56 protein-coding genes (1 of these 56 cut by a window edge) are annotated in these 54,736 nt (G+C 71.0%); 26 read left to right on the forward strand and 30 right to left on the reverse strand.

Annotation, left to right across the window (positions count from 1 at the left end):
- Window positions 1-226: 226 nt before the first annotated feature.
- Complete coding sequence (gene tgmB / locus AB0C16_RS32850) at window positions 227-1,180, reverse strand: ATP-grasp ribosomal peptide maturase (RefSeq protein WP_357688699.1); 954 nt, start codon at window positions 1,178-1,180, stop codon at window positions 227-229.
- Between the two features lie 2 nt (window positions 1,181-1,182).
- A complete protein-coding gene (tgmA, locus tag AB0C16_RS32855; RefSeq protein ID WP_357688701.1) occupies window positions 1,183-1,443 on the reverse strand; it encodes a putative ATP-grasp-modified RiPP in 261 nt (86 codons plus the stop codon).
- A 221-nt stretch (window positions 1,444-1,664) separates the two neighbouring features.
- On the opposite strand from tgmA, the gene AB0C16_RS32860 reads away from it, so the two are divergent.
- Together AB0C16_RS32860 and AB0C16_RS32865 are read left to right on the forward strand one after the other, a co-directional pair.
- Window positions 1,665-2,429 (forward strand): GntR family transcriptional regulator, encoded by a 765-nt coding sequence (locus tag AB0C16_RS32860; RefSeq protein WP_357688819.1) that lies wholly within the window; start codon window positions 1,665-1,667, stop codon window positions 2,427-2,429.
- A gap of 162 nt (window positions 2,430-2,591) precedes the next feature.
- Window positions 2,592-2,840 (forward strand): hypothetical protein, encoded by a 249-nt coding sequence (locus AB0C16_RS32865; protein WP_357688703.1) that lies wholly within the window; start codon window positions 2,592-2,594, stop codon window positions 2,838-2,840.
- Window positions 2,841-2,857: 17 nt separating this feature from the next.
- Here AB0C16_RS32865 and AB0C16_RS32870 read toward each other — a convergent pair whose 3' ends face one another.
- Both AB0C16_RS32870 and AB0C16_RS32875 read right to left on the reverse strand, forming a co-directional pair.
- Window positions 2,858-3,280: a hypothetical protein gene (locus tag AB0C16_RS32870; protein WP_357688705.1), complete on the reverse strand. Its 423-nt coding sequence runs from the start codon at window positions 3,278-3,280 to the stop codon at window positions 2,858-2,860.
- A 69-nt stretch (window positions 3,281-3,349) separates the two neighbouring features.
- Complete coding sequence (locus AB0C16_RS32875; protein WP_357688707.1) at window positions 3,350-4,243, reverse strand: LysR substrate-binding domain-containing protein; 894 nt, start codon at window positions 4,241-4,243, stop codon at window positions 3,350-3,352.
- 76 nt (window positions 4,244-4,319) lie between these two features.
- Between AB0C16_RS32875 and AB0C16_RS32880 the strand changes: the two genes are divergently transcribed.
- From AB0C16_RS32880 to AB0C16_RS32920, 9 genes are all read left to right on the forward strand, one after another.
- Window positions 4,320-5,420 carry a diaminopropionate ammonia-lyase gene (locus AB0C16_RS32880; RefSeq protein ID WP_357688709.1) on the forward strand — a complete coding sequence of 367 codons (1,101 nt, stop codon included), beginning with the start codon at window positions 4,320-4,322 and terminating at the stop codon, window positions 5,418-5,420.
- Window positions 5,421-5,453: 33 nt separating this feature from the next.
- Complete coding sequence (locus AB0C16_RS32885; RefSeq protein ID WP_357688710.1) at window positions 5,454-6,722, forward strand: Zn-dependent hydrolase; 1,269 nt, start codon at window positions 5,454-5,456, stop codon at window positions 6,720-6,722.
- Between the two features lie 102 nt (window positions 6,723-6,824).
- Window positions 6,825-7,979, forward strand: coding sequence for an ArgE/DapE family deacylase (locus AB0C16_RS32890; protein WP_357688712.1), 1,155 nt, complete (start codon window positions 6,825-6,827; stop codon window positions 7,977-7,979).
- Window positions 7,980-8,190: 211 nt separating this feature from the next.
- Complete coding sequence (locus AB0C16_RS32895) at window positions 8,191-8,715, forward strand: hypothetical protein (protein WP_357688714.1); 525 nt, start codon at window positions 8,191-8,193, stop codon at window positions 8,713-8,715.
- Entirely contained in the window at window positions 8,712-11,261 is a 2,550-nt protein-coding gene (locus AB0C16_RS32900) for a PEP/pyruvate-binding domain-containing protein (protein WP_357688716.1), read from the forward strand. The genes AB0C16_RS32895 and AB0C16_RS32900 overlap by 4 nt, the downstream gene beginning before the upstream one ends.
- A 15-nt stretch (window positions 11,262-11,276) precedes the next feature.
- Window positions 11,277-11,750: a hypothetical protein gene (locus AB0C16_RS32905; RefSeq protein WP_357688718.1), complete on the forward strand. Its 474-nt coding sequence runs from the start codon at window positions 11,277-11,279 to the stop codon at window positions 11,748-11,750.
- A 105-nt stretch (window positions 11,751-11,855) separates the two neighbouring features.
- Window positions 11,856-12,092: a hypothetical protein gene (locus tag AB0C16_RS32910; protein ID WP_357688720.1), complete on the forward strand. Its 237-nt coding sequence runs from the start codon at window positions 11,856-11,858 to the stop codon at window positions 12,090-12,092.
- Between the two features lie 172 nt (window positions 12,093-12,264).
- Window positions 12,265-13,275 (forward strand): endonuclease/exonuclease/phosphatase family protein, encoded by a 1,011-nt coding sequence (locus AB0C16_RS32915; RefSeq protein WP_357688722.1) that lies wholly within the window; start codon window positions 12,265-12,267, stop codon window positions 13,273-13,275.
- Window positions 13,276-13,360: 85 nt separating this feature from the next.
- The gene (locus AB0C16_RS32920; protein WP_357688724.1) at window positions 13,361-13,540 is read left to right on the forward strand and encodes a hypothetical protein; all 180 of its coding nucleotides are present in this window, start codon (window positions 13,361-13,363) and stop codon (window positions 13,538-13,540) included.
- A 398-nt stretch (window positions 13,541-13,938) separates the two neighbouring features.
- Here AB0C16_RS32920 and AB0C16_RS32925 read toward each other — a convergent pair whose 3' ends face one another.
- Window positions 13,939-14,148, reverse strand: a complete 210-nt coding sequence (locus tag AB0C16_RS32925; RefSeq protein WP_357688726.1) for a hypothetical protein — start codon at window positions 14,146-14,148, stop codon at window positions 13,939-13,941.
- A gap of 95 nt (window positions 14,149-14,243) precedes the next feature.
- Here AB0C16_RS32925 and AB0C16_RS32930 point away from each other — a divergent pair, with 95 nt between their 5' ends.
- Complete coding sequence (locus AB0C16_RS32930; RefSeq protein ID WP_357688728.1) at window positions 14,244-14,507, forward strand: GntR family transcriptional regulator; 264 nt, start codon at window positions 14,244-14,246, stop codon at window positions 14,505-14,507.
- A 184-nt stretch (window positions 14,508-14,691) separates the two neighbouring features.
- Here AB0C16_RS32930 and AB0C16_RS32935 read toward each other — a convergent pair whose 3' ends face one another.
- A complete protein-coding gene (locus AB0C16_RS32935) occupies window positions 14,692-15,333 on the reverse strand; it encodes a histidine phosphatase family protein (protein WP_357688730.1) in 642 nt (213 codons plus the stop codon).
- Between the two features lie 559 nt (window positions 15,334-15,892).
- On the opposite strand from AB0C16_RS32935, the gene AB0C16_RS32940 reads away from it, so the two are divergent.
- Together AB0C16_RS32940 and AB0C16_RS32945 are read left to right on the forward strand one after the other, a co-directional pair.
- Window positions 15,893-16,795 carry an aminoglycoside phosphotransferase family protein gene (locus AB0C16_RS32940; protein WP_357688732.1) on the forward strand — a complete coding sequence of 301 codons (903 nt, stop codon included), beginning with the start codon at window positions 15,893-15,895 and terminating at the stop codon, window positions 16,793-16,795.
- A 112-nt stretch (window positions 16,796-16,907) separates the two neighbouring features.
- Complete coding sequence (locus AB0C16_RS32945; RefSeq protein WP_357688734.1) at window positions 16,908-17,174, forward strand: hypothetical protein; 267 nt, start codon at window positions 16,908-16,910, stop codon at window positions 17,172-17,174.
- Between the two features lie 45 nt (window positions 17,175-17,219).
- Here the strand turns inward: AB0C16_RS32945 and AB0C16_RS32950 are convergent, their stop codons facing one another.
- Both AB0C16_RS32950 and AB0C16_RS32955 read right to left on the reverse strand, forming a co-directional pair.
- Complete coding sequence (locus AB0C16_RS32950; protein WP_357688736.1) at window positions 17,220-17,678, reverse strand: hypothetical protein; 459 nt, start codon at window positions 17,676-17,678, stop codon at window positions 17,220-17,222.
- A gap of 52 nt (window positions 17,679-17,730) precedes the next feature.
- Complete coding sequence (locus AB0C16_RS32955; RefSeq protein WP_357688738.1) at window positions 17,731-19,728, reverse strand: site-specific integrase; 1,998 nt, start codon at window positions 19,726-19,728, stop codon at window positions 17,731-17,733.
- Window positions 19,729-19,763: 35 nt separating this feature from the next.
- On the opposite strand from AB0C16_RS32955, the gene AB0C16_RS32960 reads away from it, so the two are divergent.
- Window positions 19,764-20,156 carry a hypothetical protein gene (locus tag AB0C16_RS32960; RefSeq protein ID WP_357688740.1) on the forward strand — a complete coding sequence of 131 codons (393 nt, stop codon included), beginning with the start codon at window positions 19,764-19,766 and terminating at the stop codon, window positions 20,154-20,156.
- Between the two features lie 87 nt (window positions 20,157-20,243).
- On the opposite strand, the gene AB0C16_RS32965 is transcribed toward AB0C16_RS32960, so the two are convergent.
- The 3 genes from AB0C16_RS32965 to AB0C16_RS32975 form a co-directional block, all read right to left on the reverse strand.
- A complete protein-coding gene (locus tag AB0C16_RS32965; protein WP_357688742.1) occupies window positions 20,244-22,547 on the reverse strand; it encodes a site-specific integrase in 2,304 nt (767 codons plus the stop codon).
- A 124-nt stretch (window positions 22,548-22,671) separates the two neighbouring features.
- A complete protein-coding gene (locus tag AB0C16_RS32970; RefSeq protein WP_357688744.1) occupies window positions 22,672-24,159 on the reverse strand; it encodes a tyrosine-type recombinase/integrase in 1,488 nt (495 codons plus the stop codon).
- Window positions 24,159-25,412 carry a site-specific integrase gene (locus tag AB0C16_RS32975; RefSeq protein ID WP_357688745.1) on the reverse strand — a complete coding sequence of 418 codons (1,254 nt, stop codon included), beginning with the start codon at window positions 25,410-25,412 and terminating at the stop codon, window positions 24,159-24,161. Before AB0C16_RS32975 ends, AB0C16_RS32970 begins: the two co-directional genes overlap by 1 nt.
- Window positions 25,413-26,057: 645 nt before the next feature.
- Between AB0C16_RS32975 and AB0C16_RS32980 the strand changes: the two genes are divergently transcribed.
- Window positions 26,058-26,570 (forward strand): NUDIX domain-containing protein, encoded by a 513-nt coding sequence (locus AB0C16_RS32980; protein ID WP_357688746.1) that lies wholly within the window; start codon window positions 26,058-26,060, stop codon window positions 26,568-26,570.
- Window positions 26,571-26,660: 90 nt separating this feature from the next.
- On the opposite strand, the gene AB0C16_RS32985 is transcribed toward AB0C16_RS32980, so the two are convergent.
- From AB0C16_RS32985 to AB0C16_RS33010, 6 genes are all read right to left on the reverse strand, one after another.
- On the reverse strand, window positions 26,661-28,700 hold the full coding sequence (locus AB0C16_RS32985) for a bifunctional aldolase/short-chain dehydrogenase (RefSeq protein ID WP_357688747.1): 2,040 nt from the start codon (window positions 28,698-28,700) through the stop codon (window positions 26,661-26,663).
- Window positions 28,700-29,845, reverse strand: coding sequence for an L-rhamnose isomerase (gene rhaI, locus AB0C16_RS32990; protein WP_357688748.1), 1,146 nt, complete (start codon window positions 29,843-29,845; stop codon window positions 28,700-28,702). The genes AB0C16_RS32985 and rhaI overlap by 1 nt, the downstream gene beginning before the upstream one ends.
- A 191-nt stretch (window positions 29,846-30,036) precedes the next feature.
- Window positions 30,037-31,104, reverse strand: coding sequence for a rhamnose ABC transporter substrate-binding protein (gene rhaS, locus AB0C16_RS32995; RefSeq protein ID WP_357688749.1), 1,068 nt, complete (start codon window positions 31,102-31,104; stop codon window positions 30,037-30,039).
- On the reverse strand, window positions 31,101-32,057 hold the full coding sequence (locus AB0C16_RS33000) for an ABC transporter permease (protein ID WP_357688750.1): 957 nt from the start codon (window positions 32,055-32,057) through the stop codon (window positions 31,101-31,103). Before AB0C16_RS33000 ends, rhaS begins: the two co-directional genes overlap by 4 nt.
- Window positions 32,050-33,081, reverse strand: coding sequence for an ABC transporter permease (locus tag AB0C16_RS33005; protein ID WP_357688751.1), 1,032 nt, complete (start codon window positions 33,079-33,081; stop codon window positions 32,050-32,052). The genes AB0C16_RS33000 and AB0C16_RS33005 overlap by 8 nt, the downstream gene beginning before the upstream one ends.
- Window positions 33,082-33,161: 80 nt before the next feature.
- Entirely contained in the window at window positions 33,162-34,664 is a 1,503-nt protein-coding gene (locus tag AB0C16_RS33010; protein ID WP_357688752.1) for a sugar ABC transporter ATP-binding protein, read from the reverse strand.
- 122 nt (window positions 34,665-34,786) lie between these two features.
- Between AB0C16_RS33010 and AB0C16_RS33015 the strand changes: the two genes are divergently transcribed.
- From AB0C16_RS33015 to AB0C16_RS33045, 7 genes are all read left to right on the forward strand, one after another.
- The gene (locus tag AB0C16_RS33015) at window positions 34,787-36,133 is read left to right on the forward strand and encodes a rhamnulokinase family protein (RefSeq protein ID WP_357688754.1); all 1,347 of its coding nucleotides are present in this window, start codon (window positions 34,787-34,789) and stop codon (window positions 36,131-36,133) included.
- The gene (locus AB0C16_RS33020) at window positions 36,130-37,134 is read left to right on the forward strand and encodes a substrate-binding domain-containing protein (RefSeq protein ID WP_357688756.1); all 1,005 of its coding nucleotides are present in this window, start codon (window positions 36,130-36,132) and stop codon (window positions 37,132-37,134) included. Before AB0C16_RS33015 ends, AB0C16_RS33020 begins: the two co-directional genes overlap by 4 nt.
- A gap of 75 nt (window positions 37,135-37,209) precedes the next feature.
- A complete protein-coding gene (locus AB0C16_RS33025) occupies window positions 37,210-37,830 on the forward strand; it encodes a hypothetical protein (protein WP_357688758.1) in 621 nt (206 codons plus the stop codon).
- Between the two features lie 29 nt (window positions 37,831-37,859).
- Entirely contained in the window at window positions 37,860-38,465 is a 606-nt protein-coding gene (locus AB0C16_RS33030; RefSeq protein WP_357688760.1) for a cyclodeaminase/cyclohydrolase family protein, read from the forward strand.
- Between the two features lie 194 nt (window positions 38,466-38,659).
- Window positions 38,660-39,337, forward strand: a complete 678-nt coding sequence (locus AB0C16_RS33035) for a type 1 glutamine amidotransferase (protein WP_357688762.1) — start codon at window positions 38,660-38,662, stop codon at window positions 39,335-39,337.
- Between the two features lie 86 nt (window positions 39,338-39,423).
- Window positions 39,424-40,005: an XRE family transcriptional regulator gene (locus AB0C16_RS33040; RefSeq protein ID WP_357688764.1), complete on the forward strand. Its 582-nt coding sequence runs from the start codon at window positions 39,424-39,426 to the stop codon at window positions 40,003-40,005.
- Window positions 40,002-40,397 (forward strand): RidA family protein, encoded by a 396-nt coding sequence (locus AB0C16_RS33045; RefSeq protein ID WP_357688766.1) that lies wholly within the window; start codon window positions 40,002-40,004, stop codon window positions 40,395-40,397. Before AB0C16_RS33040 ends, AB0C16_RS33045 begins: the two co-directional genes overlap by 4 nt.
- A 140-nt stretch (window positions 40,398-40,537) precedes the next feature.
- Here the strand turns inward: AB0C16_RS33045 and AB0C16_RS33050 are convergent, their stop codons facing one another.
- From AB0C16_RS33050 to AB0C16_RS33060, 3 genes are all read right to left on the reverse strand, one after another.
- Complete coding sequence (locus tag AB0C16_RS33050) at window positions 40,538-41,278, reverse strand: sulfite exporter TauE/SafE family protein (protein ID WP_357688768.1); 741 nt, start codon at window positions 41,276-41,278, stop codon at window positions 40,538-40,540.
- Window positions 41,279-41,653: 375 nt separating this feature from the next.
- Entirely contained in the window at window positions 41,654-42,961 is a 1,308-nt protein-coding gene (locus AB0C16_RS33055; protein ID WP_357688770.1) for an NAD(P)/FAD-dependent oxidoreductase, read from the reverse strand.
- A 36-nt stretch (window positions 42,962-42,997) separates the two neighbouring features.
- Complete coding sequence (locus tag AB0C16_RS33060; RefSeq protein WP_357688772.1) at window positions 42,998-43,648, reverse strand: maleylpyruvate isomerase N-terminal domain-containing protein; 651 nt, start codon at window positions 43,646-43,648, stop codon at window positions 42,998-43,000.
- A gap of 88 nt (window positions 43,649-43,736) precedes the next feature.
- On the opposite strand from AB0C16_RS33060, the gene AB0C16_RS33065 reads away from it, so the two are divergent.
- Entirely contained in the window at window positions 43,737-43,883 is a 147-nt protein-coding gene (locus AB0C16_RS33065; protein WP_357688774.1) for a hypothetical protein, read from the forward strand.
- Here the strand turns inward: AB0C16_RS33065 and AB0C16_RS33070 are convergent.
- Window positions 43,880-45,229 carry an alpha/beta hydrolase fold domain-containing protein gene (locus AB0C16_RS33070; protein WP_357688776.1) on the reverse strand — a complete coding sequence of 450 codons (1,350 nt, stop codon included), beginning with the start codon at window positions 45,227-45,229 and terminating at the stop codon, window positions 43,880-43,882. The two genes, AB0C16_RS33065 and AB0C16_RS33070, sit on opposite strands and share 4 nt — an antisense overlap.
- A 183-nt stretch (window positions 45,230-45,412) precedes the next feature.
- Between AB0C16_RS33070 and AB0C16_RS33075 the strand changes: the two genes are divergently transcribed.
- Window positions 45,413-46,072 (forward strand): endonuclease V, encoded by a 660-nt coding sequence (locus AB0C16_RS33075; protein WP_357688778.1) that lies wholly within the window; start codon window positions 45,413-45,415, stop codon window positions 46,070-46,072.
- 240 nt (window positions 46,073-46,312) lie between these two features.
- Here the strand turns inward: AB0C16_RS33075 and AB0C16_RS33080 are convergent, their stop codons facing one another.
- Both AB0C16_RS33080 and AB0C16_RS33085 read right to left on the reverse strand, forming a co-directional pair.
- Window positions 46,313-46,684, reverse strand: coding sequence for a hypothetical protein (locus AB0C16_RS33080; RefSeq protein WP_357688779.1), 372 nt, complete (start codon window positions 46,682-46,684; stop codon window positions 46,313-46,315).
- Between the two features lie 487 nt (window positions 46,685-47,171).
- Window positions 47,172-47,648 (reverse strand): DUF2283 domain-containing protein, encoded by a 477-nt coding sequence (locus AB0C16_RS33085; protein ID WP_357688781.1) that lies wholly within the window; start codon window positions 47,646-47,648, stop codon window positions 47,172-47,174.
- Between the two features lie 140 nt (window positions 47,649-47,788).
- Between AB0C16_RS33085 and pyrF the strand changes: the two genes are divergently transcribed.
- Window positions 47,789-48,595 carry an orotidine-5'-phosphate decarboxylase gene (gene pyrF, locus AB0C16_RS33090; protein ID WP_357688783.1) on the forward strand — a complete coding sequence of 269 codons (807 nt, stop codon included), beginning with the start codon at window positions 47,789-47,791 and terminating at the stop codon, window positions 48,593-48,595.
- A 23-nt stretch (window positions 48,596-48,618) separates the two neighbouring features.
- Here the strand turns inward: pyrF and mtnC are convergent, their stop codons facing one another.
- The 7 genes from mtnC to AB0C16_RS33125 form a co-directional block, all read right to left on the reverse strand.
- A complete protein-coding gene (gene mtnC, locus AB0C16_RS33095; RefSeq protein WP_357688785.1) occupies window positions 48,619-49,350 on the reverse strand; it encodes an acireductone synthase in 732 nt (243 codons plus the stop codon).
- Complete coding sequence (locus AB0C16_RS33100) at window positions 49,347-49,874, reverse strand: cupin (RefSeq protein WP_357688821.1); 528 nt, start codon at window positions 49,872-49,874, stop codon at window positions 49,347-49,349. The genes mtnC and AB0C16_RS33100 overlap by 4 nt, the downstream gene beginning before the upstream one ends.
- A gap of 71 nt (window positions 49,875-49,945) precedes the next feature.
- Window positions 49,946-50,611, reverse strand: a complete 666-nt coding sequence (mtnB, locus tag AB0C16_RS33105; protein ID WP_357688787.1) for a methylthioribulose 1-phosphate dehydratase — start codon at window positions 50,609-50,611, stop codon at window positions 49,946-49,948.
- A 94-nt stretch (window positions 50,612-50,705) separates the two neighbouring features.
- Window positions 50,706-51,677 carry an S-methyl-5-thioribose-1-phosphate isomerase gene (gene mtnA, locus AB0C16_RS33110; protein WP_357688789.1) on the reverse strand — a complete coding sequence of 324 codons (972 nt, stop codon included), beginning with the start codon at window positions 51,675-51,677 and terminating at the stop codon, window positions 50,706-50,708.
- On the reverse strand, window positions 51,670-53,328 hold the full coding sequence (locus tag AB0C16_RS33115; RefSeq protein ID WP_357688791.1) for an amidohydrolase: 1,659 nt from the start codon (window positions 53,326-53,328) through the stop codon (window positions 51,670-51,672). The genes mtnA and AB0C16_RS33115 overlap by 8 nt, the downstream gene beginning before the upstream one ends.
- Window positions 53,329-53,338: 10 nt before the next feature.
- Window positions 53,339-54,592, reverse strand: a complete 1,254-nt coding sequence (locus tag AB0C16_RS33120) for an ATP-grasp domain-containing protein (RefSeq protein ID WP_357688793.1) — start codon at window positions 54,590-54,592, stop codon at window positions 53,339-53,341.
- Window positions 54,589-54,736, reverse strand: the final stretch of a protein-coding gene (locus AB0C16_RS33125; protein ID WP_357688795.1) for a hypothetical protein. It continues 218 nt past the right edge of the window; only the last 148 of its 366 coding nucleotides appear in the window; its start codon lies off the right edge, out of view; it ends in the stop codon at window positions 54,589-54,591. Before AB0C16_RS33125 ends, AB0C16_RS33120 begins: the two co-directional genes overlap by 4 nt.

The following is a 54,736-nucleotide window of genomic DNA, read 5'->3' on the forward strand; positions in this document are numbered from 1 at the left end:
CCTCCTGGAGAAGGGCCGGGCCTGACCAACCCCCTGGAGTCGGACCTGACCGGCTTTCTGGGACGGATCTGACCGGCTTTCTGGGACGGGCCTGATCGGCTTTCTGCAGGCGGGGCGGTCTCGCCGATCAGGGCCGCCCCGCCTGCAGAAAGCCGATCAGGCCCGTCCCAGAAAGCCGGTCAGATCCGTCCCAGAAAGCCGGTCAGGTCCGACTCCAGGGGGTTGGTCAGGCCCGGCCCTTCTCCAGGAGGTCGGCCAGGGCGTCGGCGACCGCGTCCTCCTGCTCGGCGATCCAGGCCCATTGGCCGTTGGGATTGCACTCCAGGAACACCCACTCACCGGCGGCGGTGAGGGCGAAGTCGAACGCTCCGAACAACAACCCGAAGCTCGCCATGTAACGATGGATGGCCCGTTCGACCTCAGGCGGGCAGGGGATCCGGGTGTAGGTGAGGGCGTCGTAGTCGGCCCGCCAGTCGAGGAGCCCGCCGTCGATGCGCACGGCGAAGACCCACCGGCCGACGACGGTGACCCGCACGTCGGCGACCTTGTTGACCTCGGCCTGGAACATGTGGGCCGTGCCGGCCACCGACTCGTCGAGCGACGCCGAGACGACCGGGCCGACCCAGATCATCCCGTCGCGACCGTCGGCGGCCGGCAACACGGCGTGCCTGAGCGGTTTGTAGACCACCGGCCCGAACGCGTCGGCGAAGGCCCGCGCCTCGTCCACCTCGTTGGTGATCAGCGTCTCGGGCACGGTGAAGCCACACGCCGCCGCGGTGTCGAGCTGGGCGGGCTTGTGCTCGGCGGCGTGATTGCGCCACGGATGGTTGACCCAGAGGCAGTCGGGCAGAGCGGCCAGCACACCGCCGAACCCGATGCCGGCCTCGTTCACGGCGAACCTGGCGATCTGCTCCTGCCAGCCGGCGCGAGCCCGGTAGGGAGTGGGACGGCGCCACCACGCCGCCCGCACCCCGCGCAGCTCCACCTCCCGGCTCGCGGTGCAGACCCGGCCGGACATCCCGCGGCTGCCGAACCTGGCCGACATCCTGGCCGCGGCACCGAGGAAGTCGGCCGGATCGAGACGCACCACGGGCACCCCACGCTCGAACAACCGCTGAGTGACCGGGTCGGCCGTGGCGTCGTCCACACTGGTGACGACCAGGACGGGAGCGTCGGCCATCGTCAGTCGCTGGAGTAGTCGAGGGTGCTGTCGTCGTCCCTGGTGCGCTTCTGGCCGTCGGATGCGGCCGTCTTGGTGGGCCTGCTGGTCACCTTGCCGCTTCCGTGCCTGCCCGCCTCGATCGGCCGGCCGGCCGGGTCGAAGTATCGGCCGGTCTGGGACACCGGGTCCAGCTCGACGTGGGGCACATCCACGGGGGCGGACGGGTCGAACGCCGTCACCCGGGTGACTCCCCACGGGGCGGGCTGCGTCGCGACGCTCATGGCATCAAGCTCCTTGGCTTCGAGGGTTGACCAGGATCGGCCTTTTCGGGACATGCGCACGGTCGTGCCCGGCTCGCCGCTTGGGCTCTCTCCTGGGTTCACTACCAACCGAACATCAAACGTTTGGCGTTTCATAGAGTGATCTCTTGAGCACGGTAAGTCAATAGGCTTCGTGGTCCCGACGTTTCCGCCGCGACAGCCGAGGAGAGACAGGGAGTGTGATGGACCAGCTCGGCAAGCCGAACTTCCGCCAGATCGCCCACCACCTGCGTCAAGACATCCTTGACGGGCGCCATCCACCGGGAACCCTGCTGCCGCCCGAGCCCGAGCTGGCACAACGCTTCGGTGTGTCCCGCAGTCTGGTCAACCGGGCCCTGCAACTCCTCGCCGCCGAGGGCAAGGTGACCGCCAGGCAGGGGCGGGGCACGATGGTCACCTGGCTCCCCCCGTTGTTACACTCGCCCGCCCGCTATCCCCGCGAGATACGCGAGGGTCAGGACGCCCGCGGCGCGTTCGACGCCGAGATCCGGGCCCTCGGCCTCGAACCCCAGCACGAGATCACCACCGAACACACCCAGCCCCCCGAGCACATCGCCGAAGCCCTCGGATTACCCCGCGGCAGGGTCAACTGCCTCGTACGCCGCCGCAGACTGCTCGCCTCCCGCATCCCGGTCCGGCTCAACGCCTCCTGGATCCCCCTGGAGATCGCCGGCGGCAGCACCCTGGAGGACCCGTCCGCCGTCCTCGTCGGCGGCATCAAGTCGGCCCTGGCCGACCTCGGGTTCAAGCAGGTGGCGGCCAGCGAACGCTTCATGGTCCGGCCTCCCAGCGACGCGGAGGCCGTCGCCCTGGAGATCAGCCCGGAGCGCAGCGTGCTCGACATCTTCCACGTCGGCAGGACCTCCGACGGTCGCGTGGTCGAGGTCACGACGACGGTGACCCCCGCCGACAACCAGATCGTCGAGCACGAGTTCCGGCTGTCCTGACCGCGTCCCGGCACCCGGCGGGACCAACCAAGCGGGCGCCCGTCCAGGGGCACGCTCCTCCGGCGGAGGTGGCCGGGTGCCTTGACGCGCGCCCGGTCACCGCCTGAGTGGCACCCGGTGAAACGTCAGCGCTTGGGCCGGATGGCGACCACGTCGTAGGTCGTGTCCGGGGTGGGCGGGGTGGTCGGCGTGCAGCGGGCCGACCTGCGTTACCAGGGTGCGGTCGCTATAGGCCGCGCTCAGCCACGCCTCGACGTCGCTGGACCCGTGCTGCAGGGCCCATGCGTCGCTTCCGGTGCCTTGCCACCACCGGGGCACGAACGCGCCCGGGCCGTGGCCACGAGATACGACAAGTTGGCCGTCCGCTATGAGGCGACCGCGCTGGTCGCTGCCATCAACGAGTGGCTGTGACCAGTCGCGACAGACCCCTAGTGGTCGACTGATCGTGGCAAACCGGAGTCAGGGTCCAAGCCCGCCTTCCAGCGCTTTTGTTCTTCGAGCCAGTGCACGTAGCGCGGCGAGGCGTCACGCAGGTTGATGCTGAGGGGGTAGGGGTCGTACTCGTCCAGAAGCAGCCTGCGCAGGAACTCAACCATGCCATAGGGGAAGAGTGTGAAGTCCTCGCAGGTGTGTCGGCCGCAGACCAGGACGGGCCACTGGTCAGGGTCGGGGTCGGTGGTCAGCCAGCACAGGAGGTCGGGGCCCGAGGTGATGCCCCAGGCGAGGATGTGGTCCGGGTCGATGTCGAGGCCTTCTTGACCGCCCAGCATCTCCCAGGTGCAACGGGCGTTCTCCGTCTCCTCCTCGAAGGTCCCGGGGTCCCACTGGATGTACTCCTTGGGCAACGGCATGAGGATGCCGACCTCCTCGTCCGCGCCGAGCTGGCCGCGGTGATCACCTCGGCCAGCTCGGCGCGCCCGTCAGAGCGAGGTCGGGGCGGTCGCCCGGCGCAGGGCCTGGCGGCAGGCCCGGATGGCGGGATGGCGGCTGCGGCCGCGGCGTACGGCGGTGAAGAGGCGGCGCGCGCGGTGGCCACTGGGGAGGGGCCGCAGGGTGACGGTGGGGGGCCGGCCGTTCCACACGAGGTCGGGCAGCAGGGCGGCGGCGTGCCCCTGTTCGGCGAGCCGCACGTGCAGCAGGAGGTCGGTGGACTCGAACCGGACGTCGGGCTCGAACCCGGCGTCGCGGCACAGCCTCATCGCCCAGTGTCCGGCGGCCGTGTCCGGGGGCTCCATGGCGAACGGATGGCCGGCCAGCGCGCGCAGGTCGGCGGCGTCCATGCCGGCGGGGACGGCCAGCCGGAGGGGGTCGTCGCACAGGTCCTCGACCTCGAGGCCGTCGGGCAGCGGGTTGGGGTTGCCTGGATACTCCTCGGCGATGACCAGGTCGAAGTCGCGGGCGAGCAGCGCGGGCAGCGCCCTCTCGGGCTCGGCCTGGGTGAGGTGCACGCGCAGCCGGGGGTGGGCGTCGCGGAGCAGGGTCAGGGCGGTCGGCACCAGGGCCAGGGCGGCGGTCTGGAAGGCCGCGACGCGCAGCGTGCCGGTGAGATGGGTGAGGGAGGTCGCGATGTCGGATTCGGCCTGTTCGAGGCGTTCGAGCACCGCCTCGGTGTGGGCGACGAGGATCTCGGCCTGCTCGGTGAGCCGGACCCGCCGGCCCACGGGCTCCAGGAGCGGCACGCCGACCTCGGTTTCGAGCAGTGAGAGCTGCTGGGAAACGGAGGACGGGCTGTAGGACAGGGCGGTGGCGACCGCCGCGAGCGTGCCCCGGTGCTTCAGCTCACGCAACAGGCGGAGCCGGTGCAGGTCGAACATCGATCGGCTTTCCTGACGATTATCGATCGGAAACATTCGCTGGACCAAGCATAGGCCGGGACGGCACCGTGGTCGTGTGCCCGCGACATCTTCCACTGGCCAGTGGTATACGAGACCAGCCGCCCGAACCTGGACCTGCGACCCGGCGCCCGCCGGGGTGCGGGAGTTCCACGCCTCGCTCGACGGCTACGCCCCCACTCCCCTGGTCGAGCTGCCCGGCCTCGCCGCGGAGCTGGGCGTGGGGCGGGTGTTCGTCAAGGACGAGTCGTCCCGGCTGGGGCTGCCCGCCTTCAAGGCGCTGGGCGCGTCCTGGGCGGTGCACCGGGTGCTGGCGCCTCAAGCATCGGGCTCGGAACCCCTGCTGCTGGTCACCGCCACCGACGGCAACCACGGCCGGGCCGTGGCCCGGATGGCGCGGTCGCGGGGGCAGCGGGCCCACGTGTTCGTCGCCGAGGGGGTGCATCCGGCCGCCGTGGCCGCCATCGCCGACGAAGGGGCGCGGGTCACCGAGGTCGCCGGGAGCTACGACGAGGCGGTACGCCGCGCCGCCGAGGCGGCGGACGAGCCGGGGGCCGTGCTCGTCCAGGACACCTCCTGGCCCGGGTACGAGGAGGTGCCCGGCTGGATCGTCGAGGGCTACTCGACCCTGTTCGCCGAGGTCGACGCCCAGTTGGGCGCTGCGGGCGCCGAGCCGCCGGGGCTCGTCGCCGTACCGGTGGGCGTGGGATCTCTCGCGCAGGCGGCCGTGACGCACTACCGCGCCCGCCGGGACCGTCCGGCGGCGCTGCTGGCCGTGGAGCCCGAGGCGGCGGCGTGCGTTCTGGCGAGTCTCGCCGAGGGGCGGCCGGTCACCGTGGCGACCCGCCCCACCGCCATGGCCGGCCTGAACTGCGGCACCCCCTCCGGCCTGGCCTGGCCGTACCTGCGCGAGGGCCTGGACGCCGCGATCGCCGTCAGCGACGCGGACAGCGCCCGCGCGGCGCGCGACCTCGCCGCGCTCGGCGTCTCCTCCGGACCGTGCGGCGCCGCGTCCCTGGCGGGCGTCCGCGCCGCCCTGACCGGCGACGCCGCCGGTGAGCGCCGAGCCGCGCTGAGCGTGGGGCCGCTGTCGACCGTGGTCCTGCTGAGCACCGAGGGCGCCGACGCCAACCCCCACGCCGAGGATCCCCAGCCATGACCGGCACCAACCCCACAGTGAGGAGTCGTGACCGTGTCCACGCGTGACCTCATCACCGTGAACGGCGACCGCCTGTGGCGGTCGCTGATGGAGCTCGCCGAGATCGGCGCGTACGACGACGAACGCACCGGCCTGCGCGGCGTGAACCGGCTGGCGCTGACCGACGCCGACGCGGCCGGTCGGCGCCTGGTCATCGGCTGGATGGAGCAGGCCGGCCTGGCCGTGCGCGTCGACCGGATGGGCAACGTCTACGGGCGCCGGGAGGGCGGCGACCCCGGTGCCCGCCCGGTCCTGACCGGCTCGCACCTCGACAGCGTCGCGACCGCCGGAGCATTCGACGGCTGCCTGGGCGTGCTCGGCGGCATCGAGGCGATCCGCACCCTGAACGAGCGCGGCATCACCACCCGCCACCCCCTGGAGGTGGCGATCTTCACCGAGGAGGAGGGGGTCCGCTTCGGCACCGACATGCTCCGCAGCGCGGTGGCCGCCGGCCGCGTCAGCCTGGAGGACGCCTACGCGCTGACCGACCGCGACGGCGTCACCCTCGGGGCGGAGCTGGCCCGCACCGGGTTCGACGGCCCGGCCTCCGAACGGCTCGACCCGCCGCACGCCTACGTGGAGTGCCACATCGAGCAGGGCCCCGTCCTGGCGAACGCCGGGGTGGAGATCGGCGTCGTCACCGGCGTCCAGGGCATCTCGTGGCAGGAGGTCGTCATCCACGGCCGCGCCGCCCACGCCGGCACCACGCCGACCGAGCTGCGCGCCGACGCCGGGCTGGCCGCCGCCCAGGTCGTCACCAACCTGCGCGCCATGGTCGACTCCGGCTCGTACGGCGAGCTGCGCGCCACCGTCGGGCACCTGGCCGTCCACCCGGACCTGACGAACATCGTCCCGGCCCGCGCGGAGCTGACCGTCGACCTGCGCAACCCCGACGACGGGCTAATGGCCCGCGCCGAGGAGGACCTCGTGGCCTTCCTGCGCACGCTGGAGGAACGGCAGCCCGGTCTGAGCGTCACCACTCGCCGGATGGCCCGGACCTCCCACGTCCCGTTCGACGACGGCGTGCGGAAGGTGATCGCCCAGGCCGCCGACGACCACGGCCTGGCCCACCTCTCCCTGCTGTCCGGAGCGGGCCACGACGCCCAGGAGATCGCCGCCCTCTGCCCCACCGCCATGATCTTCGTACGGGGCGAGTACGACGGCATCAGCCACAACCCCCGCGAATACTCCACCCCCGAGGCCTGCGCGCACGGCATCGACGTCCTGGCCACCACCCTGCTCCGGCTGGCCGGCCATGACTGAGCCCCAGCCAGGGCGTCGCCAGATCGAGGCCGATGCCGACCGACGGGGCCAGCCGTGATCCCGGAAGCGACCAGACCCGAGAAGCCACCAGGAAGGAACCGCATGACGTACGAGCATCAGGACGACCCGGTCGAGTTGCTCGCCCGGCTGGTCGCCATCGACTCCGTCAACCCCGATCTGGTGCCCGGCGGCGCGGGTGAGGCGGCCATCGCCGACTACTGCGGCGAGTGGCTGCGCGCGCGGGGGTTCGACGTGCACCGGCTGGAGAAGCGGCCGGGACGCCCCTCGCTCGTCGCGGTCGCGCGCGGCACCGGCGGCGGGCGTTCGCTGATGCTCAACGGCCATGTCGACACCGTCGGCCTGGCCGGTTACGACGGCGACCCGCTCCAACCGCTGATCCGCGACGGCAGGCTCCACGGCCGGGGCTCGTACGACATGAAGAGCGGCCTGGCGGCCATGATGATCGCCGCCGCTCGCGCCACGGACGGCGGCACGCTGCGCGGCGACGTGCTCGTGGCCTGCGTCGCCGACGAGGAGTACGCCAGCGCGGGCACCGAGGAGGTGCTGGAGACGTTCACCGCCGACGCGGCCATCGTCACGGAGCCGAGCAACCTCGAGGTGACGCTGGCGCACAAGGGGTTCGCCTGGTTCGAGGTGGAGATCGAGGGCCGTGCCGCCCACGGGTCACGACCCGACCTGGGCGTCGACGCCATCGCCAAGGCCGGTCACTTCCTGGTCGCCCTGGAGGAGCACGGCGAGCGCCTGGCCCGGGGCGAGGCGCACCCGCTGCTCGGCACCGGCACCGTGCACGCCTCCGTCATCCGGGGCGGTGAGGAGGCCTCGACCTACCCGGCGCTGTGCCGGATCACGCTGGAGCGGCGTATCGTCCCCGGCGAGAGCGCCGGCACCGTCCACGCGGAGCTGACCACGATCCTGGACCGGCTCGCCGCCACGGTCCCGGGCTTCCGCCACCGCCTGCACCGCGGCCTGCACCGCGAGCCGTTCGAGGCCGACCGCGAGGCGCCGATCGTGCGCACCGTGCTCCGGCACGCCGAGCGGGCGCTCGGCCACCCGCCCGTGATCCGTGCCGAGCCGTTCTGGACCGACTGCGCCCTCCTGGACCAGGCCGGCATCCCGTGCCTGCTCATCGGCGTCGACGGCGAAGGGGCCCACGCCGCCACGGAGTGGGCCGACCTCGCCTCCCTGCACCGCCTGACCGACGTCCTCACCGCCACGGTCGCCGACTTCTGCTCCTGACGCGCCCCCGGCTGCTTCTTGTGATCAGTCTGGGACCGGGGCTGTGGACGCGCGAGGTGGCGGCCGAGAACACGTGCCCGGACCTACGCGTGGCCCTTGAGGCGTCATGGCCCGCCCGAGCGGCCCCCCTGCCGCGCCGACCGCTTCCCGCGGCTCACCGTTGACGGCGTGAGGAGCCGGGCGCAGCGTCTGATTGACAGATTGTCGAAAAGTGTCAAAATGCCACGTCGAGACCTGGCGCGAGCAGGTGGAGGCCGATCCGCGCGGCGGCGACGTGGCCAGCGTCTACCGGGCGATGGTCCACGTGCTGAAGACGCTGCCGCTGGCCTCCGCGATCACCGTGAGGGACCCGGAGGTCTTCGGCAAATACCTCCGCAAGCCCTCGAACCTGTTCGAGAGGCGGCCGAGCACCTTCGGCATGCGCGAGTTCCTCCACATGATGCAGCGGGCGGGCACCATGCGCCTGGAGGTCGACACCCGGGCCGTGGCGTTCATCCTCGACGCGCTCACCCCGGCCCTGCGCAGCGCCTTCATGGCGGAAAAGACGGGGCCGCACCCCGATCGGCCGACGCCGGACGAGCTGCTGGAGACGCTGGCGGACCTGCTCGACCGAGCCCTGACGCCGCCCGGCGGCGCCGACCTCGCCAACGGCAAGGCAGTGCTGCTCGGCGGATTGGACCAGGCCCGCGCCGCTCTCGCCGCCGCACTGAACCGACAGGAAGGGAAGCGATCATGACGGACGAACCCCTCACCCTGGCCCTGGACGACGCCCGCGCCACGTTGGAGCGGGCCGGGGGCAAGGGCGCCTCGCTGGCCCGCCTGGCCGCGGCCGGCCTGCCGGTGCCACCGGGCTTCCACGTGACGACGGCCGCCTACCGCCGCTTCGTCACCGCGCACGGCCTGCAGGAGCGCATCGTCGAGCTCGCCTCGGCGGCCTTCCCCGACCGGCCCGAGACCTGCGACACCGCTGCCGAGAAGATCGCCGCGCTCTTCACCGGGCAGCCGGTGCCGGAAGAGGTGGCCCGCGCCATCGGCGCCGCCTACGCCGAGCTGGGCGACGACCCGGCGGTGGCCGTGCGATCCTCCGCGACCGCCGAGGACCTGCCGGAGATGTCCTTCGCCGGTCAGCAGGAGACCTACCTCAACATCCGCGGCCCTTCCCCGGTCCTGGACGCGGTGAAGCGCTGCTGGGCGTCCCTGTGGACGGCCCGCGCCATCGGCTACCGCGCACGACAGGGCATCGGCCCCGACGAGGTCAGCCTGGCGGTCGTGGTCCAGGAGCTCGTGCCGGCCGACGCGGCCGGCGTGCTCTTCACCGCCGACCCGCTGACCGGCGCCCGCGACCGGGTGATGGTCAACGCGGCCTGGGGGCTCGGCGAGGCGGTCGTCGGAGGGCAGGTCACCCCCGACACGATCGTCGTCGCCAAGGCCGACGGCTCGATCATCCGGCAGGAGATCAGCGACAAACAGGTCATGACGGTCCGCACGCCCGCCGGGACCCGCGAGGAGCCGGTGCCGGCTGAGCTGCGCGAGCGGCCCGTGCTCGACCCGCCGCAGGCGGCCGAGCTCACCCGCCTCGCCGTCGCGATCGAGGAACTGTACGAGCGGCCGATGGACATCGAGTGGGCCAGACACGACGGCCGCCCGCACATCCTCCAGGCGCGTCCCATCACCGCCCTGCCCGGCGCCGCACCCTCCTGGGAGCTGCCCGACCCGAAGGGCAAGTACGTGCGGGGCAGCGTCACCGAGTTGCTGCCCGAACCGCTCTCCCCGCTCTTCGCCACGCTGGGCCTCGACGCCTGGAAGCAGGCCACCCTGGAGGGGTACAAGAGCATCGGCCTGCCGTACTTCGACGAGCCGTTCGCCGTCATCGGCGGCTACGCCTACTACAACATCACCTACACGCCCGGCATGCTGGCCCGGACGATGGTGGCGCAGCCGCTGTTCCTGGCCGTCACACTGCCCCGGGGGCTGCGCACCGCGGCGCAGCGGTGGCGGCAGGCTCATGCGGCCTACGCGGGTGTCGCGGCCAGGCGGGGCTCGGCCGACACCGCCTCCGCGCCGGCGAGCGAACTCCTCGCCGGAGCCCGTGAGATCGTCGAGGAGGCGGCCCGCTACTACACGGCCATCCAGAGCGGCGTCCTGCCCGCGGCCTACATGAGCGAGTCGCTGTTCACCCAGGCGTACAAGCGCGTCAGGCGCCCGGACGATCCGCCGGCGCCGGCGTTCCTGCTGGGTTTCGACAGCAAGCCGGTGCGCGCGGAGAAGTCCCTCTACGACCTGGCGCGCTGGGCGCGCGAGCAGCCCGGGCCGGCCGAGCGCCTGGAGCACCCTCCGGTGGATCAGCCCGGGGAGTTCGCCGGCCGGTTCGCCGCGCACCTGGCCGAGTTCGGCGACATGGTGTACGACCTCGACTTCGCCAAGCCGCTACCGGCGGAGGACCCGGCGCCGCTGCTCCAGACGCTGCGCTTCTACCTGACCGGCCAGGCGCCCGACCCCCATGAGCGGCAGCGGGCGGCGCGAGAGCAACGCGAGCGGGCCGCCCGCCGGTTGAACGCCCGCCGCGGCCTGCGGGCGGCGTTCGCCAAGCGCGTGCTGCGCTGGGCGCAGAAGATGGCGCCGCTGCGCGAGGACGCCCTGGCCGACGTGGGCCTGGGCTGGCCTGTCGCCCGCCACGCACTGCACGAGATCGGCCGGCGACTCGTCGCCGCGAAGGCCGTCGCCGATGAGGACGACGTGTTCTGGCTGCGCCTGGACGAGCTGGAGGCGGCGGTCGAGGCGCTGGACTCCGCAGGCCGTACCCCGGCGGACTCGCGCGCCGTCGTGGCCGAGCGCAGGGCCACATGGCGGGCGCAGCAGGCCGTCGCGCCACCGCACGCGCTCCCGGAAGACGGCATGAAGATCCTCGGCATCGACTTCTCCCGACTGCTGCCCGGCCACCGCGACGACGGATCCGCCGACGTCATCAAGGGCGTGCCCGGCAGCCCCGGACGGGTCAGCGCTCCCGCGCGGATCATCCACGGCCCCGGCGAGTTCGGCCGGATGCGCCAGGGGGACGTGCTGGTCGCGCGGATCACCACACCCGCGTGGACGTCGCTGTTCGCGCTCGCGTCCGCCGTGGTCACCGACGTCGGCGGCCCGCTCAGCCACAGCTCGATCGTGGCGCGCGAGTACGGCATTCCCGCCGTGCTCGGCACCGGCACGGCGACCGAGCGGCTGCGGAGCGGCCAGCAGGTCATCATCGACGGAGAGGCCGGCACCGTGACCCTCGTCCACCCTTGACCGGAAGAAGCGGCTATGAAGGCGATCATCCCGCTATGGGAAGACTCCACGCAGGAGGCGATCCACGGCCACGAGACCTTCCTCCAGGAGATCCCGGCCGCCAGGAACGTCAGACTGATCCGAAACGTGACGGCGCCGTCGCTGACCGTCTACACCCCCGATCCGTCCGTGGCGGCCCGCACCGGCGTGATCCTCTGCCCCGGCGGCAGCTTCCACACACTCCCGCACTGGGAGGACCTCGAGATCAACGGCGTCGCGGGCCGGCTCGCCGGGCACGGCCTGACCGTGTTCGTCCTCAGGTACCGGCTGGCGCCGACGCCGCGAGCCGACGAGGAGTTCATGCGCCTGGCGTCGTCGTCCCCCATCATGGACGCCGTCAAGGCCCAGTCGCGCGTGGCCAGGGACGACGCCTTCCAGGCGCTCCGGGTCGTCCGCGAGCGGGCCTCCGCCTGGGGCGTCGACCCGGGGCGCGTCGGCATGACGGGCTAATCCGCGGGCGGGCTGCTCACGATCCACGCCGCGACAAGCTACGACGCGGCCACCCGCCCCGCCTTCGCCGCGCCGATCTACGGCGGCGTCTTCGACGAGTACACCGTGCCGCCCGACGCGCCTCCCCTGTTCATCGCGTTCGCCAGCGACGACGAGGGCATCGGGGTCGTGCCCGGCAACCTCGCCCTGTACGCCGCTTGGCAGGCGGCGGGACACCCGGTCGAGATGCACGTCTACGCCCAGGGCGGCCATGCGTTCGCGGCGGCGCCGCCGGACCTGCCCTGCGGCACCTGGATGGACCGGTACGTCGACTGGCTCCGCTCCCTCGGTCTCCTGGGCTGACAGGCCCGCTCAGAGCTCGATCAGCCAACGACGAGGCGAGGTAGAAGCAGAGTCCGAGAAGTGCTGCCCAACGGTCAGAACGTGTCCCGTCGCGCACCCGGCAGGAGAGGATTCCAGGGGAGCTCACGGGTAGCCGAAGCACTTCCCCGTGGCGGCCCGTACGGTCGGGCGTATGAGCGTCGAAGATCGGAAGGCCCGCGCCGCGGAGAGGCGCCCTCGTCGCGTCGACCGGCGGCGTGGGGGCGGGCCGGGCCGGACGTCCTGGTCGCGGGGGCGGGTGCTCGCGTCGGTTGCCGTGCTGCTGGCCGGGCTGCTGGCGTTCCCCGGCGTCGTGCCCAACACCGTCGGCAATCTCGGCAGCCTGCTGGAGACCTTCCTTCCCTGGGGTGGCCTTGCCGTTCCCGTGCTGATGGTCCTGGCACTGCTGCGTCGCTCGGCCACCGCGATGGTGTCCCTGGTGCTGCCCGCGGCGGTCTGGGCCGCCCTCTTCGGTGAGCGGTTGCCACCCGCTGATCAGGGGGCGGCTCACGACCTGACCGTGCTCCAGCACAACGTCAGCGACGAGAACCCCGATCCCGGCGGAACCGCGCGAGCCCTGGCCCAGGCCGGAGCCGACCTCATCGCTCTGGAGGAGTTGACGCCTGACGCCCTGCCCGTCTACGAGGCCGTCCTCGCGCCCGGACATCCCTACCACGCGGTCGTGGGCACCGTCGGACTGTGGTCCAGACATCCCCTCGCGGACTCCCGGCCGGTGGATATCAAGCCCGCGGAGGTCGGAGGAGACTGGAGCCGAGGGCTGCGGTCCACCGTGCGGACGCCATCCGGTGACATAGCCGTGTACGTCGCCCACCTGCCCTCGGTCCGTATCCGGCTGCCAGACGGCTTCGGCTCCGGCTGGAGGGACGAGAGCGCCGCCGCCTTGGGCGCGGCCATCGCCGCGGAACGGCTGGACAGGATCGTTCTGCTGGGCGACCTCAACAGCACCCTCGATGACCGTGGCCTGGCTCCGGTCACCTCCCGGATGACCCCGGCGGAGGAGGGTTTCGGCTTCAGCTGGCCCGCCGCATTCCCCATCGCCCGGATCGACCACGTCATGACCCGCGCGGCGACGCCCGTCACCACCTGGACCCTGCCCGCCACCGGCAGCGACCACCTGCCGGTGGCGGCCCACATCAAGCTCTGACGTTCACCGGCGGCCGGGGGACAGCGGTCGTCTCGTGCCTTTCCCGGGAGCGGCACACGCCGAGCGAACGCTCGGGCATCCGCCCGTGATCCGCGCCGAACCGTCCTGGACCGACCGTGTCCTGCTCGACCAGGCCGGTATCCCGCGCCTGCTCTTCGGCGTCGACGGCGAAGGAGCCCACGCCGCCACGGAGTGGGCCGACCTCGCCTCCCTGCACCGCCTGACCGACGTCCTCACCGCCACGATCGCGAACTTCTGCTCCTGACGCACCCGCACGCCGGCTGCTCCCGGATCGTGACAGCGCTACTCCTCCTCGAAGACCACACCTGCGGTTTCTTCACGCAGGTGTCCTCGTTTTCGTCGAGTCACCGTGCCTGACCAGTCAAAATCCGTAGCCACAGGTTCTTCGCCGCACGCGCCGACAGCCAGGCGCTCTCCACGACCAGAACTGGGGACTCAGCCGAAGTGCGCCGGATGAACCACAGGCCGCCAGCTGCGCACAGTTCGAACATCGGGCGCTGGCAAACGCATGTGTGCTCGCGTACCCGCGTCCGATCAGCGCGCGGAAGACTTCGTTCCCACTCCACTCGCTCAGCTTGCTGGTGCGGAACAGCCACATGCAGCCCGTGATAGTCGGGCAGTGAGCGTGACGTGGGCACGACGTCACCGTCGGATCTGCTGGTCTTGAAGCAGTGCCACGAACGTTCCCACGTCATCAGCGCTCACCGTCTGATGAAGCCCCGCATCGATCTCGGTATTGCGAAGGCGGACACCGCGCCTGGTCGCGTAGAAGACGCCCGTGTCACTGCAGAAGAACGACCAACCGGGGAACATGGCGCGAAGCACGTCAAGGTCGTAGCCAGGTGCTGACATGTCGCCAGGCTAAACGCCAGATGGGAGGATGTCTACAGTGGTCTATAGGGCCATCCGGTCGATAGCGGTACATCGCAGGTTTCTACAGTTGCCTGGTGATCGAGTTTCGCGAGGACCAACCAAAGTGGCAGCAGGTCGCCCAAGCGATCCGCGAGCGCATCGCAGCAGGGGCGTACCGCCCCGGTTCGCGAGTACCGAGCGAGAACGATCTGATGCAAGAGTTCGGAATCGCCCGGATGACCGCCCACAAGGTGATGAGAGCCCTCCGTGAGGAGGGGGCCATCTATACCGTTCGCGGCATGGGCAGCTTCGTCAGCCCACCTGGCGGCACAGAGCCACCAGTAGTTCACACCTCCTGACACGTGAATCAACCTCGGCCAAGCAGGCGGCAGCGAACCCTGGCTGTTGATCGTCGGTCATGGCCTGCCGCTCGGCGTGTCGCGGGCGCCCCCGGCTCTTGCGGATTGGCGCAGCATCATGGGACGGAGTCTGCTCAGCGGCGGCACGTCACCTCGTTAGCCGTCGAAGCCTGCCAGGTAGAGGTCAGCCAGCTTCGGCGGAGTCGAGATGGCGGGTGTCACCGAGATTGACGACCTGGCGGTTGTAGTAGAAGTCGTCTTCGTGCAGCGTGGTGATGCTGCCGGATGGCGCCCGGAAATAGGCGTGGCCGACCGCCTTGATCGGCATCTTGATCCAGGACGCCACGACAACTGTCAGGGAGCCACCGTGCGTCACGATGATCTGGTGTTCGCAGGGACGCTGCAAGATCTCGTCCATGGCCGCGTAGATGCGCTGCGCCAACGCCGCCTTGGTCTCGGCGCCCTCCACGCCCTCGTCGTGTTCCAACCGCTCCCCGGCAGCCGGCGGCGGGATGAATCGCTGGTCCAGCCACTCCTGTGGCCTTCCCTCCGCCTCTCCGTAGGATTTCTCCCGCAGTCTGCGGTCCAGGATCGGTTTCACGCCGAACAGCTCGCCAACCTTCTCGGCCGTTTGCCGGGTGCGCTGCAGATCTGAGGAGAATAGCTCCACATCGGCGCCGTCCGGGATCTGAGCCCGCAGCGCCTGGGCAATGGAGGCCGCTGCGCTGAGGCCAGCCGGCGTCAGATGCGAATCATGCCAGCCGCCGACGACCCCCTCGATGTGGTGCGTCGCCTCCGGATGGGTGACGGCGTAGATGGTGCGCATGAGTGAGCTCTTCCTGTAGGGGGCCGTTCTTTGGTGATCTTAAGAGTGGTTCACGAGTTCCCTGAATTCGTGAATACGGCTCTGTCGCCGACCGCCATCACGGGCTGTCAGCGGCAATGGTGCAACCGACGACGTGGGAGAAGTGCGGCGTGTCACGTGCCGCTTCCGGTCGAGCGGCCGACGGACCGGCGGATGTCGGGCATGCCGAGGCTGACGGTCGTCGTGCGAGCTGCTGCCTCTCGCATGGTCTGGAGCTTCTGGTCGGCGGCGGCGAGGGTGGTCTCGATGGCGGCGACTTCACCGAGCCAGCCTTGTTCCTTGGCCTCGGCGAGACGGTCGATGAGGTTGGCGTGGATCTCTTCGAGTCGGGGCTTCTGAGCTGGGTCAACGCGAAGGAGGGGGCATCTGACGCAGGCTTCTCTGAACTATGGGGCCGTTCCGTCCCAAAGCCTCTGATCTGCAGCTCTCTGAAACCGATCGGTGATGCCAGAGGAATCACAGCGAGATGCTCCGGAGAGCGAGAGCCGCTCCGCCTGCCGCCTCAGTACTGTGACTTCGCATGACCGACGCCGAGATTGAGATCACCGCAGACCTGGTCCGCGACTTGCTGCGGGAGCAACATCCAGACCTTGCAGGGCTGGCCATCCGCGAGGTGGCGGGCGGTTGGGGCAACCAGATGTGGCGCCTCGGGGACGAGCTGGCCGTGCGCATGCAGCGCATGGACCCCACCCCGGAGCTCCAGCTCAAGGAGCGGCGGTGGCTACCCGTGTTGGCCCTGCGCCTGCCGCTCCCGGTGCCGACCCCGGTGCGGTTCGGCGAACCGTCTGAGCGCTTCCCCAAGCACTGGACCGTGATGACGTGGGTTCCCGGCGAGCCGCTGGACCACGGCTCGATCAGCCGCGGCGTCCACGCGGCCGACACGTTGGCGGGCTTCCTCCGGGCGCTCCATGTGGAGGCGCCCGCCGAGGCCCCGGCCAGTTCGGACTTCGGCGCTCACCCCAAGAGGTGCACGGGCGGCTTCGAGCAGTTCTTGCAGGCCATTGACCCCGACGCCGTCGGCGATGTCGGCGCCGTCCGGGCCGTCTGGGCCGATGCCGTCGCGGCTCCCGAGTGGGAGGGCCTGCCGGTGTGGGTGCACGGTGACCTCCATCCCGCGAATGTCGTCGTCTCGGACGGGACGCTCTCGGGCGTGATCGATTTCGGTGCCTTATTCGCGGGCGATCCCGCGTGGGACCTCGGCGCCGCGTGGGTGCTGCTCCCCGCGGGGACGGCCGCACGGTTCTTCGACGCGTACGCGCACGCGGATGAGGCGGCGATCAGGCGCGCCCGCGGGCTGGCCGCTATGAAGAGTCTCTTTCTGATGCTCATGGGGCAGAACGGGGATCGGGGCCTTCCCGGCGGCAAGCCGAACTGGGGACCTGCAGGCCGGGCGGCACTTGATCGTGTTCTAGAGGGCGTTTGACGCACGCTTCTCTTAACTTGTTCTCGATCTTGGTTGAGGGCCATGCGGCAGCCCGCCTTCGTGGGGTTCATCGATCACCGCGCGTGGTGGGGATGCCAAGGTCCACGGCCGTATGCTGCCCGTGGCCCCGATCGAGCCGGCGGAGCTTCTCCTCGGCGCCAGCCAGGCTGACCTGGAGTCCTTCAACCTCGCCGAGCCAGCCTTCGCGTTCGGCCTCGGCAATGCGGGCGATGAGGTTGTCGCGGATCTCTTCGATGCGGGCGCGTTGGACCGGGTCCGGCCTGAGAAGCGCACATCTGACACAAGCTTAACCGAACTGATCTTGAGGGGCCTTTGGCGCCCCGATGAGAGGTCGGTGACAGGGCGTGGTGGCGGTTGATCAGCTCAAATTGAAGATCGGGCGTGTCGTGGCCGGACCCGGGGATCAGACAGAGTCGACCAGGTGGCGGGAGGGCCCATAGCCGATCTTCCAGCTCGCGCAGTAGCCGATGAGACCGTCGGTCGTGCATCGGACTGCGATGCTGACCCAGCGGATATCCGAGGTCGGGCCGTCGTCGTAGAAGGTGAAGCCGACTGCAGTCTCGAATTGGTCCTCGCCGCAGGTGCACTCGACGAAGTACTGGGCTTCGGCCTCTTCTTCCGTGGTCGGCCAGTGCTCCTCGCTGTCCAGCATGTGGGTGGTCTGGTCGCAGCTGACGCAGGTGCGGCGGACGCAAGTGGACGACTCGTCGGTCTCAAGGACGAAGACCTGGCCTGTGCACTGGTCGCAGCGTGCCGCGACCACTTGGTGCGCCGGGTACTCGTCTGGATCCGCGCCGAAGTAGGCGACCAGATCGTCGAGGTTGTCTCCTGCCCATCGGTCGTTGACCGTCCTGAGTGCCACGAGAGCACGGTAGCGGGCGGTTTCGGATCGGGTGCAACCAGGCGGCGCGTCATTATTGTCGTCCGCTCGAGCGTCCAACGGATCGGCGGATGTCGGGCATGCCAAGGCTGACCACGGTCGTGCGGGAGACCGCGTCCCTCATGGCCTGGAGCTTCTGCTTGGCGGCGGCGAGGGTGGTTTCGATTGCGGCGACCTCGCCGAGCCAGCCCTGTTGTCTGGCCTCGGTGAGCCGGTCGATGAGGTTCGCGTGGATCTCCTCCAGTCGGGTCTTCTGACCTGGGTCAACGCGAAGGAGGGGGCATCTGACGCAGGCGTTTTCATGCGCGCAAGGGGTTCCGAAGTCGCGACCACATACTCCGAGCGCCACCTTCCGCAGCTCGAAGTGGGCAAGGAATTCTTCCCATTCACCGGCGGTGGGGTCGCGGTATTCCTCGCGGAGGCGTTCGGTCCTGCGGCGGGCGATGAACGCCCGATGGTGGGTTATGACGTCTTCGGGGTAGATCGCGGCGTAGCCCATCGTGGTGTCGAGGAGGGCGTGTCCGCAGATCTTGGCGGCGACGTGGGGTGGGAGCCCGGAGCGCAGGGCGTCGGTGACGAAGATTCTCCGGAAGTCGTGGGGTCGCCATTCGAGGGGTTCACCGGCGATGGTGATCTGCGCAGCCGCGGAGGTGGCGATCAGGCATTCGCGGATGTAGCTGCGGGTCAGGGCACGGTCTTCGGAGCCGTAGCGGCGTTGGAACAGGAACGGCATCGGCGCGCTCCAGGTCTGCTCGAACACGTCATAGGCCGAGACCAGAGGCAGGGCGGCGTGGCCGCGCCGGACTCGGAAAATGATCGCGGTGAGGACCTCGGCGAGTTCGGGCGAGACGAGCAGGAGCCGTTCGGCGTCGGTCTTGGAAGGCGCGATCTGCAGCATCGGTACGACTTCGCCCGTGGTCGGCAGCGTGTAGGCGACGAAGCTGTGATGGGTGAGCTCGAGCATCTCCTCGATCCGGACCCCGGTCGCGCGCAGGACCTCAACCGTCGCCCAGGACCAGAACGCGGCTTCCTCCTCGTGGGTGAGGTTCCGCTTCTTGCCTGTGGCGGCCTCGATGACATAGACGCGCCCGGACGGGCCCTGCCGGCACCGCCGCAGCTCGCGGCCTTCAACTGTGAAGGTCTCGCCTTCAGGCGTGCCCATGGTCGTGGTGATCAGGTGCTCGGCGGCTTTGTGCTGCTGTTCAACCGCGCGTAGCAGGGCGGGTAGGAGCGGGAGCTGGGTTCGGGTCCGCTGGTCCATCCGCGACTTCACCCTGGACTTGGCCTTCTTGGTCGTGCACTCGCTGGCCTTGATCGGGCACGGGACCGCCCACCTTGCCCAGCGGGCGGGGTCGTCGACGGCCCAGCGGGCGATGTCCTCATAGAAGGCTTTGACGAAGACCAACTCGCTGCGGAAGTTGACGCGCGGCCGGATCGGGTTGTCGTCGGTGTCGCGGATGTAGGAAAGCCGTTCCTTCCATGCCTGTGCGACTTCGGGCGCCAGGTGTAGGGAGCTAATGCCGGGATGGTGGAGTTCCAGGTCGCGCCAGAACAGTCGGCATAGGTTGCGGGCGATCGAGCGCAGCGAGGTGTGGTCCAGGTCGGGCGCCCGCTCGGTGAGGTATTCGACCATCAAGTCCCGGACGGGTTCGCACTCGATGCCGTACTTGTCGACGATCTGCTCGATGCTGGGGCGTCCCTCGATCCGCAAGGCCCGGAACCGTGGCGGGGCGGACGCGGGAAGTATCCCGGTTTCCTTCAGTAGCGCGTAGAACAGCAGCCGACCTGCGCTTCCCCGAAAGTGGTACTCCTCCAGCGCGGCCGTCAGCTCGACGCAGTCGCCCATCGTGATGTCAGCGACCGTGCCGCCCTTGCTGATCACCACCCAGGTGAGCTTGTTCATCGCGTCCGACCGAGCCCACCCGATCGCGTCCCGGGCATGCTCCTCGAGCCGGATGAATCCCTCGGGATCGAGGGCCTGGCGGGCCTCGGCCAGCATCTGCGCGAGCCGTTGCCGCAGAATTCTCTGCACTTTGCAAGTCGTAATGCCGTGGGATCATTCGCTCCATGAGCGAGGGCGCTAGCGAAGTGCAGTTGTTGCCTGATCGGCTGGCGGCAACGGTCCTGGCTGCGGCCGCCGAGATGATGAACGCGACGCTGGTGGCCAGCGGTGTGAGCGCGGACGACGCCGGGCAGATCACCTGGATCGTGCAGCATCCGTTCGAGGTGCGGAAAGGTCGGCTGTATGGCCGGTTGCCGATCCTTGATGGCCGCATCAGAGCCACGCCTGATCGAATCCGAAAGATCATCGATCAGGTGTTCGCGGGCCTGCTGCCTCATGCATCGCCGCCTCGCGAGTTCCGTGATGGTGTCGCGGTCGTCTACGAGATCGAGGGCGTCGTTGATGGAATGACGGTGGGCGTGTGGGGAGTGTTAAAGGACGACTACCGCGACCCGTAGCTCGCCAATTCCTGGCGACCCTGGCGCCGATCAGGCTATGGCGACCCCTCGTCGATAGGGCCGTGCCGTGACTAGGCGGATCACGAATCACATCTGAGCCCTGGGCGTGGGCATGCCTGGCATGCCGAGGTGGATCGGGGCGACTCTGGCGAGTCGGCGGGTCTGGTCTCGCTTCTGGCGGAGGAAGGTGAGGGTGAGGTCGATGCCTTCGATCTCGCCGAGCCAGCCCTCGGCTTCGGCTCGGGCTCGGCGGGCCAGGAGGTCGAGTTCGATCTCGTCGAGGCGGTGCAGCATTTTCGGGTTTATGTTGATCATGGGACATCTCAGGCAGGCGTGTTCATGTTGGCAAGGGGTCCCGTAGGGCCGGGCGCATCCTCCTAGCTCGACTTTGCGCTGGTCGAAGTGTTCTTCGAACCCGAGCCATTCGGATTCGGTCACCGGGCGGTACTCATCGGTCGGCCGGGCCTGGCGGCGGCGGTCGAGGTATGCCTGGTAGTGGCGGACGAGGTCTTCGTTGAACACCGCGACGTATCCCCGAGTTGTTTGCAGGTTCAAATGCCCAAGTAGGGCGGCGCCGATGTGGATGGGGAGTCCGTTGTTGACCAGCTCGGTGGCCAGCAGCCTGCGGAAATCGTGGGGGGTGAAGCCGACGGTCTGGAAGCCTGGGTGGTGCTCGGCCAGCTCGGCGCAGCGTCGGCGGAGCATGACCAGGACGGTGGCGGGCGAGATGACACGGCGGACGGTGCCGAGCTGGCGTTGGAACAGGAACGGCATCGGTTCGCTCATCCGGCGTTCGTGCTGGTCGTAACGTTGGATGAGGGGTATGGCCCGGCCGCCGTCAGTGTGTCTGCGAACGATGGCGGCGATGACGGCGAACAGCTCGGCCGACATGGGGATGACGCGCTCGCGGTCGGTCTTGGACGGGGCGATGACCAGCAGCGCGATGACTTCCCCGTTGGGGCGCTGGTATTGGCGGATGCTGAGGTGAGTGAGCTCGAGGAGCTCCTCGATCCGAATGCCGCTGTGTCGCAGGACCTCTGTGGTCGCCCATTCCCAGAAAGCCAGCTCCTCGGTGACGGTGAGATTCAGGTCCGCGTCGGCGGCCAGGTCGCGGACCCGAACATTGGCCTGTCCGCCGTGCCGTTGGCGCCGTTCGTCACCAGCGGTCCAGATCCGCTGGTAGAGGCGTCCCTCGAAGGTGAAGGTCTGGCCGGGAGCGAGCGGGGAAGTGTGGTGCAGGAGTTCGCGTAGGTGGTGGTAGCGGTCTTCCAGGTGCGCCACGAGGGTGGGCAGCAGGGGTTGGCGGCGGCGGATCCGGTCGTCTATGCGTTCCTTGGTGCGCCGCTTGCGGACGGTGAGCCCGCGTAGCGCGTTGTCGGGGATCGGGCAGGGAGCGACCCATGGTGCCCACTTGTCGGGTTCGTCGACCGCCCAGCTATGCAGGTCGAGGTAGAAGGAGCGCACTGAGCGCAGGATGCGTTCGACCTCGTGTCGCTTGCCCTGGCCGTCCTTGCGGGTGTTGAGCGCCTCACGCCATCTCTCATAGAGGTCGGCGTCGATGCGCAGGTCTGGATGCCCGGGTGAGAGGGCTTCAATCTTGGCCCAGAACGCCCCGGCCAGGGACCGAGCGTGCTGATCGAGGGAGCTGTAGTCCAGTTCGCTGCGGCGCCGGGCCAGGTAGTCCAGGATCAGTTGCCGTACTCCCTGATGCTGGATGGCGTAGCGATCGACGAGTTCTTCCAGCGTTCGCTGCCCCGGTAGCACGGCCGCGCGCACCGTCGCCGGTGTGCCCGGGGGGAACAGTCCCATCTCGTGCAGGACGGGCCAGGCCAGCTGGCCTGGGAACTGGCCGCGGTTCTGCTTGCCGCGGGCCTTCATGGTCAGTCCTTGATCGCGGGACTGCCATATGTAGTGCAGAAACGCCTCAGGCGTCAGGTCGGCCAGGGCGATTCCTTGCGTGGTCAACGCGACCGCGACGTCGAACAGGGCCGCGGTGTGGTGCATCGGATGTACCGGATGATCCTTAACCCGCTTCCAGAACTCCTCCAGCAGCGGGTCACGCTGCGCTTCCAGGAACCGTCCGCCGTAGCCAGCGAACCGGGTCGACCGCAGTGCCAGTAATGACGGGCGGATGACGCGCAGCGCGAACAAGCAGGCCGCACCGGTGCAGATCTCCTTGCGCCCTTGATGCTCGGGGATCATCACGTTGACCGGCCGGCTCGCCTCGTTCAGCCCGCTGGCCTCCCACCGTTGCTGCCAGCCTCCACCCGGGAAGCCGCTGAGGTGCTCCAGGAGGAGCCGGGCGCCGCGGGCCCGCCGTCGTTCGGAGTCGCGACCACCGGGCCAGACCTGGCGCATCGCCGCCTCGATCTCGTCAACGCCAGCGTCCACCAGATGGCGGCTATAGGGGCCGGGCGGGACCGCGGACGGCAGTGCGGGCGCGGCCTGCAGGCCAGCGAACCGTGTCGGCACCAGCCTCGTGGCTTCGTCAGGGGCCACCGTGGTCGTGGTCGGTTCAGCCACCGAAGACCGCCTTGATGTCGTCGGGGTCGTAACCGGCCGGATAAGAGCGTTGCGGGCGAGGCCGGGTGTAGTGCTCGTGCAGCTTGTCGTGCATGTCCTCGATGCGGGCCACCAGGTAGTGCCCCGTGGTGTCCAGGTGAGCGTGGCGAAGGATGGTCTGGACCTCGGCCAGTGTGAGGCGTTCGTCGCCGGCCATCCTGGTGGCGGCGGTGTGGCGGGCGTCGTGCAACGTCCAGTTGGTGCCCAGCCGCTCGTTGGCCCGTTGCAGCACCCGCCTCATCGCCCAGTAGGTCATCGGCCGCTGCTCGCCGTGGCGGGTCCGCCAGATCGGCTGCCCAGGTAACGGCAGTCCGTCGGTAGCCAGGTAAAGGCCCAGGTAGCAGAAAGCGTTCGGGGAGGCCGGGATCGGCTGGCGAAGTCGGGTGCCTTTGGAGACCACGTAGATCAGTTGGCCGCCCCAGTCGATGTCGTCCAAGGTCAGGCCGAGAAGCTCACTGGCTCGTGCTCCCGAACTGACGTAGAACTCCAGCAGCGCCCGGTCGCGATCACAGCCCATCGCGGCGAACAGCTCGTCCCACAGGTTGTCCGGGATCGCTCGCGGCGTCTGCTGCGGTACCCGTTGCCGCAACCGCGCTCGACGGACCACCGGCACCGGGTCCAGTGGGCTGCGGTGCGCCAGCACCTGGCGCCGCTGCGCCGAGACGGGCACCGGGTTGACCACCGGGCCGGCTCCGAACCGGCTATGGAAGGAGTAGAAGCCATGCACGACGGTGAGCGCGTGATTGATCGTGCTCGGCGCGTACCCGGCCCGCAGCGACGGCTTGCCGGTCTTGAGATTTACTGATCCCGCTGGAGTCGCGCCCGGCCGCTTGCGTTCTCGCTGCGGGTTCCGGGCCGTACGCAGCCAGCCGACCATAGTTGCGACCTCGGCCTCGGTCGCCTTCTCCCAGTTGAGTTGGAGGAACCACAGCAGCCGGTGCCACCGCAGAAGGTCAAACGCATAGCTCCGGCACGTCAACGGGCTGGCGTCTCCGAGCATCAGATCCCGCAGATAGGCGCTCACCGGCCGGAGTTCCTCGCCACCGCCGTCCACCACGAGGAACGGCAACTGCACGCCCTCTCCGGTCAGCCCGCCGACCAATTCGTCGCGCTTGAACCGGGCCGCGTCTCCGCTCAGCACCAGGTCGGTCCACTCGAAGCCGGCGGCGTCCGCTCCGCTGGTCAGCCACCGGTCCTGCCAGGTGTCGCCAGGTTGAGTTTCCAGCCAGTCCAGCAGCTTGGCCAGTCCCCGCCGCCGCACCAAGTCACGGCGCGAGATCACCGCGTCGGTGAAAGCGGTCAGCAGCCGTGCGGTCAGGGCGTCACGTTCCTGCCGCGTCTGCCACCACCCGTCCGGCATCGGGCGCGCTGGCCATTCCTGCGGAGGCTGGGTTCTCTGCGCCGTCCCGTTCGCGGGGCCGTCATGGACCTTCCTGGCCATCACGCCTCCCCGCTGATCTGTGGAGTGCCGAAAAGCGCGGCCAGGACCTCGGGCCGATAACCAGGTGCCGGTGGCGCGGGGAGCGCGTCCGCGCCGCTGCGTTGCCGTTCGTGATGGGCCAGAACGTGGCTGACCACCTCGTCCGGTGCCGGGTTCGTATAGATCTCGGTGGTGGTGATGTGGGCGTGCCCGAGCACCCACTGAACGTCGGCGAGCGTCAGGTTCGGGTCGCGGATCATCCTCTTGGCCGCAGTGTGCCGCAGGTCATGCAGGGTCCAGTTGGCGCCGAGTAGCTGGTTAACGCGGGTGAACACCATCCTGGCCGCGTCGTAGGACAGCGGTCGGAACGGCCGGCGCAGAGTCCACCACACCGGTTGAGAAGATCCTCGCGGGATCAGGCCGTGCATCTCTTGCTGGTAGAGACGCAGCCAGACGAAGGCGTCCGGGGAGGCAGGAAGGTGCTGCAGCGCCTGGCTGCCCTTGCGGATCACGCCGACCGTCTGGTCCTCCGGAGCGACGAGCCCCTGCACGATCCCGAGGAGCTCCGAGGCCCGGGCGGCGGTGGAGATGTAAAACGCGATGAGCGCGCGATCCCGGTTCGAGGACAGCGCCGTGAACAGCTCGTTGAACGCCTGGTCCGGGATGATCCTCGGCGCAGGTTTGGGCTCCTTGGGTTGGTAGGCGGCCCTCTGCAGCGGCTGCCGGCCGCCCGCATCGGGTTGTGGTGAGCGTTTCAGCCTGCCGTCCTCAGCCCCTTCGGCCGCAGGGAACGGATTCACCAGCGGACGGCCGTGCATCTCGCGGTGGTACTCATAGAACGAGCGAATCACCGCTCGAGCATGGCGCCGAGTCCTGGGCGCGTAGTTCAGGCCAGGCGTCGCTTTTCCCGTGAGCGGGTTCACGCCCCCGGGAGCCGGGGCGTCAGAACGGCGAGGCCTCGACGGCTTCCGGACGGTCTTCAGCCAGAGCGCGAAGTCCCGGGCTTCGGCACGACCCGCGCCGTCCCACGCGACCCCGATCGTCCGAAGGAACCGGAACCAGGCGAGCAGCTCATAGGCGTATGACCTCAGCGAGGTCGGCCGAGCGTCGTCGGCCAGCATGTGATGCAGGAACTCGCTGACCGCGGTGACCTCGACCCCATGCTCGTCCAGCAACTCGAACGGCCGCAGCGGATCGCCCGTCTCCACGACCCGACCGACTCGATCCACCCTCAACGCCGCGACGTTCCGAACCCCGATCGCCGGTTCCACCATTCCCGCCTCCGCGTGCCGACACCCTCAACGACACCCGATCACAACAGATCCAACCCGCCACCCGCAGTGACGATCAAGACCAGCCCGGCACCAAATCAAGACGCTGGACCGACGGCCTGGCCTTCACCGACACACAGTCGGAGCTCTCGATAATTCGGTCAACGGGACGTGCTCATGAATACAAGGGGTGGAGAAAGCGCGGCCACAGGTGCCGATGGACACCTTGCGTTTCTCGAAGTGTGCGAGGAAGGCGTCCCACTCCTGGTCGGTGGGGGCTCGGTATTCTTCGCTGGGTCGAGTGGCTCGGCGGCGGGCGATGAACGCTCTGTGCGCCTCGATCGTCTCGGCCGGGTATACGGCCTTGTAGCCCATCGTTGTGTCAATGCTCCTATGGCCGCAGATCACTTGGGCGATGTGCGGCGGAAGGCCGTTCATGATGGCGTCGGTCACGAAGAAGCGCCTTCTGCCCGTACTCGCTGTGTGCGGTTGTGTTCGTGTGGCGATCGAGCAGGCGGCTTTCCATCGGGATGTTCGCGCTGGGGGTCGTCGCTCGTGTTGCGTTTCCGGGCAGGTCATGTGACGCAGATCACTAGCTTGGGGTGCTCGTAGAGCAGGTTGTCGGTGGTGCCTGCGATCGTGTCCTGCATGGGCGAGCTGGTCGAGCGAGTGGATGAACTGGACCGCGTGCTGGGAGTCGTGGATCGCGCAGAGGCGGAGCGTCGGCGATGGATGCATCGGATCGCGACGACGATCTGTCGCGATCCGATGCGGCGGATCCTCGTGCTGCGCCGAGCGGAGCAGCACACTCGCTTTCCCGGCCACTATGACGTGATGATCGGCGGTGCCGTGGACGTGGGCGAGTCGTATGAGGACGCGGCAGCCCGCGAGCTGTCCGAGGAGCTGGGCGCCAGCGTCCCGGTGCGTTTCATGTTCAAGTTCCTGTGCCGGAATGGGGTCAGCCCTGTCTGGTTCGGGGTGCACGAGGCCGTGATCACTGAGCCATTGGTTCCAGATCCGTCCGAGATCGCTTGGCATACCTGGCTCACAGAGCTCGAACTGCGGGAGGTCGTTGATCGATGGCCTTTCGTTCCCGGTGGGCGAGAGGCGGTGCGCCGATATTTGGTATTCGGGAACGAGGGCCAGCCGTCGGCTGGCTGATCGGCGGCATCATGTCGAGTGGGTGGCTCAGCTGCATGGCCCGATTCCCTCAGCCCGGGCTGGCAGCCGACCGCAGGTGGCACCGGGCCGCTAGCGCAGGAAGGCGGCGGCCACTCCCGCGTCGACCGGGATGTGCAGGCCGGTGGTCAGCGACAGGTCGCCGGCCGTGAGCGCGAAGACGGCGGCGGCCACGTGCTCCGGCAGCACCTCCCGCTTGAGCAGGGTGCGCTGAGCGTAGAACTCGCCGAGCCGCTTCTCCTCCACCCCGTAGACGGCCGCCCGGTTGGCGCCCCAGCCGGAGGCGAAGATTCCGGAGCCCCGGACCACGCCGTCGGGGTTGACGCCGTTGACCCGGATGCCGTGCTCCCCCAGCTCGGCGGCCAGCAGCCGCACCTGGTGGGCCTGGTCGGCCTTGGCGGCGCCGTAGGCGACGTTGTTGGGCCCGGCGAACACGGCGTTCTTGGAGGAGATGTACACGAGGTCACCCCCCATGCCCTGACTTATCAGGACGCGGGCGGTCTCCCGGGAGACGAGGAACGAACCACGGGCCATCACGTCGTGCTGCAGGTCCCAGTCGCCGGCCGTGGTCTCCAGCAGAGACCGCGACAGCGACAGCCCGGCGTTGTTCACCACCAGGTCGAGGCCGCCGAACGCGCGGACCGCCTGCCGTACGGCGTCGAGGATCTGCTCCTCGGACGTGACGTCCACGCCCACCGCGACCGCGACGTCCGACGGGTGAAGCGCCCCGGCGCCCAGCTCGGCGGCGACCTTGGCGGCGGCGGCGAGGTCGCGGTCGGCGACCACCACGCAGGCGCCCTCGGCGGCCAGCCGGCGGGCGGTGGCGGCGCCGATGCCCGAGCCACCGCCGGTGACCAGGGCGATCCGCCCGGCCAGCGGCCTGGGCGCGGGCAGCCGGCGCAGCTTGGCCTCCTCCAGCTCCCAGTACTCGATACGGAACTTCTCCGCCTCGTCGATCGGCCGGTAACGGGACAGCGCCTCGGCCCCGCGCATGACGTTGATGGCGTTGACGTAGAACTCGCCGGCGACCCGGGCGGTCTGCTTGTCCTTGCCGAAGCTGAACATGCCGACCCCGGGCACCAGCACGATCGCCGGGTCGGCGCCGCGCATCGGGGGCGAGCCGGGGCCGGCGTGGCGTTCGTAGTAGGCGGTGTAGTCGTCGCGGTAGCGGGCGTGCAGCTCGCCGAGCCGCAGCAGGACGTCGTCCAGCGGCGCGTCCGGTGGGAGGTCCAGCACCAGCGGGGCGACCTTGGTGCGCAGGAAGTGGTCGGGGCAGGACGTGCCGAGCGCGGCCAGCCTCGGGTGCTCGGCGCGGGCCAGGAAGTCGAGCACCTCGGCCGTGTCGGTGTAGTGGCCGACCTGGCGGCCGTCGGTGCTCGCCAGCCCGCGGATCGCCGGGAACAGCTCGGCCGCCCGGCGGTGGCGCTCCGGCTCCGGCAGCGGCTCGTGGACCACCGGGCCGAACGGGTCGGTGCGGCCGTGCTCGGCGATGTGGCGCTCGGCGGTGCGGATGATGTCGAGGGAGTTGGCCCGGCACTCCTCGCTGGTCGCGCCCCACGCGGTGATGCCGTGACCGCCGAGGACGCAGCCGATGGCCTGCGGGTTGGCCGCCTTGACGGCCGCGATGTCCAGCCCGAGCTGGAAGCCGGGCCGCCGCCACGGCACCCACACCACCCGGTCGCCGAAGATCCGCGCCGTCAGCTCGGGCCCGTCGGCGGCGGTCGCGAGGGCGATGCCCGAGTCGGGGTGCAGGTGGTCGACGTGCGGGGAGTCGACCAGTCCGTGCATGGCGGTGTCGATCGAGGGGGCGGCGCCGCCCCTGCCGTGCAGGCAATAGTCGAACGCCGCGACCATCTCGTCCTCGCGCTCCTCCCCCGGGTAGACCGCGGTCAGCGCCCTGAGCCGGTCGAGCCGCAGCACGGCCAGGCCGGCCTCGGTGAGCGTGCCGAGGTCGCCACCGGACCCCTTGACCCACATCACCTCGACGTCGCCGCCCGTCGCCGGGTCGGTCACGCTCCCTTTGGCCGAGGTGTTGCCGCCCGCGTAGTTGGTGTTGCGCGGGTCCGCGCCCAGCGCGTGCGACCTTTCGAGCAGTTCCCGTACGGCCCGCATCAGGCTCCCCATCCTGCCTGGGCGCCTCCGACGCGCTCGGCGGCGATCTTCTCGAAGTATCCGGACCCGGCGTAGGCGGCCATCGGGTCCGGGGCCAGCCCCATCTCCTCGCGCAGCTCGGCGAGCAGGGGCCGCACGTCGGTGTTGTAGGCGTCCATCAGCACGGCGTTGGCGCCGAGCACGTCACCCGCGCGCTGCGCGGCGGCCAGCGCGTCGCGGTCGACGAGCAGCGCCTTGGCGGTGGCCTCCTGGACGTTCATCACCGAGCGGATCTGGCCGGGGATCTTGGGCTCGATGTTGTGGCACTGGTCGAGCATGAACGCCGTCTCGCCGGTGAACCCGCCCCCGCCGATCACCTCGAACATGATGCGGAACAGCTGGAACGGGTCGGCCGCGCCCACCATCAGGTCGTCGTCGGCGTAGAAGCGCGAGTTGAAGTCGAACCCGCCGAGCTTCCCCTCGCGCAGCAGGAACGCCACGATGAACTCGATGTTGACGCCCGGCGCGTGGTGCCCGGTGTCGACCACGACCTGCGCCTTGGGGCCGAGCTTGACGCAGTGGGCGTAGGCGGTGCCCCAGTCGGGCACGTCCGTCGTGTAGAAGGCGGGCTCGAACAGTTTGTACTCCAGCAGGAACCTCTGCCCGTCGCCCAGCCGCTCGTAGACCGCGGCGAGCGCCTCGGCGAGCCGGTCCTGCCGGGCCCGGATGTCGTCCTGGCCCGGGTAGTTGGTGCCGTCGGAGAACCACAGTTTGAGCGTGTCGGACCCGGTCAGGTCCATGATGTCCACGCACTCGAGCAGATGGCCGAGCGCCTTGCGGCGGACGGCCGGGTCGGGGTGGGTGACGCTGCCGAGCTTGTAGTCGTCGTCCTGGAACACGTTGGAGTTGATCGCGCCGATGCCCACGCCCAGCTCGGCGGCGTGCCGGGCCAGGTGCGCGTAGTCGTCGACCCGGTCCCACGGGATGTGCAGCGCGACGGTCGGCGCGACGCCGGTGTGGCGGTGCACCTGCGCGGCGTCGGCCAGCTTCTCGTACGGGTCGCGCGGCACGCCCGGCTGGGCGAACACCTTGAACCTGGTGCCGGAGTTGCCGTACGCCCACGAGGGCGTCTCGATGCGCTGCCCGCGCAGCCGTTCCTTGATCATTTCTTTCCCCGATTCAATCCAGACGGAAAACCTCGTCCAGCCTGACCAGCTCCGCGTCGGCCCGGCCGGCCTCGAAGAACGGCGCCATCTCGGCCTGCCACCGGTGGTCGTCCGCAGGAAGCACACGCGCTCCATGTACAGACCTCCTCACCCCGCGCCGGCGCGCGGGGCATCCGGGTGGCGGGCAGCCGCTAGAAGTCGAACTGGTCGATGTTGGAGGCGTCGAAGGTGAACGGCGGGCCGAGGATGACCTCGCCGTTCTTGCCGATCGTGCGCTCACCGAGCTTGCCCGCCTTGAACGTCTCGCCCTCGGCGCCGGTGATCTGCCCCGACACCAGCGCCGCCGCCGCGTAGGAGGCCAGGTAGCCGAGGTCCTTCGGGTTCCACAGGGCGAACTTCTCGACCGTCTTGTCCTTGACGAACTGGCGCATCTGGTTGGGCGTGCCCAGGCCGGTCAGGACGACCTTGCCCTTGTACTTGGAGCCGGAGATGTAGCGGGCCGCGGCCGAGACGCCGACCGTGGTGGGCGAGATGATGCCCTTGAGGTCGGGGTAGGCCTGGAGCAGGCCCTGCGTCTCGGTGAAGGACTTCTGGTCGTCGTCGTCGCCGTACGCCACCTTGACCAGCTTCATGTCCTTGTATTCGGGCTTGCCCAGCTCGTCCTTCATGAAGTCGATCCAGGTGTTCTGGTTCGTGGCGTTGGCCGTGGCCGACAGGATCGCGATCTCGCCCTTGCTTCCGATCATGTCGGCGAGCAGCTTGACCTGGCTGCGGCCGACCTCCTCGGAGGCGGCCTGGTTGATGAACAGGTCACGGCACTCCGGCGCGGCGTCGGAGTCGTACGACACGATCTTGATGTTCTTGGCGCGGGCCTGCTGGAGCGGGCCGCAGACGGCGTTGGGGTCGTTGGCCGAGATGAGGATGGCGTCGTGGCCCTGCTGGGTGAGCGTGTTGATGTAGGAGATCTGCGACGAGGCCGACGCGTCGGACGGGCCGACCTCCTTGGCCTCGCCCTGGAACTCCTTGGCCGCCTCGGCTCCCGCGTTCGCGACGATCGTCATGTACGGGTTGTTGATCTGCTTGGGCAGGAACGCCAGCTTGAGTCCCTGCTTGAGGGGTGCGTTCGGGTTCGCGGCGGCGGCGGAGGACGCCGGCGCCTGGGCGGGCGCCGAGGTCACGCTCGACTTGGTGGTGCCGCCGCACGCCGCGACGCCCAGGGTGAGCAGCGCGGCGACGGCGGTGAGGCGCATCGGGGTCATGGTGTTCCTTTCAGGGCGGGCCTGACGAGGGAGACGAGACGAGGGGTGAGGACCGACACGATGAGGAGCAGCCCGGTGACGATCGACTGGATCTCGGTCGAGACGTCGCCGAGCATGAGCAGGTTGCGCAGCAGCCCGATGAGCAGCACTCCGGCGATGACGCCGCCGAGCGTGCCCTTGCCGCCGTCGAAGTCGACACCGCCGAGGAGTACGGCGGCGATGACGGCAAGTTCGATGCCCATGCCGTTGTCGGCGCGGGCGGAGCCGTATCTGAGGGTGAAGATCACTCCGGCGAACGCGGCGACGGTCCCGGAGACGACGAACAGCAGCAGCTTGATCCGCTTGACCCGGATCCCGGCGAAGAACGCGGCCTGCTCCTGCGCGCCGATCGCGTACAGGGAGCGGCCGAAGCCGGTGGCGTGCAGGACGACGCCGACGACGACGGCGAGCAGGACGAACAGCGCGATCGGGTACGGGATCGGCGTGCCGGGCACGTCGTCCACGGCGAGCGCGGTGTAGTCCGGCGGAAACTGGGCGACGGCTCTGTCGCCGAGCACCACGTAGGCCAGGCCGCGGTAGAGGGCGAGCGTGCCGATCGTGACGGCCAGCGACGGCAGCCCGAGCCTGGTCACCAGCAGGCCGTTGACCAGGCCGCACACGGCGCCGGTCAGCACGACGAGCGGGATGATCGTCTCGATGGCCATGCCGCCGTCCCACAGCGCGCCGACCAGCGCGCTGGACAGGCCGAGCACCGAGGCGACCGAGAGGTCCACCTCGGCGGCCACCACCAGCATGGTCATGGCCAGCGCGATGAGCGCGATCTCGCCCAGGTCGCCGAGCGCGAACGACAGGTTGTCGACGCTCGCGAAGCCGGGCGAGGTGAACGAGCCGCCGGCGAACACGACGATCAGCAGGGACGCGACGAGCACGTCCCAGCGCAGCACTCTAGCCATGGCGGCTCCTGTTCCTGAGCAGGCGGGCGAGCCTGAGGGCGAGCACCCGGTCGACGCTGATCGCGAGCAGGAGCAGCGCCCCGGTGATGGCCTGCTGCCAGAAGGGGTTGACCCGGAGCACGACCAGCGCGCTGCCGATCGTGGTGAGCAGCAGCGCGCCGAGCGCCGCCCCGTACACGCTGCCGACGCCGCCGGTGATCGCGACGCCGCCGACGACGACGGCGCTGATCACCAGCAGCTCCCAGCCGCCCGCGGAGTCGCCGATGACGGTGCCGAACCTGGCCAGCCAGAGCACGCCCGCCAGCCCGGCCAGGCAGCCGCTGACCAGGTAGGCGGCCAGGATGCGGCGGCGCACCGGCACGCCGGCGAGCCGGGCCGCCTCCGGGCTGGAGCCGATCGCGTAGAACTCCCGGCCGCTCGGGTAGGAGCGCAGGTAGTAGCCCATCGCCAGCATGATCACCAGCGTGATGAGCGGCAGGTACGGCACGCCGAACACGGCGCCGTTGCCCAGGGCGAGCAGCCCCGGCGGCAGGTCGACCGCGTTGATCTGCCGCCCGTGGGCGAGGTAGTGGCAGACGCCCTGGATCACGTAGAGCGTGCCGAGGGTGACGACCAGGGCGGGCACCCGGCAGAAGCTGACCAGCAGCCCGTTGAGCAGGCCGCAGGCCGCGCCCACGGCCACCCCGAACACGACGCCGGGCACCAGGCCCCAGCCGCTCGCCAGCACGTCGCCGGTGACGAACGCGACCAGGCCCACCACGGAGCCGACGGACAGGTCGAGGTTGCGGGTGATGACCACGATCGACTGCCCGACGGCCAGCAGCGCGAGGATGGCGGTGTTGAGCAGGATGTCCTCGATGCCCTGGCCGGACAGGAAGTTGGGGTTGCCGGCGGCGGTGCCGCCGACGAGCGCGACCAGGGCGATCACCAGGCTCAGCTCGCGGGCCCGGAAGACCAGGTCGACCAGGCCGCGGGCGCTGCGCGGGCCGGTCGCCTGCTCGGGCGGGGCGGTCGCGGTCGTCATCCGGCCCTCCCGGCGGCGGTCGTCGTCATGCGGCTCTCCCGATGCCGGTGGTCATGCGGCCCTCCCGGTGCAGGTCGTCGTCATGCGGCTCTCCCGGTGGCGGCGTTCATCACGCTCTCCTCGGTCGCCTCGGCGCGCGGGATCTCGGCGGCCAGCCGTCCCTCGTGCATGACCAGCACCCGGTCGGCCATGCCCAGCACCTCCGGGAGGTCGGAGGAGATCATGAGCACCGCGATGCCCTGCCCGGCCAGTTCCGACAGCAGGCGGTGCACCTCGGCCTTGGTGCCCACGTCGATGCCGCGGGTCGGCTCGTCCACGATGAGCACGGACGGCTCGGTGGCCAGCCACTTGGCCAGCACGACCTTCTGCTGGTTGCCGCCGGACAGCACGCCCACCCCGTCGCCGAGCCGGGCGAACTTGAGCCGCAGCCGCACCGCCCAGTCGGCGGCCCGGTCGCGCTCGGCCCGGCGGGAGATGGTCAGCCCCCTGCGCAGGGAGCGCAGCCCGGTCAGCCCGATGTTGCGCTCGATCGACAGCTCCATGACCAGGCCCTGCTGGCGGCGGTCCTCGGGCACCAGGGCCAGGCCGGCGTCCATGGCGGCCGTGGGGCTGCCGGCGGGCAGGTCGCGACCGTCCACCGTGACGGCGCCGGCGTCCCACCGGTCGACGCCGAAGACCGCGCGGGCCACCTCGCTCCGTCCGGCGCCGACGAGCCCGGCGAGGGCGACGATCTCGCCGCGCCGTACCTCGAAGGAGACGTCGGTGAAGACGCCCTCGCGGGTGAGCCGCTCGACCTTCAGCGCGACGTCGCCGACGGCGGTGTCCTGCTTGGGGTAGAGCGCGCCGAGCTCGCGGCCCACCATGCGGCGGACCAGGTCGTCGTGCGTGAGCCCGGCGACGGGCTCGCCGGCGATCCAGGCGCCGTCCCGCAGGGTGGTGACCCGCTGGCAGAGCGAGAAGATCTCGTCGAGCCGGTGCGAGATGAACAGGATCGCGCAGCCGTGCTCGCGCAGCGCCTCCACCACCGAGAACAGCCGGGCGACCTCGTTGCCGGACAGGGCGGCCGTCGGCTCGTCCATGATCAGGACCCGGGCGTCGCGGGAGAGCGCCTTGGCGATCTCGACCAGTTGCTGGTCGGCGATGGACAGGCCACGCGAGGGCTGCTCGGGGTCGAGCGTCACCCCGAGCCGCCCGAACAGGGCCCGGGTCTGGGCGTGCATGGAGCCGCGGTCGATCCGGCCGAGCCCGCGCCGGGGCTGGCGGCCCATGAAGATGTTCTCGGCCACGGACAGGTCGGGGAAGAGCGTCGGCTCCTGGTAGATGACGGCGACGCCCGCCTGCTGGGCGTCGGCGGGACCGGCGAAGACGACCGGCTCGCCGCCGAGCAGCACCTGGCCGCTGTCCGGCCGGTGGACTCCCGCGAGCGTCTTGACGAGCGTGGACTTGCCCGCGCCGTTCTCCCCCGCGAGCGCGTGCGCCTCACCGGCGAACAGTTCGAGCGAGACGTCGCGAAGCGCTTTCACGGCTCCGAACGACTTGCTGACGTTCGCGAGCGCGAGGGTGGGGGTTGGGGGAACGCTCATGCATCCTCCGGCGACAAACGTTTTAACAACGTTGGATCCGGAATGTAGGCGCTGCACCAGCGAGCGTCAATGCCCTCACGGCACATATGGCGGAACTGTGATTGATACGTTTTAATCGGAGAATGCGATTCACCGCGGTGGATTTGGGCGCCTCCAGCGGGCGCGTGATGACGGCCGACCTCGCCGGCGGGAAGGTCTGGCTGGCCGAGGCGCACCGCTTCGCCAACCGGCCCGTGCGGGTGTCGGGGACACTGCACTGGGACATCCTGGCCCTGTACGCCGGCGTCCTCGACGGCCTGCGCAAGGCCGGGCCCGCCGAGTCGATCGGCATCGACTCGTGGGGCGTCGACTACGGCCTGCTCGACGGCGACGGGCGGCTGATCGGCAACCCGGTGCACTACCGCGACGGACGCACCGCCGGCGTCACGGAGCGGGTGGACCCGTACGAGGTGACCGGGTTGCAGTTCCTGCCCTTCAACACGGTCAACCAACTGCTGCGCGACCGGCTCGACCGGGCCGCGACGATGCTGCTGATCCCCGACCTGCTCGCCTACTGGCTGACCGGCGAGCCCGGCGCCGAGCGCACCAACGCCTCGACCACCGGCCTGTACGACGTGACGCGCCGCGACTGGGCCTGGGACCTCATCTCTCAGCTCAAGCTCCCCAACCGGATGTTTCCGCAGATCTCCGACACCTCCGTCACCCCGCTGCGCGAGGACGTCGCCGCCGAGATCGGCCATGACACGGCGGTCACCCGGGTCGCCTCCCACGACACCGCCTCGGCCGTGGTCGCCGTGCCCGCCACCACCGCCGCCTTCGCCTACATCTCCTGCGGCACCTGGTCGCTGGTCGGCGTGGAGCTGCCCGCCCCGGTGCTCACCGAGGAGAGCCGGCTGGCCAACTTCACCAACGAGGCCGGCGTCGACGGCACCACCCGCTACCTGCGCAACGTCATGGGCCTGTGGATCCTGCAGGAATGCCTGCGCGCCTGGGGCGAGCCCGGCCTGGACGAGCTGCTGGCCGAGGCCGGGCGGGCCCGGACCGACGCGGTCATCGACCCCGACGACCCGTCGTTCCTGCCACCCGGTGACATGCCCGGCCGCATCGCCGCCTACTGCGTCCGCACCGGCCAGCGCCCGCCGGACGGCCGCGCCCAGGCCGTACGATGCATCCTGCAGAGCCTGGCCCTCGCCTACCAGCGGGCCGTCACCGACGCCGTCCGCCTCAGCGGCCGGTCCGTCGAGGTCGTGCACCTGGTGGGCGGCGGCTCGCGCAACGCGCTGCTGTGCCGGCTCACGGCCGACGTGACCGGCCTGCCGGTGGTCGCCGGCCCGGTCGAGGCGGCCGCGCTGGGCAACGCGCTGGTGCAGGCACGGGCCCGCGGCCTGGTCGGCGAGCTGGCCGAGATGCGGGATCTGGTACGACGAAGCGCCGGCGTGCGCGTCTACGAGCCACGGGGGCACGGATGAGGACAGCGAGCATCAAGGAAGTCGCCGCCAGGGCGGGAGTGTCGCCCGGCACGGTGTCCAACGTGCTCAACCGTCCCGAGAAGGTGGCCGGCGAGACCCGCGAGCGGGTCGAGGCGGCGATCAGGGAGCTCGGCTTCGTCAGGCATGGCTCGGCGTCCACGCTGCGGGCCGGTCACAGCCGCACGATCGGCCTGTCCGTGATCGACATCGGCAACCCGTTCTTCACCGACGTCGCCGCCGGGGTCGAGGACCTGGCGAGCGATCGCGGCTACGCGGTCATCCTCGGCAACTCCTCGGGCAGCCGCCTGAAGGAGGAGCGCAACCTGCTGGTCTTCGCCGAGCAGCGGGTGCGCGGGGTGCTGATCACACCGTCCGGCGAGGACCCGAACCGGCTGGAACTGCTGCGCGACCGCGGCATCTGCGTGGTGCTCGTCGACCATCCGGCCGACCGGTCCGGTCAGTGCGCGGTCGCGGTCAACGATGTGACCGGCGGCGCCCTGGCCGTCGGCCACCTGCTGAGCGGCGGGGCCGGCCGGCTCGGCTACATCACCGGCCCGGCCGCCATCCGGCAGTGCAAGGACCGGCGGCGGGGCGCGCACCAGGCGCTGGCGGCGGCCGGTCGCGATCCGCACGAGCTGCTCGAGATCTCGATGCCCGCGATGACGGCGAAGGCGGGCCAGGAGGCGGCCGAGAAGCTGCTCTCCGACGGAGCGCTGCCCGACGCCATCTTCTGCGCCAACGACCTGCTGGCCCTGGGCGTGCTGCGCGGCCTGTTGCAGGCGGGGGTCCGGGTGCCCGGCGACGTGTCGCTGATCGGCTACGACGACATCGACTTCGCCTCGGCCTCGGCCGTGTCGCTCAGCTCGATCCGGCAGCCGACCTACCAGCTCGGCCGGGTGGCCACCGAGCTGCTGCTGGACGAGTGCGACAACCCGGAGACCCACGCGCACCAGCAGATCATGTTCCAGCCGGACCTCGTCGTACGGGAATCCACGAGGTAGGTTGTCCCCTTAACCGGACAAACGGGGTTGATCATGTCAAATGGCGCTCGTCATGCTCTCGGAATCGTCGCCGGGTTGGTCCTCCCTCCGCTGATCGCCGCAGGCCTGTCGTACGGCGTGGCCGAGGTCCTCGCCGGCTACCAGCGGTTCGTCACCTCGTGGACCGGACTCGGGGTGCTCGCCGTCGCGGGCGTCCTGCTCGCCTTCCTGGCCGGCTCGCGGCTCTCGCCGGTCTCCTCGCTCGTCGGCGGGCTCCTGTTCACCGGGTTCGGCGCCGTACCCGTGCTGGAGACGCGCGGCCTGGGGGTGCGGCCCGAGACGTGGATCGGCGACCAGTTCCGGTCCGGGTACATGACCCTCGGCTACACCGGGTTCTTCCTCTTCCTCGGCGTCGCGTTGCTCGTGGTGTCGGCCTTCCCGTCACGCTGGCGGTCAGCGCGTCCGCCGGTGGTGACGCCTGGCCACTACTCGCCGGGCCACGACCACGGCCCGCCGTACCAGGGCCAGTCGTACCAGGACCCGTCCCACCAGGACCCGTCCCACCAGGACCAAGGCCCGTCCTATCAGGGCCAGGGGCAGTCGTACCGCGAGCAGGGCTCGGCCTATCAGGATCCGGGCCCGCCATACCGCGCTCCGGGACCGTCGTACCGTCAGCCACCGCCAGAGGACGCCACGCGGCCGATGCACCGCGAATGACAGGTGTCCGGCCTGGCAGAATGCCGGGCATGCGCGACACGAAGATCGGCGACTTCCTGACCCTGCTCGCGGACCGCGTGCCCGCGCCCGGAGGCGGCGCCACCTCGGCCCTGCACGCCGCGCAGGCCGCCGCGCTGCTCGGCATGGTCGCCCGCTACAGCACCGGCGACAGGTACGCCGAGTTCTCCGAGACCATCGCCGCCGTCATGGCCGAGACCGACACGCTGCGCGAGCGGGCGCTGCTGCTGGCCGAGGAGGACGCCGCCGCGTTCACCGCCGTCACCGACGCCTACCGGCTGCCCGAGGGCGACGAGCGCGGCGCGGCCATCTCGGCCGCCCTCGCCGGCGCGGCCGAGCCCCCCGCCCGGGTCGCCGAGACCGCCGGGCGGCTGGTCTCGCTCTGCGAGACGCTGCTGCCGATCGGCAACCGCGACCTCCTCGCCGACGTGGCCGCCGCGGCCGAAGCCGCCCGCGCCGCGCTCACCACGGCCCGGGTCAACGTCGAGGTCAACATGGCCGGCATCAAGGACGCCCAGGTCCTCTCCTCTCTCCACGACCGCCTGGCCGTCGTCGACGTGGCCATCGGCAGAGCCGAAGGCGTGACCGCCGAAGTGCGCGAGGAACTCGCCCGATGACCGCAGAGCTGGGCCGCTCCACCGTGGTCGGCAAGCCGCCGGCGCACCCGCTGCTCGACGGGCACGCCACGGCGGCGCCTACCCCTCCGGGCACGGCGTGAGGCGACGGCTGCCGCCCCGGTTCGGCCGGAAGGCGGCGGATGAGCAGAGCGGCGCCCTCGCGGGCGGGCGGATCCGGAAGATGGAGTATCACGGTGCGTGAAGTCCTGATCGTGCAGAACAGCAGGAGCGGCGGCCCCGGCCGGTTCGGCCGCTGGCTGGAGGACGCCGGGCTGCGGCTCGACGTGCGCCACGCCTACGACGGCGACCCCGTGCCCGCGAAGCTCGAGCACGACGCGATGGTCATGCTGGGCGGCGGCTACCTGCCCGGCGACGACGACCGGGCGCCGTGGCTGGCGCCGACCAGAGACCTGGTCGCCCAGGCCCTGGCCGAGGACGTGCCGCTGTTCGGCATCTGCCTCGGCGGGCAGATGATCGCCGAGGTCGCGGGCGGCGAGGTGACGGGCAACGCGGGCGCTCCGGAGAACGGCAGCGTCCCGGTCACGATCCGGCCCGAGGCCGCCGGCGACGAGCTGTTCCACGACCTGCCTCCGGTGGTGCCCGCCATCGAGCACCACGTCGACGCGATCACCGGGCTGCCGCCGGGCGCCGTCTGGCTGGCCGAGACGGCCGCGTGCCCCTACCAGGCGTTCCGGGTCGGCGATCGGGCATGGGGCGTGCAGTTCCACCCCGAGGTGGTGCCCGCGCGCATCCGCCAGTGGGAGGTCGCCGGGTTCGATCCCGACGAGGTCTACGCCGGGGCCGTGGCCGACGAACCGGTCTCCACGCCGATCTGGCGCGAGGTCACCACCCGCTTCGCCAAGCTCGTCTGACCGTCCGCGCCGCTGGTGCAGGCGCTGACTCGGCCACGGGGCCATTTGGACCGCTATAGCGGAATATTTCTTCTATAGTGGAGAATGTGGATGTTGAAGGGCTCGGCGCTCGGCTGCGCGCGCAGCGCAACCGTCGCGGGCTCAACCTCGACGCGCTGGCGAGCCTCAGCGAGGTCAGCCGCAGCATGATCTCCGACATCGAGCGCGGGACGAAGCTGCCCACCGTGCTGGTCCTGGCTCGCCTCGCCACCGCGCTCGGCGTCACCGTGTCCCGGCTGCTCGGCGAGGAGCAGCCCGAACGGGTCATCATGCTGCGCGCGGCGGAGCAGCCGGCCATTCGCGATGCCGCCGGCTGGCAGCGGCGCATTCTGTCGCCGAACCTGCCCGGCGTCGAGTTCGAGTTCATCCGCACCACCGTGCCGCCGGGCGTGACGCTCGGAGCGTTCGCGGCTCACGCTCCCGGCTCCCGTGAGTACGTCGCCGTCGAGACGGGGCGGCTCACGGTGACGCTCGACGGCGTCTCCCACACCCTCGACACCGGCGACGCCCTCTACTACGCCGGTGACCGCACGCACGCCTTCGCCAATCCCGGCGACGTCGAATGCGTCTACTACACCGCGATGCACGTGGCCATCGACGATCATCACGCAGTCCTGGAGGATCTGTGACCGCACTGGACATCCGGCCGATCGACCCCGCGTTCCTGCCCCAGGCGCCCGGCGACTACACGCACGGCACCATCATCACCGGGGCGCGCCGCATGGTGTTCGTCAGCGGCCAGGTGCCCTGGGCGGAGAACGGGAAGGTCCCCGAAGACTTCGACACCCAGTGCCGGATCACCTGGCGCAACGTGCTCGCGGTGCTGGCCGAGGCCGGCATGGGCGTGCGCAACCTCGCCAAGGTGACCATCTACCTGGCCGACCGCCAATACCGTGAGGCGAACGCGCGCATCCGTACGGAGATCCTCGGCGGTCACACGCCCGCGCTGACCATCATCATCACCGACATCTACGCCGAGGAGTGGCTGCTGGAGATCGAGGCGATCGCCGTCGACGGATAGACCGGCGCGAGGCGGGTCGCCTCGCTGGAGGAGTTCGTCCCCGGGCCCGGATCGTTGTCACCGGGTGAAGGCGGGCCGACGTGCGATCGGTCCGCTGGCCGAGCGACGAGGCGGACCCCTTCAGGTGACCGGATGGCCGCTCAGCTCGTGTACGAGTCGTAGCCGAGTTTGGCGGCGACGGCGAGGCCGCAGGCGGCGGCCAGGTAGCGGAGGCTCTGGCCGGGCAGCCGGCGGGCGATCTTCGGACCGAACCAGCCGCCCACCAGGAACCCGGCGGCCAGCGGCACCGCCGCGCCCCAGTCGACCGGGCCGAACAGCGCGAACCCGGCCGCCGCCACCGCGTTCGCCAGTCCGGACAGGACGTTCTTGAGGGCGTTGGACTTGGCCGGAGTCTGGTCGATCATGGCGCTCAGCACGGCGAACATCAGGATCCCGCCCGCCGCGCCGAAGTAGCCGACGTAGATGGCCACGGCGAACAGCGCGATCCGCATGAGCACCCCGTGTTCGCCGTGCGAGCGGCCCGAGGGCGGGCGGACCAGCAGCAGCGAGGCCGCCGCGATCAGCCAGGGCGCGATCAGCTCGAACGTCCGCGAGGGCGTCACCAGCAGCAGGAACGCGCCCGTCGCCCCGCCCAGGGCGGTGACCCGGCCGAGCCTGATCACCCGGCTGCCCTGCCCGGCGAGCTCCGGCCGGGAGCCGAAGGCCGCGCCGAGACCGGTGAACAGCAGCGCCACCGTGTTGGTGACGTTGGCGGTCAGCGGCGGCAGCCCGAAGGCCAGCAGGGACGGGTAGGACACGATCGACGCGAGGCTGACCACCGTGCTGACCACTCCGGCCGCCACGCCCACCCCGAGCAGGCCCAGGGCCTCTCCGACGATCACCTGGACATGCTAGGCCGTGTCCGTTTTGTCCACACGGCCAGGCCAACGCGATCCGCCTGGCGCGATCAGGCCAGCACGATCAGGCCGGCACGATCAGGCCGGCGCGATCAGGCCGGCGCGATCAGGCCGGCGCGATCAGGCCGGCGCGATCAGGCCGGCGCGATCAGGCCGGCGCGAACGGGCTACGCGTTGCGCACGCCCGCCGCCGCGCGCAGGCCGACGGCGCGTTCGCGCATCTCCACCTTGCGGATCTTGCCGGTGACCGTCATCGGGAACGTGTCCACGACGTGCACGTACCGGGTCAGTCATAAAACGGAACTAGTGGGCAGCCCCGGTCATTCTCTCGAAATTCTCGCCGTGTCGGTCGCGGGCCGTTCACCGGCGCCTCACCGCACGGGCAAGGCCCGCGGTCACGCCCATCGCGAGCATGGCGGCACCGGCCGCGGCCACCAGGCGGCGCTGGCGGGCGATGCGGCGCTCGATCTCGGCGTAGGGCGTGGTGGTGAACGACACCAGCTCGTAGCGGGACACGTACCGGCCGGGCAGCAGCCGTTCGAGCGCGTGCTCGGCTCGCTTGCCCGCCAGGAACAGCCGGGAGCCGACCTTGTCGCGCATCTCCACGAAGTTGTCCAGGGCCAGCCTGGCGATCACGTCGGTGTCGGCCTTGCGCCGTTCGAACAGCTCCAGCGCCCGGGGGAAGTCGTCGCCGGTCTCGTCGAGGCAGCGGTCGAGCTCGACGCAGTCCTGGAATCCGCAGTTGGCGCCCTGCCCGTAGAACGGGACGATGGCGTGGGCGGCGTCGCCGACCAGGCCGACCGTCATCCCGGCGGTGGTGACGTGCCAGGGCGAGCAGCGCACGGTGACCAGGTGGCCGACCGGGTTGGCCTGGTAGGCGTCGACCAGGTCCGGCATCAGGCCGAGCGCGTCGGGGTAGTGCTCGGCGAAGTGCGCCCTGATCGCGCGGGGGTCGTCGAGCCCGGCCAACTGATCGTGCGGCCAGAACAGTGTGCAGGTGAACGAGCGGTCGGCGTTCGGCAGCGCGATCATCATGGACCGGCCGCGCGGCCAGATGTGCAGCGCTCCCGGCTCCATCGCGAACGCGCCGTCGCGGGCCGGGATGCTCAGCTCCTTGTAGCCGTAGTCGAGATACTCCTGGCTGAAGTCCGTTCCTGGCAGCGCCTGCAACCTGGCGCGGACCGCGCTGTACGCGCCGTCGGCGCCGATCACCACCCGCGCCCTGACGGTGGTCGCGCCCGGCTCGAACTCCAGGTCGCCGGTACGCTCGTCCAGGCCGGTCAACCGGTGCCCGAAGCGCACCTCGACCCCGGGCATGGCGGTGGCGACGTCGAGCAGCCTCCTGTTGAGGTCGGCGCGGCTGATGGAGTTGATCGCGTGGCCGCGGTCGACGCTGTACGGCTGGAAGGTCAGGGAGCCGTCGGGGGCGTGCATCATCCGGCCGGGCATCGGGATCGCCTCGCCGAGCACCTCGCGGTCGAGGCCGAGGCGGCGCAGCGCGTCGATGCCGCGTTCGGAGACGGCCAGGTTGATCGACCGGCCCCGGTCCGCGCCCCGCTCGCGCGGGTCGTCGCGGCGCTCGTACAGGATCACGCGGTGGCCGCGGCGGGCCAGGAAGCAGGCGAGCAGGCAGCCGACGAGTCCCGCACCGACGATCGTGACCTCCACCACTCCTTCGTACGGCGGAGCGGCGGGGATGTCCAGCTATCCCCGAGGCTCGCCGTACCACCGCCAGGTGGTGAGACGCGGGCGGCCGGGCAGCTCGGCGCGCCCGGTCGCCCACAGCAGGGCGAGCCAGGGGTCGGGGGTGCGCGGGGCCTCGGGGAACAGCCGCGCCAGCACGCGCTCGCACAGGCCGGCCGGCGGCTTCCAGGTCAGGCCGAGCCCTTCGGCCAGGTCATGGGTGTGCACCAGGGTCTCCACGACGCCCATCGCGGCGAAGCCCTCCGGATCCGCCGCCCCGAACCCATGGTGGGCCCGGATCTCCGGCGGTGTCGTGCGGACCATGGCGACCAGTAGCGCGCCGCTCGCCTCCAGCACCTGCAGCAGCCCGGCCGGTCCCGCCGCGCGGTCGGCGTGGATGGCGTTCTTCGGGCCTCCGGGACGTCGGCTCTCCCAGACGAACGGCACCTCGCCGTCCATCGGCGGGGTCCTGGGGCCGAGCTGGGCGGCGTAGGCGAACAGGTCGTCGCTCAGGTGCTCGACGGTCTCCCAGCAGTCCCACTCCAGCGAACCGGCCTTGCCGTCCCACGCCTGTGGCGGCGCCTCACGGAGCGTCTCGACGGCGAGGCGTACGGCTTGGTCGACGTCGTCCACGGTCACCGGTGGGGGTGCGGCTTGGGCTGGTTCGGGCATGGCTGGAACCCTATCGCCCGGCCCTCGGCCGCGCCTCTCGGGACCGCGTGCTCCGGACCGCAGCGCTCCAGGTCGCGCGCGTCCGGTCGTGGTCCGGACGGTCGTGGTGCGAACGGTCGCGGTCTGGACGGTCGTGGTCTGGACGGTCGTGGTCTGGACGGTCGTGGTCTGGACGGTCGTGGTCTGGACGGTCGTGGTCTGGACGGTCGTGGTCTGGACGGTCGTGGTGCGTTAGTGGAGTGTTTCGGTGATGGCTAGGGCGGTGGTGCGCCAGATGGGGGCTCGGGGGTCGATCACGGCGAAGTGATCGCCGGACATTTCCAGATATGTCACGTCATCTCCGGCCTCGCCGGCGGCCCTGGCGTACCGGCGAGCGAAGTCGACGAGGTCGAGTTCGTCGCCGGAGCCCTGGACGACCAGTTGGCGCACCTTGAGCGGCAGCCGGAGTAGCGGGCTGGCGGCGCCGTACAGCCGCGCTCCGGCGTCCGGGTGCGTGCCGAGCGCGGCGGCGACGGCGCCCGAGCCGAGCCAGCGCCTGTCCGCCTCGACCAGGTCGAGCATTCCCGCGAGCGACACGGCCAGCGAGACCCGCGCCCCGTCGGCGGCGGCCCGCAGGGCGAGCTGGGCCCCGGCCGAGTGTCCCACCACGGCGACCCGGTCGAGGTCGACGGGCGCGTCCACGCCGGCCAGCGCCTCCAGACCGGCGGCCACGTCGTCGGTGGTCGCCTGCCATCCGTGCGGGTCGGGGCGGCGGTATTCGAGGTTCCAGACGGCGAACCCCCGGTCCACGAGGTCGAGCGCGAGCGCGTCCATGAGGTCGGCGGCCCACACCGAGCGCCAGTTGCCGCCGTGCACCAGCACCGCGACCGGCGCCCCCACCGGCCCTGCCACTCCCGCCGGTCCCGACGAGGACACCGACTGCGCCACTCCAGCCGCCCCCTCCGACCCAGGCCGTCCCGGCGACTCCGCTGACTTCGCCGACCGCGCCGAATCCGCCGATCGCGCCGAGCCCCCCGACCGTACCGAATCCGCTGATCGCGCCGAACCTTCCGACCGTACCGAATCCGCTGATCGCGCCGAACCTTCCGACCGTACCGAATCCGCTGATCGCGCTGAGCCCGGCGAGGGCGTCTGAGCCGCCGGTCCTGCCGGTCGTGCGGGGAGGTACAGGTCGGCCCACTGGTCGCGGTGGTCGCCGTACGGGATGCGGCGGCGCGGGTGGCTCAGCCGGTGCACCGCGTGGCGGATGGCCCAGGCGAGTCCCGCGATCCCCCGCCCGTGCAGATGCGTGGCCCCCTCCCCCACCTCGGCGTCGTCCACGCGGGCCAGGTCGAGCCAGACCACCGGCCCGGCGACCCGGCCCATCAGCGCCCGTACCTGGGCCGAGGGGCCCGGGACGGCGACGACGGCCGTGCCCGAGCCTCCGGCGCGTTCCGTACAGGAGAGGACCTCGGCCGCGTCCCGCGCGTGCACGATCGTGCCCGGCACGCCGAGAGCGGCGAACTCGCGCTCGGCGGTCTCGCCGAGCAGGGCGGGATCGGCGATCAGGCCTGGCCCGATGACCACCAGAGCATCCCTCATGAATCCCGACACTACAGAACATGTCGTCTCTGGACCCTTATTTGACCTTGGTACGGCATGAGGATTCGGGGACGCAGCCGCCGCCTCCCCCGCAAGCACGTCCCGCGCATCGACGACCACCAGCAGGCGGGCCGGGTGAGCCCGCGCCTGGGAGCGGGTCGGAAGATCGCGTAGGTTGGCCGGGTGCGCGTAAACCAGCTCCACCCCTGGCCGACGAGTGTCGCGGAGGCGGAGGCCGTCCAGGATCGCCTTCGCGTTCACGTCGAGCCGACCGGGCCCACCGACTTCACCCTGGTGGCGGGCCTTGACGTGCACTACCACGGCGACGACGAGCTGACCGCCGCCGTGGTGGTGCTCACCTCCGGCACGCTGTCGGTGGTGGAGCAGGTGGTGGTGCACGGTAAGGCGGCCTTCCCGTACGTTCCCGGGCTGTTCGCCTTCCGCGAGCTGCCCGCGCTGGTGGAGGCCCTCGAACGCCTCACGGTCACGCCCGACCTGCTGGTCTGCGACGGGTACGGCGTGGCGCACCCGCGCGGATTCGGCCTGGCCTGCCACCTCGGCGTGCTCACCGGCCTGCCCGCGCTCGGCGTCGGCAAGACCCCGTTCGTCGGCACCCACACCACCCCGGGCCGGGAGCGCGGCTCGTGGACCCCGATCGTGCTGGCCGGCGCCACGGTCGGCCGCACGCTGCGCACGCAACGCGCCGTCAAGCCGGTGTACGTCTCGCAGGGGCACCGCATCGACCTCGACACGGTCACCGACCAGGTGCTGCGTCTCGCTCCCCGCTTCCGCCTCCCGGATCCCATCCGCAAGGCCGACCATCTCGCCCGCCACGGCGCCTGACCCACCCTCGCGGGTCTGGTCGCGAACGCTCGCCCGGAACGCCACCCGAGCGGCGACCGTTCCCGGCCCGCACGAACGGCGAACCTGTCCTGCCCGGCGGTCGCCAGGGCAACCGGCGCTGTCCGGCTGGCGGCGTCGTCGCCGGGCCGTTGTTCGTCACGGTCGTGCTGGTCCAGGCGTTCACCCGCGAGGGGTACGACCGTCAGGACCAGCGGACAGGGATCGCTGCCGGTCGCCTGGTCAGCGGCGCCAGGACCAGACGACCAGCCAGACGCTGAGCCCGAAGAGCGTCATCCCGAGCGGCACGTGCAGGGACACCTGGCCCGTGCCGCCCAGCATGGACTGGACGAACCCGAGCAGCAGCGCCGCCAGGCTGACCAGCGCGGGCCAGCCCGCCCCGCGCCCCGGCCGCCACAGCAGCACGGCCACGATGAGCTGCACCAGACCCAGCACGTGCACGGCCGTCGCGCCGGATCCGTGCATGTTGCCGGTGCCCCCGCCCATCAGCTGTCCGGCCGTCACCGCCTGGACGAGCACCGAGAGCATGCTCAGCGCGGCGACGATCCTGAACGCGGTCAGGTATCCGCTTCCCTTGGCGACCTGGGTGACCACTGGACTCTCCTTAGACTCGTGAGCTCCCCATGATCGGGCCCGGGCCGCACCCGGGCATCCGCCGCCCGTAGTCATTCGAGCTACTCCGACGGTCGTATGCCACCGTCCCCAGAGGGAGGCGGGCAGGTCAAAGGCCGGAGTGTTTCCGAAGGGGTCAGAATGGCGCCGGGCGTCAGCGCCTCGGAACCAGAGGCCGATGGCGAACGCCGCCGTCGCCTCCAGCAGCACCGCCCGGTCGAGCAAGCCGCCGTCCACCGGGGTGCGGCCCAGGTCGTGACCAGGGCACGGATGGACGCCGGCGCCGCCGGGTCGGCACCGCACGGGGTGTTGAACGCCTGCGGCTGGGTGCCCTCCTCTCCCCTGTCCGCCTGGCCGAAGTCGAGGAGGGGGCCGTCCAGGTCTGTGGCCACGATGCGGGGAGGGAGCACTCCTCGCTCATCCCGGCCCGCCCCGTTCGCCGGGGCGCCGCGCCGGCGCCTGTGTCGGGCTAGACGCGCATCTCGGACGGGAGCAGGGTCGTCGCGTTCAGCAGTTCGACGCCCAGTAGCTCGCCCGAGTCGCCGTAGTCGAGCACGACGTCGTCCACCGTCTCCTGGCGTACCGCCTCGCCGGGCACGAGTTCGCTCTTCAACGCGATGTAGGCGACGTCGACGGTTTTGTCCCAGGTGACCTGGACGGTCTGCGCGCGCCGCCCGCCGGGTTCCTCCTCCCAGCGCAACAGCCCCTCCTTGAACTCGTGCGAGCCCGCGAGCGCGGCCCGCACCGTCACCAGCACGAGCTCCAGCGCCTGCAGGGAGTCGACGCCGGTGACCTTGCGCTCGTGCTCCCAACCGGCCAGGCCGTCGATGCGGTAGGGGCACGACCATTCTCCCGTCGGCTCCTCGAAGGGCACCCCGACCGCGACGGTCACCTCACCCGGCGGCTCGGTGGCGAGCGTCAGCGTGCGGCGGGCGATCTCGTACATGAAGGGTGATCTACCCCGGCCGTGGGGTCCGCAAGACTTGCCGGATGAGTACCGTGGGTTCCATACCGCCGCGGCCGAAACCCTTCCAGCACGTGGCCGGCCCGGATTACTCTGCGTACGTCCATGAGGGGGGCACAGTGATGTATGAGCCGTTCGGGACCAGGCTGCGAGCCAGGCTCGACAAGTACGGGCCACTCTGCGTGGGCATCGACCCGAGCCCGGAGCTGCTGGAGGCGTGGGGCCTCGACGACTCGCCCGCCGGGCTGGAGCGCTTCAGCCGCACGGTGGTCGACGCCGTGGGCGACGTCGCGGCCGTGGTCAAGCCGCAGTCGGCGTTCTTCGAGCGCTGGGGCAGCCGCGGCATCGCGGTGCTCGAAGAGATCATCGCCGACCTGCGCGACGCGGGCACGCTGGTGCTCCTCGACGCCAAGCGGGGCGACATCGACATCACGATGGCCGCCTACGCCGAGGCCTACCTCGACCACGGCAGCCCGCTCGCGGTCGACGCGGTGACGCTCAGCCCCTACCTGGGCTTCGGCTCGCTGGAGGGCGCGATCACCTCGGCGATCGCCAACGACGCCGGCGTCTTCGTGCTGGCCCGCACCTCCAACCCCGAGGCGGCCGCGCTGCAGTCGCCGGTCGCCGGTCAGATCTTCGACGGCGTCGCGGCGGCCAACGCGGGCCGCGCGCCGCTCGGCCCGGTCGGCGTGGTCGTCGGCGCCACACTGCCGTCCCTCGACCACCCGCTCGACCACCTCAACGGCCCCATCCTGGCTCCGGGGCTGGGCGCCCAGGGCGCCTCTCCCGCCGACCTGGCCCGCCTGTTCGGCCGGGCACGGCACGCGGTCGTGCCTTCGGTGTCACGTGCCGTGCTGGCCGACCCGGAGAAGATCAGGGATCTGACGCTGCGCTACCGCGACGACTGCGCCCACCACCTGTCCCTCTGACCGCGTCCACCGGCTCGTACGCCTCAGCTCGCCGGTCCGGCTTCAGCGCCGCGCCCGCCGGTGAGGGTGTCGTGGAGGTCGGTGGTGAGGTCCAGTTCGTCGAGGGTGGCGATCCACGGGTGGCCGCCGTCGAACGGTTCCCCGTCGCCGTCGCGGCGCACGCCGACGGTCCACCAGCCGGCGGCCCGTGCGGCGTCCAGCTCACGCACCGAGTCGGACAGGAAGACGATGGTCTCGGGCTCGGTCTCCAGCACCGACGCGATCGTGAAGTAGGACTCGGGGTCGGTCTTGGGTCCCGGCACCACGGTGTCGAAGTTCTCACGGAACAGCCAGCGGAGATCCCCGTGCTGCGTGTGCCGGAACCACAGCCGTTGGGCCAGCTGCGACCCCGAGGAGTAGACGTGCAGCGTCAGTCCCTGCTCTCGCCAGCTCTCCAGGGCGGCCGGCACGTCGTCGTACACATGGGAGGTCAGCTCGCCGGAGGCGAAGCCGTCCTGCCAGATGAGCCCCTGCAGCGTCTTGAGCGGCGGCACCTTGACGTCGTCGTCGATCCACCTGACGAGCTGGTGCCCGAGCCGGCGCAGGTCTGCGCGTGGCTGGGACAGGAAGTCGCGCAGCTCGGCCACGATCCGGGCCGACTCGGGCCGTCGCAGCCAGGTGTGGACGCGGCGGCGCGAGTAGGGGAACAACTGGTCGCGCACGTGCGACAGCGAGCTGGTCGTGCCCTCGATGTCGAGGACGACGTGCCTGATCACGGGGTCGCCTCCAGCAGCTCGTCGAGGGTGGGGATGCGCCGGGCGATGGTGTCGCCGGTGAAGTCGGCGAGCCAGCCGTCCTCCTCCTGGAAGAAGCGGACGGCGGTGAAGCGGGGCGCGGCGCCGGTGTCGAACCAGTGGCGGGTGCCGCTGGGGACCGACAGCAGGTCGCCCGCCTCGCACACGACGGCGTAGACCCGGTCGCCGAGGTGCAGGTAGAAGCAGCCGGAGCCGTCGGCGAAGAACCGCACCTCGTCCTCGTCGTGCACGTGCTCGTCGAGGAACTTGGCTCTGGCGGCGCGGGCGGTGTCCGGGTCGACCTCGTCGGCGTGCAGGCGGACGACGTCCACCAGCCGGTAGCCGCCGGCCTGCCGCAGGGCGGCGATCTCCTGGGCGTAGGCGGTGAGCGGGTCGCCGGGCCCCTTGAGCTCCCACCGCTCGAACGCGACGCCGCGCCCGGCCAGCTCGGCGGCGATCCGGGTGGGTTCGCTGGTGCGGACCAGGACGTCGCCGTCCTCGGTCATAATCTGCAAGAGGGACATCGTTCAGCTCCGTTCGTTCTACGGGTGAAGCGGGCCAAGCAGGCCAAGCGGGCCTACCGGTCAGGGCGGTCGAGCCGGTCAGGGCGGTCGAGCCGGTCGTGCACGTGAAGGCGGCACAGGAGTTCGAGGCACTCCAGCCGGTTGCGGGCGGTCTCCAGGTCGGGCCCCCACGCCGTCGCGCCGTGGTGGGCGATGAGCAGCACGGGCGGGGCGTCGTCCCCCTCCCGGCGGAGGAAGGCGGTGAGGTCGGCGGCGATGCGCGGCACGTCGGCCCAGTTGCGGAACACCGGCACGGTGACGGCGAAGGGGTCGCTCCCGCCCAGTCCCTTGATGATCTCGAAGTCGGCGAAGCTCACGCGGTCCGCGCCGCGCCGCGCCGCCTGGGCGGCGACGAGGGTGGAGTACGGCGGGTGGGCGTGCACGACGGCCTCGCAGCCGGGCACGCCCCGGTAGAGCGCGGCGTGGATCACGGTCTCCGCCGACGGGCGCAGGCTGGAGGGCCGGCTCGGCCGGCCGGTGGCCGCCTCGACCTCGACCGCCGAGTCGGGGGCCAGCTCTCCCTTGCTCAGCCCGCTGGCGGTGATGAGGGCGTGCCCGGGGCGGCCGGGGAGCAGGGCCGAGATGTTGCCGGCCGTGCCCTCCATCCAGCCCCGCCGGTAGAGGCCGCGGGCGACGCGGGCGATGGACTCCCCGAGGTGGGGTGGCGCCTGGACGGTCATCGGAACTCCTTGAGCGTGGTGACCTCCGCCTTGAGACGTGGGGAGTTTGGACGTGGGGAGTTTGGACGTGGGGAGTTTGGACGTGGGGAGGAGGTCAAGACAGCACCCGCGTCTCTGTGACGACGGCGGTGACGAGCTCGGCCGGGGTGACGTCGAAGGCCGGGTTGTAGACCGCGCTCCCCGGCGTGGCCGTGGGCAGCCCGAGGCAGGAGGTGACCTCGTCCGCGCCGCGCTCCTCGATGACGATGCGGGCGCCGTCCGGCGTGCTCTCGTCGACGGTGGACTCGGGCGCGACGACGATGAACGGGATCTGCTGGCGGGCGGCGGCGACGGCGAGGGCGTAGGTGCCGATCTTGTTGGCCACGTCGCCGTTGGCCGCGACGCGGTCGGCGCCGACGAGGACGCAGTCGACCAGCCCGGATCCGATGGCGAAGGGGCCGGCGGAGTCGACGCAGAGCCGGTAGGGGATGCCGGCCTCGGCCAGCTCCCAGGTGGTGAGCCGGGCTCCCTGCAGCAGTGGCCGGGTCTCCCCCGCGAGCACCTCGCCGACGTGGCCCGCCTCGGCCAGGGTCCTGACCGTGCCGAGGGCGGTGCCCCAGGCGACCGTGGCCAGGCGGCCGGTGTTGCAGTGGGTGAGCAGGCGCAGCGGCCGCCGATCGCACAGCCGCAGCACCAGGTCGGCGGCCCGGGCGGAGGCCTCCCGGTTGATCCGCTCGTCGTCGGCGAGCAGGTCGAGCGCGTGGGCCAGCACCGCGTCCGGCCCGCGGTCGAGCAGGCCGAGGGCGCCGCGCACGCCGCGGGCCAGGTTGACGGCCGTGGGCCGGGCCTCGGCCAGCCGCTCGGCCTGCCCGGTCGCGGTCCGGCGGTCGGGGGTGGTGCGGGCGATGAGCGCCACACCCAGCGCGCCCGCCACGCCCAGGGCGGGCGCGCCGCGGATGGCGAGCTCCTGGATGGCTTCGATCAGCTGGTCGGTGGTGGTGATGCGGAGCGTGCGGTAGTCGTGGGGCAGCGCGCGCTGGTCGACGGCCACGATGGCGCCGTCGTCCCAGGTGATGGATCTATCCATGGTGGCTCCAAGCGGGTTGCCGTGAGTGCACGACCCGGCCGGCGACGAAGGTGAGCTCCACCCCGGCGTACTGGATCTCCTCGGCGGGGCAGGTGAGGATGTCGCGATCGAGGACGACCAGGTCGGCGGGGCGGGAAGGGGCGATGATGCCGGTGTTGACTCCGATGAGGTGGGCCGACCCGATGGTGTAGGCGGCGAGGGCCGCCTCCACCGGGATCGACTGGTACGGCAGGAACGGCGGCACGTGGGCCGCCTCCCGCAGCCAGGTCGCGCTGAGCGTGGCCGGGGTGCGGTTGACCGCGACGTGGATGCCGTGCAGCGGGTCGGGGCTGCTCACCGGCCAGTCGCTGCCCGCGGCCAGGCGGGCGCCCGAGCGCAGCAGGTCGGCGAACGGATACTGCCAGCCCGACCGGCGCGGTCCGAGCGCGGGCATGATGTTCTCGGTCATCGGCGGCACGGCCGCCGCCCACAGCGGCTGCACGGACGCGGCCACGCCGAGCCGCCGGAAGCGGGGCACGTCGCTCGGCCTGATGACCTGGGCGTGCGCGATGTGGTGCCGGGTGTCCTGGCTGCCGTTCCTGGCCCGGGCGATGGCCACGGCGTCCAGGCAGTGGTGGACGGCCCGGTCGCCGACGGCGTGCATGTGCGCGTGGAAGCCGCGGCGGTCGAGCGCGCCCACCGCGTCGGCCAGGTCCTGCGGCTCCAGGAACTCCTGGCCGCTGCCGGCGCCGTCGAGGTAGGGCTCGAAGAGGGCGGCCGTGCGGTTCTCGCAGATGCCGTCCTGCATGATCTTGACGTGGGTGGCGCGGAACCCGGCGGCGCGGGCGACGGCACGGCGTTCGGCCAGTTCGTCGGCCTGCTCCGGGCCGCGGTCGCGGTCCCACCACAGCGCTCCGGCGACCCGCCAGTCGATCAGGCCGCGTTCCGCGGCGGTCAGGTAGGCGCCGAAGGTGTCGGGCAGGCCGAGGTAGGGGCCGACGAGGGCGTCCTGCCAGGAGGTCACGCCGCAGGACCACAGCACGTCGCGGCCCTTGGTGAGCGCGGCCAGCAGGTCGCCGGCCGCGGGCCGGGGGGTGAGCCGGCCGACCAGCTCGGCGGCGCTCTCGTGCAGGCGGCCGTCGGGCTCGCCGTCGGGGTCGCGGCCGACGCGGCCGCCGGGCGGGTCGGGCGTGTTGGCGTCGACGCCGGCCAGCGACAGGGCGGCGCTGTTGACCCAGGCGTTGTGCTGGTCGCCGTCGAGCAGGTAGACGGGCCGGTCGGGGACGATCCGGTCGAGGTCGCGGCGGTGCGGCGCGCCGCCGGGGAACAGGGTGCCGGCCCATCCGCCGCCGAGGATCCACGGGCTGCCGGGATGGCTCGCGGCGTAGGCGGCGACGAGGTCGAGGCACTCGGCGGCGCTCGCCGCGCCGCCGAGCTCGCAGCGGTTCAGCTGGAGCCCGGCGGCCACCGGGTGCGCGTGCGAGTCGTGGAAGCCGGGCAGCACGAGCCGGCCCGTGGTGTCGACGACCGTGGTGCGCGGGCCGATGGCCGGGCGCAGGTCGGCGACGGTGCCGATCTCCACGATCCGGCCGGCCCGCACCGCCACCGCGTCGGCCCACGGGTATCCGGGCGCGTGCACCCGGCCGCCGAGGAGGACGAGATCCGCTCGCATGGCAGGCCCCTCACTCGTGCTCGATGTCGACGGTGATCAGCTCGCGCACGCGGGCGATGAGCCGGGTGAGCGCCGGGCCGTCGGGGGCCGTCAGGTGCACCTTGACGAGTTCGGTGCCCAGGTCGCGGGTGGTCGGGACCAGGTCGCCCACCCGCGCCTGCTGGAAGACCGTGTCGACGCCGGGCAGCCGCCTCACCTCGTCGAGCCCGGTGAGCCGGCACAGGATGCCGGGCGGCCCGTCGTTGCGGACGAAGCTCATGCCGAGCCGGGCGGCGAAGCGCGGCGGGGCGGTGGCGATGGCGGGCTCCCGGCCCAGGTAGACGGCCAGCGTGTCGTGGTAGGGGCGGAACGTGCTGTGCCGTTCCCACAGCCGCGGGATGCCCGCGCCGGGGAGCCTGGCGCCGATCTCGATGAGCGCCGGTCCCCGCTCGCCGGTCTTCACCTCGATGTGGCAGGGGCCGAGCCGGATCTCGAAGGCGTCGAGCACGCGCAGCGCGAACTCCTCGATGACCGGGTCGGGCTCGGCCTGGACGAAGTCCCAGTAGGGGTTGTCGTAGTCGCCGGCGTCGGGCAGCCGGTACTCCCAGACGTCCAGGATCGTGTGGCGGCCGTCGTGGCTGAAGGTGTTGATCGCGTACTCGGTGCCGCGTACGTACTCCTCGACCAGCCATTCGTCGATGGGGTTGCCGAACAGGTCGCAGGGGTCGGCCCCGGCGATCGCGGACAGTCGCCCGGTGTCGGTGACGAGGAAGACGTTGTGCGACCCGGCGCCGGTGGCGGGCTTGACGATCAGCGGCAGGCCGATCCTGGCCGCGGCCTCCGGGAGCCGTCTGAGGTCGCGCACCACCTCGTAGCGGGGCACGGGGACGCCCCGGGCGGCGGCCAGCGCCCGCATGGCGCGTTTGTCGCGCCGGGCGCGGGCGGTGCCGAGCGGGTTGCCCGGCACCGCCCTGGTGTCGGCCAGGACGGCGGCCGAGTGCACGGCGGGCTCGGTGGCCGGGACGATGGCGTGCACCTTCGGCGCCAGCGTGTCCAGCCGCCCGGCCAGGTCGATCGGCTCGCTGCCGTAGAGGGTGGCCGCGTCGCCGTCGGCGTGGTCTGCCGACATCCGGTTGAGCGAGGTCGGCGCGATCGTGTAGACGCCGACGACGGGGTAGCCGAGCTCGGCGCAGGCGTCCTTGAACGGGCGGCCGTTGAGCACGGGGTCGACCAGCACGACGACGGGCTCGCCGATGGTGACGGGCTGGTGGGTCGTGGTGCTCATGCGGCCACCCCTGGGGCGAGCAGGGGGCGCAGCGCGGAGACCGCGGCGAGGAGCTGGGCCGGTCTGGCGTCCGCGGCGGGCATCCAGCCGTGCGCTTCGAGCTGGTGCTCGACGTGCACGAGGGGGTCGAGCTCGCCCTGCCGG

The organism is Nonomuraea sp. NPDC048916, assembly GCF_040649575.1.
Lineage (GTDB): Bacteria > Actinomycetota > Actinomycetes > Streptosporangiales > Streptosporangiaceae > Nonomuraea.

What these genes read in the sequence shown, in the direction of transcription:
- AB0C16_RS32985 (WP_357688747.1), bottom strand. Translation starts at nt 28,700, where the DNA reads ATGCGGGCCGTACGGGAACTGCTCGAAAGGTCGCACGCGCTGGGCGCG.
- AB0C16_RS33085 (WP_357688781.1), bottom strand. Translation starts at nt 47,648, where the DNA reads ATGTACGAGATCGCCCGCCGCACGCTGACGCTCGCCACCGAGCCGCCG.
- AB0C16_RS32945 (WP_357688734.1), top strand. Translation starts at nt 16,908, where the DNA reads ATGCTGCCCGTGGCCCCGATCGAGCCGGCGGAGCTTCTCCTCGGCGCC.
- AB0C16_RS32860 (WP_357688819.1), top strand. Translation starts at nt 1,665, where the DNA reads ATGGACCAGCTCGGCAAGCCGAACTTCCGCCAGATCGCCCACCACCTG.
- tgmB (WP_357688699.1), bottom strand. Translation starts at nt 1,180, where the DNA reads ATGGCCGACGCTCCCGTCCTGGTCGTCACCAGTGTGGACGACGCCACG.
- AB0C16_RS33020 (WP_357688756.1), top strand. Translation starts at nt 36,130, where the DNA reads ATGAGGACAGCGAGCATCAAGGAAGTCGCCGCCAGGGCGGGAGTGTCG.
- rhaI (WP_357688748.1), bottom strand. Translation starts at nt 29,845, where the DNA reads ATGATCAAGGAACGGCTGCGCGGGCAGCGCATCGAGACGCCCTCGTGG.
- AB0C16_RS32940 (WP_357688732.1), top strand. Translation starts at nt 15,893, where the DNA reads ATGACCGACGCCGAGATTGAGATCACCGCAGACCTGGTCCGCGACTTG.
- AB0C16_RS33010 (WP_357688752.1), bottom strand. Translation starts at nt 34,664, where the DNA reads ATGAGCGTTCCCCCAACCCCCACCCTCGCGCTCGCGAACGTCAGCAAG.
- AB0C16_RS32925 (WP_357688726.1), bottom strand. Translation starts at nt 14,148, where the DNA reads ATGTCAGCACCTGGCTACGACCTTGACGTGCTTCGCGCCATGTTCCCC.
- AB0C16_RS33060 (WP_357688772.1), bottom strand. Translation starts at nt 43,648, where the DNA reads ATGCCCGAACCAGCCCAAGCCGCACCCCCACCGGTGACCGTGGACGAC.
- AB0C16_RS32870 (WP_357688705.1), bottom strand. Translation starts at nt 3,280, where the DNA reads ATGCCGTTGCCCAAGGAGTACATCCAGTGGGACCCCGGGACCTTCGAG.
- AB0C16_RS32890 (WP_357688712.1), top strand. Translation starts at nt 6,825, where the DNA reads ATGACGTACGAGCATCAGGACGACCCGGTCGAGTTGCTCGCCCGGCTG.
- AB0C16_RS32875 (WP_357688707.1), bottom strand. Translation starts at nt 4,243, where the DNA reads ATGTTCGACCTGCACCGGCTCCGCCTGTTGCGTGAGCTGAAGCACCGG.
- AB0C16_RS33000 (WP_357688750.1), bottom strand. Translation starts at nt 32,057, where the DNA reads ATGGCTAGAGTGCTGCGCTGGGACGTGCTCGTCGCGTCCCTGCTGATC.
- AB0C16_RS32980 (WP_357688746.1), top strand. Translation starts at nt 26,058, where the DNA reads ATGGGCGAGCTGGTCGAGCGAGTGGATGAACTGGACCGCGTGCTGGGA.
- AB0C16_RS33015 (WP_357688754.1), top strand. Translation starts at nt 34,787, where the DNA reads ATGCGATTCACCGCGGTGGATTTGGGCGCCTCCAGCGGGCGCGTGATG.
- AB0C16_RS33120 (WP_357688793.1), bottom strand. Translation starts at nt 54,592, where the DNA reads ATGAGCACCACGACCCACCAGCCCGTCACCATCGGCGAGCCCGTCGTC.
- AB0C16_RS33115 (WP_357688791.1), bottom strand. Translation starts at nt 53,328, where the DNA reads ATGCGAGCGGATCTCGTCCTCCTCGGCGGCCGGGTGCACGCGCCCGGA.
- AB0C16_RS33005 (WP_357688751.1), bottom strand. Translation starts at nt 33,081, where the DNA reads ATGACGACCGCGACCGCCCCGCCCGAGCAGGCGACCGGCCCGCGCAGC.
- AB0C16_RS32900 (WP_357688716.1), top strand. Translation starts at nt 8,712, where the DNA reads ATGACGGACGAACCCCTCACCCTGGCCCTGGACGACGCCCGCGCCACG.
- pyrF (WP_357688783.1), top strand. Translation starts at nt 47,789, where the DNA reads ATGTATGAGCCGTTCGGGACCAGGCTGCGAGCCAGGCTCGACAAGTAC.
- mtnA (WP_357688789.1), bottom strand. Translation starts at nt 51,677, where the DNA reads ATGGATAGATCCATCACCTGGGACGACGGCGCCATCGTGGCCGTCGAC.
- AB0C16_RS32970 (WP_357688744.1), bottom strand. Translation starts at nt 24,159, where the DNA reads ATGGCCAGGAAGGTCCATGACGGCCCCGCGAACGGGACGGCGCAGAGA.
- rhaS (WP_357688749.1), bottom strand. Translation starts at nt 31,104, where the DNA reads ATGACCCCGATGCGCCTCACCGCCGTCGCCGCGCTGCTCACCCTGGGC.
- AB0C16_RS32905 (WP_357688718.1), top strand. Translation starts at nt 11,277, where the DNA reads ATGAAGGCGATCATCCCGCTATGGGAAGACTCCACGCAGGAGGCGATC.
- tgmA (WP_357688701.1), bottom strand. Translation starts at nt 1,443, where the DNA reads ATGAGCGTCGCGACGCAGCCCGCCCCGTGGGGAGTCACCCGGGTGACG.
- AB0C16_RS33100 (WP_357688821.1), bottom strand. Translation starts at nt 49,874, where the DNA reads ATGACCGAGGACGGCGACGTCCTGGTCCGCACCAGCGAACCCACCCGG.
- AB0C16_RS32935 (WP_357688730.1), bottom strand. Translation starts at nt 15,333, where the DNA reads ATGCGCACCATCTACGCCGTCACCCATCCGGAGGCGACGCACCACATC.
- AB0C16_RS32960 (WP_357688740.1), top strand. Translation starts at nt 19,764, where the DNA reads ATGAGCGAGGGCGCTAGCGAAGTGCAGTTGTTGCCTGATCGGCTGGCG.
- mtnB (WP_357688787.1), bottom strand. Translation starts at nt 50,611, where the DNA reads ATGACCGTCCAGGCGCCACCCCACCTCGGGGAGTCCATCGCCCGCGTC.
- AB0C16_RS33030 (WP_357688760.1), top strand. Translation starts at nt 37,860, where the DNA reads ATGCGCGACACGAAGATCGGCGACTTCCTGACCCTGCTCGCGGACCGC.
- AB0C16_RS32915 (WP_357688722.1), top strand. Translation starts at nt 12,265, where the DNA reads ATGAGCGTCGAAGATCGGAAGGCCCGCGCCGCGGAGAGGCGCCCTCGT.
- AB0C16_RS32975 (WP_357688745.1), bottom strand. Translation starts at nt 25,412, where the DNA reads ATGGTGGAACCGGCGATCGGGGTTCGGAACGTCGCGGCGTTGAGGGTG.
- AB0C16_RS33070 (WP_357688776.1), bottom strand. Translation starts at nt 45,229, where the DNA reads ATGAGGGATGCTCTGGTGGTCATCGGGCCAGGCCTGATCGCCGATCCC.